56 protein-coding genes and 1 pseudogene (1 of these 57 cut by a window edge) are annotated in these 54,376 nt (G+C 70.2%); 30 read left to right on the forward strand and 27 right to left on the reverse strand.

All coding sequences use genetic code 11. The annotated features are described in order from the left end of the window. Positions 1–3,147: BTAD domain-containing putative transcriptional regulator (locus ACYVD1_RS01815; RefSeq protein WP_460766786.1), on the reverse strand; the 3,147-nt coding region annotated here is incomplete at its 3' end. A gap of 148 nt (positions 3,148–3,295) precedes the next feature. On the opposite strand from ACYVD1_RS01815, the gene ACYVD1_RS01820 reads away from it, so the two are divergent. The 3 genes from ACYVD1_RS01820 (at position 3,296) to ACYVD1_RS01830 (ending at position 8,328) form a co-directional block, all read left to right on the forward strand. Beyond that, entirely contained in the window at positions 3,296–3,904 is a 609-nt protein-coding gene (locus ACYVD1_RS01820) for an NADPH-dependent FMN reductase (protein ID WP_460766789.1), read from the forward strand. A gap of 93 nt (positions 3,905–3,997) precedes the next feature. Beyond that, positions 3,998–5,578, forward strand: coding sequence for an MFS transporter (locus tag ACYVD1_RS01825; RefSeq protein ID WP_460766792.1), 1,581 nt, complete (start codon positions 3,998–4,000; stop codon positions 5,576–5,578). A 251-nt stretch (positions 5,579–5,829) separates the two neighbouring features. Further along, positions 5,830–8,328: an ATP-dependent Clp protease ATP-binding subunit gene (locus ACYVD1_RS01830; RefSeq protein WP_460766795.1), complete on the forward strand. Its 2,499-nt coding sequence runs from the start codon at positions 5,830–5,832 to the stop codon at positions 8,326–8,328. Between the two features lie 87 nt (positions 8,329–8,415). On the opposite strand, the gene ACYVD1_RS01835 is transcribed toward ACYVD1_RS01830, so the two are convergent. The 6 genes from ACYVD1_RS01835 to ACYVD1_RS01860 all read right to left on the reverse strand — a co-directional run bounded on the left by ACYVD1_RS01835 (position 8,416) and on the right by ACYVD1_RS01860 (position 14,759). Beyond that, the gene (locus tag ACYVD1_RS01835) at positions 8,416–8,661 is read right to left on the reverse strand and encodes a hypothetical protein (RefSeq protein WP_460766802.1); all 246 of its coding nucleotides are present in this window, start codon (positions 8,659–8,661) and stop codon (positions 8,416–8,418) included. A 209-nt stretch (positions 8,662–8,870) separates the two neighbouring features. Then, the gene (locus ACYVD1_RS01840; RefSeq protein ID WP_460766807.1) at positions 8,871–9,152 is read right to left on the reverse strand and encodes a hypothetical protein; all 282 of its coding nucleotides are present in this window, start codon (positions 9,150–9,152) and stop codon (positions 8,871–8,873) included. A 106-nt stretch (positions 9,153–9,258) separates the two neighbouring features. Further along, positions 9,259–10,365 (reverse strand): glycoside hydrolase family 5 protein, encoded by a 1,107-nt coding sequence (locus tag ACYVD1_RS01845; RefSeq protein WP_460766811.1) that lies wholly within the window; start codon positions 10,363–10,365, stop codon positions 9,259–9,261. A 513-nt stretch (positions 10,366–10,878) separates the two neighbouring features. Continuing rightward, on the reverse strand, positions 10,879–11,844 hold the full coding sequence (locus ACYVD1_RS01850) for a TIGR03557 family F420-dependent LLM class oxidoreductase (RefSeq protein WP_460766814.1): 966 nt from the start codon (positions 11,842–11,844) through the stop codon (positions 10,879–10,881). Positions 11,845–11,883: 39 nt separating this feature from the next. Next, a complete protein-coding gene (locus ACYVD1_RS01855) occupies positions 11,884–13,047 on the reverse strand; it encodes an SDR family NAD(P)-dependent oxidoreductase (protein WP_460766818.1) in 1,164 nt (387 codons plus the stop codon). Positions 13,048–13,439: 392 nt separating this feature from the next. Continuing rightward, positions 13,440–14,759, reverse strand: coding sequence for a hypothetical protein (locus ACYVD1_RS01860; protein ID WP_460766821.1), 1,320 nt, complete (start codon positions 14,757–14,759; stop codon positions 13,440–13,442). A gap of 371 nt (positions 14,760–15,130) precedes the next feature. Between ACYVD1_RS01860 and ACYVD1_RS01865 the strand changes: the two are divergent. The 3 genes and pseudogenes from ACYVD1_RS01865 to ACYVD1_RS01875 all read left to right on the forward strand — a co-directional run. After that, a pseudogene (locus tag ACYVD1_RS01865) lies at positions 15,131–16,525 on the forward strand (MFS transporter); the annotation flags it as partial. Continuing rightward, on the forward strand, positions 16,515–18,038 hold the full coding sequence (locus ACYVD1_RS01870; protein ID WP_460766824.1) for a pyridoxal phosphate-dependent decarboxylase family protein: 1,524 nt from the start codon (positions 16,515–16,517) through the stop codon (positions 18,036–18,038). The pseudogene ACYVD1_RS01865 and the gene ACYVD1_RS01870, both read left to right, overlap by 11 nt. A gap of 75 nt (positions 18,039–18,113) precedes the next feature. Further along, complete coding sequence (locus ACYVD1_RS01875; RefSeq protein ID WP_460766827.1) at positions 18,114–18,422, forward strand: DUF6506 family protein; 309 nt, start codon at positions 18,114–18,116, stop codon at positions 18,420–18,422. Here ACYVD1_RS01875 and ACYVD1_RS01880 read toward each other — a convergent pair whose 3' ends face one another. Further along, positions 18,423–18,884, reverse strand: a complete 462-nt coding sequence (locus tag ACYVD1_RS01880; protein WP_460766831.1) for a PPOX class F420-dependent oxidoreductase — start codon at positions 18,882–18,884, stop codon at positions 18,423–18,425. Positions 18,885–19,070: 186 nt separating this feature from the next. Between ACYVD1_RS01880 and ACYVD1_RS01885 the strand changes: the two genes are divergently transcribed. From ACYVD1_RS01885 to ACYVD1_RS01910, 6 genes are all read left to right on the forward strand, one after another. Beyond that, entirely contained in the window at positions 19,071–19,622 is a 552-nt protein-coding gene (locus tag ACYVD1_RS01885; protein ID WP_460766834.1) for a TIGR03086 family metal-binding protein, read from the forward strand. 198 nt (positions 19,623–19,820) lie between these two features. Continuing rightward, positions 19,821–21,239, forward strand: coding sequence for a cytochrome P450 (locus tag ACYVD1_RS01890; protein ID WP_460766838.1), 1,419 nt, complete (start codon positions 19,821–19,823; stop codon positions 21,237–21,239). Positions 21,240–21,245: 6 nt separating this feature from the next. Continuing rightward, the gene (locus tag ACYVD1_RS01895) at positions 21,246–21,644 is read left to right on the forward strand and encodes a four-helix bundle copper-binding protein (RefSeq protein ID WP_460766841.1); all 399 of its coding nucleotides are present in this window, start codon (positions 21,246–21,248) and stop codon (positions 21,642–21,644) included. 96 nt (positions 21,645–21,740) lie between these two features. Continuing rightward, complete coding sequence (locus tag ACYVD1_RS01900) at positions 21,741–22,064, forward strand: hypothetical protein (protein ID WP_460766845.1); 324 nt, start codon at positions 21,741–21,743, stop codon at positions 22,062–22,064. Positions 22,065–22,170: 106 nt separating this feature from the next. After that, positions 22,171–22,548, forward strand: a complete 378-nt coding sequence (locus ACYVD1_RS01905; RefSeq protein ID WP_460766847.1) for an ATP-dependent DNA ligase — start codon at positions 22,171–22,173, stop codon at positions 22,546–22,548. A gap of 256 nt (positions 22,549–22,804) precedes the next feature. Continuing rightward, on the forward strand, positions 22,805–23,083 hold the full coding sequence (locus ACYVD1_RS01910) for a hypothetical protein (RefSeq protein WP_460766849.1): 279 nt from the start codon (positions 22,805–22,807) through the stop codon (positions 23,081–23,083). 4 nt (positions 23,084–23,087) lie between these two features. Here ACYVD1_RS01910 and ACYVD1_RS01915 read toward each other — a convergent pair whose 3' ends face one another. The 3 genes from ACYVD1_RS01915 to ACYVD1_RS01925 form a co-directional block, all read right to left on the reverse strand. Beyond that, complete coding sequence (locus ACYVD1_RS01915) at positions 23,088–23,582, reverse strand: hypothetical protein (RefSeq protein ID WP_460766852.1); 495 nt, start codon at positions 23,580–23,582, stop codon at positions 23,088–23,090. Positions 23,583–23,588: 6 nt separating this feature from the next. Next, positions 23,589–24,059: a non-homologous end joining protein Ku gene (ku, locus tag ACYVD1_RS01920; protein ID WP_460766856.1), complete on the reverse strand. Its 471-nt coding sequence runs from the start codon at positions 24,057–24,059 to the stop codon at positions 23,589–23,591. Between the two features lie 208 nt (positions 24,060–24,267). Then, complete coding sequence (locus tag ACYVD1_RS01925) at positions 24,268–25,191, reverse strand: LysR family transcriptional regulator (RefSeq protein ID WP_460766858.1); 924 nt, start codon at positions 25,189–25,191, stop codon at positions 24,268–24,270. 387 nt (positions 25,192–25,578) lie between these two features. On the opposite strand from ACYVD1_RS01925, the gene ACYVD1_RS01930 reads away from it, so the two are divergent. The 3 genes from ACYVD1_RS01930 to ACYVD1_RS01940 all read left to right on the forward strand — a co-directional run bounded on the left by ACYVD1_RS01930 (position 25,579) and on the right by ACYVD1_RS01940 (position 29,624). Then, positions 25,579–26,553, forward strand: a complete 975-nt coding sequence (locus ACYVD1_RS01930) for a type 2 periplasmic-binding domain-containing protein (protein ID WP_460766860.1) — start codon at positions 25,579–25,581, stop codon at positions 26,551–26,553. A gap of 16 nt (positions 26,554–26,569) precedes the next feature. After that, on the forward strand, positions 26,570–28,546 hold the full coding sequence (locus tag ACYVD1_RS01935; RefSeq protein ID WP_460766862.1) for a tripartite tricarboxylate transporter permease: 1,977 nt from the start codon (positions 26,570–26,572) through the stop codon (positions 28,544–28,546). A gap of 61 nt (positions 28,547–28,607) precedes the next feature. Continuing rightward, positions 28,608–29,624: an Ldh family oxidoreductase gene (locus ACYVD1_RS01940; protein ID WP_460766868.1), complete on the forward strand. Its 1,017-nt coding sequence runs from the start codon at positions 28,608–28,610 to the stop codon at positions 29,622–29,624. A gap of 682 nt (positions 29,625–30,306) precedes the next feature. On the opposite strand, the gene ACYVD1_RS01945 is transcribed toward ACYVD1_RS01940, so the two are convergent. Beyond that, positions 30,307–30,489, reverse strand: a complete 183-nt coding sequence (locus ACYVD1_RS01945; protein ID WP_460766873.1) for a DUF397 domain-containing protein — start codon at positions 30,487–30,489, stop codon at positions 30,307–30,309. A 259-nt stretch (positions 30,490–30,748) separates the two neighbouring features. Between ACYVD1_RS01945 and ACYVD1_RS01950 the strand changes: the two genes are divergently transcribed. Further along, complete coding sequence (locus ACYVD1_RS01950; protein WP_460766880.1) at positions 30,749–30,967, forward strand: toxin HicA; 219 nt, start codon at positions 30,749–30,751, stop codon at positions 30,965–30,967. Beyond that, entirely contained in the window at positions 30,964–31,323 is a 360-nt protein-coding gene (locus tag ACYVD1_RS01955; RefSeq protein ID WP_460766886.1) for a type II toxin-antitoxin system HicB family antitoxin, read from the forward strand. The genes ACYVD1_RS01950 and ACYVD1_RS01955 overlap by 4 nt, the downstream gene beginning before the upstream one ends. Positions 31,324–31,670: 347 nt before the next feature. Here the strand turns inward: ACYVD1_RS01955 and ACYVD1_RS01960 are convergent, their stop codons facing one another. Beyond that, complete coding sequence (locus ACYVD1_RS01960; RefSeq protein WP_460766891.1) at positions 31,671–32,849, reverse strand: UDP-N-acetylglucosamine--N-acetylmuramyl-(pentapeptide) pyrophosphoryl-undecaprenol N-acetylglucosamine transferase; 1,179 nt, start codon at positions 32,847–32,849, stop codon at positions 31,671–31,673. A gap of 171 nt (positions 32,850–33,020) precedes the next feature. Further along, the gene (locus ACYVD1_RS01965) at positions 33,021–33,653 is read right to left on the reverse strand and encodes a TetR/AcrR family transcriptional regulator (RefSeq protein ID WP_460766898.1); all 633 of its coding nucleotides are present in this window, start codon (positions 33,651–33,653) and stop codon (positions 33,021–33,023) included. A 99-nt stretch (positions 33,654–33,752) separates the two neighbouring features. Between ACYVD1_RS01965 and ACYVD1_RS01970 the strand changes: the two genes are divergently transcribed. Continuing rightward, positions 33,753–34,187, forward strand: a complete 435-nt coding sequence (locus ACYVD1_RS01970; protein WP_460766906.1) for a nuclear transport factor 2 family protein — start codon at positions 33,753–33,755, stop codon at positions 34,185–34,187. Beyond that, complete coding sequence (locus ACYVD1_RS01975) at positions 34,184–34,399, forward strand: heavy-metal-associated domain-containing protein (protein WP_460766911.1); 216 nt, start codon at positions 34,184–34,186, stop codon at positions 34,397–34,399. Before ACYVD1_RS01970 ends, ACYVD1_RS01975 begins: the two co-directional genes overlap by 4 nt. 43 nt (positions 34,400–34,442) lie before the next feature. Here ACYVD1_RS01975 and ACYVD1_RS01980 read toward each other — a convergent pair whose 3' ends face one another. Further along, a complete protein-coding gene (locus ACYVD1_RS01980; RefSeq protein ID WP_460766917.1) occupies positions 34,443–35,078 on the reverse strand; it encodes a TetR/AcrR family transcriptional regulator in 636 nt (211 codons plus the stop codon). Positions 35,079–35,183: 105 nt separating this feature from the next. On the opposite strand from ACYVD1_RS01980, the gene ACYVD1_RS01985 reads away from it, so the two are divergent. The 3 genes from ACYVD1_RS01985 to ACYVD1_RS01995 are packed head-to-tail and all read left to right on the forward strand — an operon-like array spanning position 35,184 to position 36,501. After that, complete coding sequence (locus tag ACYVD1_RS01985; protein WP_460767379.1) at positions 35,184–35,555, forward strand: VOC family protein; 372 nt, start codon at positions 35,184–35,186, stop codon at positions 35,553–35,555. A gap of 5 nt (positions 35,556–35,560) precedes the next feature. After that, a complete protein-coding gene (locus ACYVD1_RS01990; protein WP_460766923.1) occupies positions 35,561–36,202 on the forward strand; it encodes an alpha/beta fold hydrolase in 642 nt (213 codons plus the stop codon). Next, the gene (locus ACYVD1_RS01995; protein WP_460766927.1) at positions 36,199–36,501 is read left to right on the forward strand and encodes a hypothetical protein; all 303 of its coding nucleotides are present in this window, start codon (positions 36,199–36,201) and stop codon (positions 36,499–36,501) included. The genes ACYVD1_RS01990 and ACYVD1_RS01995 overlap by 4 nt, the downstream gene beginning before the upstream one ends. Positions 36,502–36,520: 19 nt before the next feature. Here the strand turns inward: ACYVD1_RS01995 and ACYVD1_RS02000 are convergent, their stop codons facing one another. Continuing rightward, positions 36,521–37,783 (reverse strand): FAD-dependent oxidoreductase, encoded by a 1,263-nt coding sequence (locus ACYVD1_RS02000; RefSeq protein ID WP_460766932.1) that lies wholly within the window; start codon positions 37,781–37,783, stop codon positions 36,521–36,523. 79 nt (positions 37,784–37,862) lie between these two features. Between ACYVD1_RS02000 and ACYVD1_RS02005 the strand changes: the two genes are divergently transcribed. Further along, positions 37,863–38,534 (forward strand): helix-turn-helix transcriptional regulator, encoded by a 672-nt coding sequence (locus ACYVD1_RS02005; RefSeq protein WP_460766935.1) that lies wholly within the window; start codon positions 37,863–37,865, stop codon positions 38,532–38,534. Positions 38,535–38,566: 32 nt separating this feature from the next. Here the strand turns inward: ACYVD1_RS02005 and ACYVD1_RS02010 are convergent, their stop codons facing one another. From ACYVD1_RS02010 to ACYVD1_RS02030, 5 genes are all read right to left on the reverse strand, one after another. After that, positions 38,567–40,156, reverse strand: coding sequence for an FAD-binding oxidoreductase (locus tag ACYVD1_RS02010; RefSeq protein ID WP_460766938.1), 1,590 nt, complete (start codon positions 40,154–40,156; stop codon positions 38,567–38,569). Between the two features lie 184 nt (positions 40,157–40,340). Continuing rightward, positions 40,341–41,354, reverse strand: a complete 1,014-nt coding sequence (locus ACYVD1_RS02015) for a sigma-70 family RNA polymerase sigma factor (protein ID WP_460766941.1) — start codon at positions 41,352–41,354, stop codon at positions 40,341–40,343. 117 nt (positions 41,355–41,471) lie between these two features. Beyond that, positions 41,472–41,873, reverse strand: a complete 402-nt coding sequence (locus tag ACYVD1_RS02020) for a VOC family protein (protein WP_460766944.1) — start codon at positions 41,871–41,873, stop codon at positions 41,472–41,474. Beyond that, positions 41,870–43,558 (reverse strand): MFS transporter, encoded by a 1,689-nt coding sequence (locus ACYVD1_RS02025; RefSeq protein WP_460766947.1) that lies wholly within the window; start codon positions 43,556–43,558, stop codon positions 41,870–41,872. The genes ACYVD1_RS02020 and ACYVD1_RS02025 overlap by 4 nt, the downstream gene beginning before the upstream one ends. 163 nt (positions 43,559–43,721) lie before the next feature. Then, complete coding sequence (locus ACYVD1_RS02030; protein WP_460766951.1) at positions 43,722–44,330, reverse strand: cysteine hydrolase family protein; 609 nt, start codon at positions 44,328–44,330, stop codon at positions 43,722–43,724. A gap of 211 nt (positions 44,331–44,541) precedes the next feature. Between ACYVD1_RS02030 and mgrA the strand changes: the two genes are divergently transcribed. Beyond that, entirely contained in the window at positions 44,542–45,537 is a 996-nt protein-coding gene (mgrA, locus tag ACYVD1_RS02035; protein ID WP_460766955.1) for an L-glyceraldehyde 3-phosphate reductase, read from the forward strand. A gap of 95 nt (positions 45,538–45,632) precedes the next feature. On the opposite strand, the gene ACYVD1_RS02040 is transcribed toward mgrA, so the two are convergent. Beyond that, positions 45,633–46,016 (reverse strand): VOC family protein, encoded by a 384-nt coding sequence (locus tag ACYVD1_RS02040; RefSeq protein ID WP_460766958.1) that lies wholly within the window; start codon positions 46,014–46,016, stop codon positions 45,633–45,635. A gap of 247 nt (positions 46,017–46,263) precedes the next feature. Here ACYVD1_RS02040 and ACYVD1_RS02045 point away from each other — a divergent pair, with 247 nt between their 5' ends. Further along, positions 46,264–47,313: an NAD(P)-dependent alcohol dehydrogenase gene (locus ACYVD1_RS02045; RefSeq protein WP_460766961.1), complete on the forward strand. Its 1,050-nt coding sequence runs from the start codon at positions 46,264–46,266 to the stop codon at positions 47,311–47,313. 38 nt (positions 47,314–47,351) lie between these two features. On the opposite strand, the gene ACYVD1_RS02050 is transcribed toward ACYVD1_RS02045, so the two are convergent. After that, on the reverse strand, positions 47,352–47,906 hold the full coding sequence (locus ACYVD1_RS02050; RefSeq protein ID WP_460766964.1) for a CGNR zinc finger domain-containing protein: 555 nt from the start codon (positions 47,904–47,906) through the stop codon (positions 47,352–47,354). A gap of 181 nt (positions 47,907–48,087) precedes the next feature. Here ACYVD1_RS02050 and ACYVD1_RS02055 point away from each other — a divergent pair, with 181 nt between their 5' ends. From ACYVD1_RS02055 to ACYVD1_RS02065, 3 genes are all read left to right on the forward strand, one after another. After that, positions 48,088–48,540, forward strand: coding sequence for a VOC family protein (locus tag ACYVD1_RS02055; protein ID WP_460766968.1), 453 nt, complete (start codon positions 48,088–48,090; stop codon positions 48,538–48,540). A gap of 74 nt (positions 48,541–48,614) precedes the next feature. Continuing rightward, positions 48,615–49,535: a pyridoxamine 5'-phosphate oxidase family protein gene (locus ACYVD1_RS02060; RefSeq protein WP_460766972.1), complete on the forward strand. Its 921-nt coding sequence runs from the start codon at positions 48,615–48,617 to the stop codon at positions 49,533–49,535. Beyond that, positions 49,532–49,762 carry a ferredoxin gene (locus ACYVD1_RS02065; protein WP_460766975.1) on the forward strand — a complete coding sequence of 77 codons (231 nt, stop codon included), beginning with the start codon at positions 49,532–49,534 and terminating at the stop codon, positions 49,760–49,762. Before ACYVD1_RS02060 ends, ACYVD1_RS02065 begins: the two co-directional genes overlap by 4 nt. A 15-nt stretch (positions 49,763–49,777) precedes the next feature. Here the strand turns inward: ACYVD1_RS02065 and ACYVD1_RS02070 are convergent, their stop codons facing one another. Then, a complete protein-coding gene (locus ACYVD1_RS02070) occupies positions 49,778–50,314 on the reverse strand; it encodes an HPP family protein (RefSeq protein WP_460766979.1) in 537 nt (178 codons plus the stop codon). Positions 50,315–50,443: 129 nt separating this feature from the next. Between ACYVD1_RS02070 and ACYVD1_RS02075 the strand changes: the two genes are divergently transcribed. After that, a complete protein-coding gene (locus tag ACYVD1_RS02075) occupies positions 50,444–51,052 on the forward strand; it encodes a CGNR zinc finger domain-containing protein (protein ID WP_460766982.1) in 609 nt (202 codons plus the stop codon). 124 nt (positions 51,053–51,176) lie between these two features. Then, on the forward strand, positions 51,177–51,962 hold the full coding sequence (locus ACYVD1_RS02080) for an SDR family oxidoreductase (protein ID WP_460766987.1): 786 nt from the start codon (positions 51,177–51,179) through the stop codon (positions 51,960–51,962). Positions 51,963–52,049: 87 nt separating this feature from the next. Here the strand turns inward: ACYVD1_RS02080 and ACYVD1_RS02085 are convergent, their stop codons facing one another. The 3 genes in view from ACYVD1_RS02085 to ACYVD1_RS02095 are tightly spaced (at most 17 nt apart) and all read right to left on the reverse strand, a layout consistent with a single transcriptional unit that may run on beyond the window. Further along, complete coding sequence (locus tag ACYVD1_RS02085; protein WP_460766992.1) at positions 52,050–52,538, reverse strand: GNAT family N-acetyltransferase; 489 nt, start codon at positions 52,536–52,538, stop codon at positions 52,050–52,052. Positions 52,539–52,555: 17 nt separating this feature from the next. Then, positions 52,556–53,368 (reverse strand): DUF1295 domain-containing protein, encoded by an 813-nt coding sequence (locus ACYVD1_RS02090; RefSeq protein ID WP_460766995.1) that lies wholly within the window; start codon positions 53,366–53,368, stop codon positions 52,556–52,558. Next, on the reverse strand, positions 53,365–54,376 hold the 3' portion of the coding sequence (locus ACYVD1_RS02095; RefSeq protein ID WP_460766998.1) for a class I SAM-dependent methyltransferase. 317 nt of this gene lie beyond the right edge of the window; 1,012 of the gene's 1,329 nt are visible here — the last part of the coding sequence; the start codon falls outside the window, past its right edge; its stop codon occupies positions 53,365–53,367. Before ACYVD1_RS02095 ends, ACYVD1_RS02090 begins: the two co-directional genes overlap by 4 nt.

The raw sequence follows: 54,376 nt of genomic DNA on the forward strand, positions 1-54,376 counted from the left end.
GAGCCCCTCCAGCCCGAGGGCGACCGCGCGGGCGTCCCCGGTCCTCCGGGCCGCGGCGAGCCCCTCCGTGTGCATCCGCAGCGCCTCCTCGGCGTCACCCCGCAGCTCGGCGACGAAGCCGAGCTCGGCCAGGGCCAGGGCGGCCCCGGGCAGCCAGTCGACCCGCAGCGACCACTCGGCCATCTCCCGGACGAGCTCCTCTGCCTCGTCGAGGCGCCCCCTGCGCCGGGCGGCGAGCGCGAGCCCCATCTGGGCGTACTGCAGGTTGGCGATGTCGCCGTGTCCCCGGAGCAGGTCCAGTGCACGGCCGTGCAGCTCGTCCGCGCGGTCGAAGTCGCACTCCAACAGGGCGATCCGGCCGAGCCCGGCCAGTGCGCCGGAGACCTCCACCCAGAGTTCCAGCTTCTCGGCGGCGGCCAGGGCGGACTCGCGCAAGCGCGTGGCGTCGGCGTAGTCGCCCCGTGCCTCGGAGAGCACGGCCAGAGTGATCTGGGCGCTCATCCTGCCCCAGGCGTCGCCCGACTCCTCGAACAGGTCGAGCGCCTCCTGCGCCTGCCGTTCGGAGAGGTCCAGCTCGCCGCGGCCCAGTGCGTGCGAGGACTGGGCGACCAGGGCCGCGGCCAGCCCCCAGGTGTCGTCGCGCGCGCGAAAGGTCTCCAGGGCCTCTTGCACCAGGTCCTCGCTGACGCACTGGTCACCCCGGCTCTGGAGCACGAACCCGAGCATCCACGCCGATCGCGCGCGTTCGAGGGGGATGTCCGCCGCCGCGGTGTCCTCCTTCCTGCCGGATGCCTCCGGCCCGTCGGAATCCGCTAGCCCGTCAAAGGCCCTGAGGGCGGCGCGCGCCCTCCCGACGTGGTCGTCCCGGGTACCGGTGAGGATCGTGAACACCACGACCATCACCCCGGTCGTCACCGAAAGTACGGGCAGGTCGGCGGCGCCGGTGACACCCTGGGCGCGGACGAGGGCCCGGTAACCCTCCCAGTACCTGCCGCGCAGGTACCAGTACCAGGACAGCGCTCCGGCCAGGCGCAGCGCTGGTTCGGCCGCACCACGGCGGACGGCGTCGTCGAGGGCGGCGTGCAGGTTGGCCCATTCGGCGTCCTGGCGCCACAGGCCCTCCCCTTGGTCGTCGCCGAAGAGGGTGGCCTGTGAGCGTTCGGCCAGGTCGGTGTAGTGGAGGGTGTGCCGGTACTGGAGGTCGTCGGCCTCACCGGCCTCGTGCAGGCGCTGGCAGGCGTACTCGGCGATGGATTCCAGCAGGTGGAAGCGGCGGCCGGTACGCGGGTCGTCGGCGGCGACCACGAGCGAGCGGTCGACGAGCCGGGCGAGCAGGTCGAGGATCTCCTCCGCGGCCAGCTGCTCCCCGGCGAAGCCTCCCCCGCTCAGGTTCCCCGTCCCCTCCGTGTCGGTTTCGGCTCCGTCGGAGCACACCGCCTCGGCGGTCTCGGCGGTCCAGCCCCCGGTGAACACGGACAGGCGCCGCAGTAGGACCCGCTCGTCCTTCTCCAGCAGGTCCCAGCTCCAGTCGATCATCGCGCGCAGGGTGCGCTGGCGCAGCGGCAGGTGGCGCTGGGCGGTGGCCAGGAGTCGGAAGCGGTCGTCCAGCCGCCTCAGGACACCGGTGACACCGAGCGTGCGCACGCGGGTAGCGGCGAGTTCGAGGGCGAGCGGGATGCCGTCCAGGCGCTGGGTGAGCAGGGCGACGTCGGCGGCGTTGTCGTCGGTGAGCTCGAAGCCGGGAGCGGAGGCGGCGGCGCGGGTGACGAAGAGTCGGACCGCGCTCGAGCGGCGGACGTGTGCGGGGTCGGCGTCAGCGGGCGGTACCGGGAGCGGGTGGACGGCGTGGAGGACTTCCCCCGGCACGCCGAGGGGTTCGCGGCTGGTGGCGAGGATCCGAAGCCGGGGCAGGCGGGAGAGGAGGGCCGTGACCAGGTCCGCCACCGGGGCGGTGACCTGCTCGCAGTTGTCGAGGACCAAGAGGGTCTCCTGGTCGGCCAGGACGTGCACGAGGATCTCGAGGGTCTCGCATGCGCCGTCGTCGCGGACGCCGAGAACGCGGGCGAGTGCCTCGGTGGGGTCGGGGGTTCCCGAGGCCGGTGCCGCTGCGGGATCGCTTCCGGGCTGGTGGCGCTGGGTGGCGTACTCGACCATGTGGACGCCGTCGGCGAGGACCTCGTCGAGTTCGTGGGCCAGGGCGGTGGCCAGGCGCGTCTTGCCGACCCCGCCGAAACCGGTGAGGGTGACCAGGCGTTCGGTGTCCAGGAGGGAGCGGACCCCGCGCACCTCGTCCTCGCGGCCGAGCAAGCCGGTGAGGGGAAGGGGCAGGCGCGGCCGCGGCGGCCGTTCCGCCTCGCGAGCAGGGGCGGCGCCGACCGAGGGCCCGGGGGCGGGTTCCCTGAGGGGTTCCTGGCGCAGGATCCGGCCGTGCAGCTCCGCCACCTCGGCCCCGGGGTCGACGCCCAGCTCCTCCCGCAGGCGTTCGGCGAGCGCGGTGTGCGCGGCCAGGGCATCGGCCTGGCGGCCGTCCTCGTACAGGGCGCGCATGTGGGCGGCGACCAGGCGTTCTCGCAGGGGGTGAGCGGTGACGAGTTCGCGCAGCACGTCGGCGACCTGCCGGTGCTCGCCGAGTTCCAGGCGTGCGAAGGCGTGTTCCTCCACCGCAGCCAGCCGTTCCTCCTCCAGGCGGGTGCGGGCGGGTCGGACGAACTCCTCGTCGGCGAGGTCGGCCAGGGCGGGGCCTCGCCACAGGTCGAGGGCTTCGGCGAGCAGTTCGGCCCGGGTGCGCGGATCGTCGGCGTCGCGGGCGGACCCCACCAGGGCGTGGAAGCGTCCGGCGTCCACGGCCTCGGCCGGGACGTCGAGCAGGTAGCCGGGTGAGCGGAACCGGATGAGGGCCTTGGCGCCGGGTTCGGCCTCCTCCAGCGCCCGGCGCAGCGCCCACACCTTGCGATGCAGGGCGCGTTCGGGGCTGCGCGGGTGTGCCTCGGCGGCCCACACGTCCTCGACCAGGCGGTCCACGGAGACGGGGCGTCCCCGGCTCAGGACGAGGCCGGCGAGCAGAGCGCGGACCTTGTGTTCGGGGACCGCGACGGAGGTGCCGCCGGGGGTCCAGGCGGCGACCGGGCCGAGCACACCGAAGCGCATGCCCACACCGTACCGAGTGCGGGCACTCGGTGGGCCGAGTAAGAGGGCGGGCGGGGTGAGTGCGCACCGAGTGCGACACGAGTGTGTACCGAGTGCGGGTGATCCGAGTCTGGGACCAGCACCGCAGAAGCACACAGCACGAAGAGGAGTGATCCCCGTGAGCCGCAGCGCGAGCGACAGCAGCGCACCCGTCCGACTGGCCCTGATCGTCGGCAGCACCCGCGAGGGCAGGTTCGGTCCGACCGTCGCACGCTGGTTCCTCCGGACGGCCCGCGAGTACCCGGGCGTCGAGGTGGAGGTGGTCGACCTCGCCGAGACGGACCTGCCCGACCGCATAGTGGAGGACTCTCCGCTGCCAGAGGAGGTCGGGGAGCTCTCGCCCCGGCTGGCCGCGGCCGACGGCTTCGTCGTGGTCACACCCGAGTACAACCGCAGTTTCCCGGCCCCGCTCAAGACCGCGATCGACTGGTTCCACGACGAGTGGGCCGGCAAGCCGGTCGGTTTCGTTTCCTACGGCGGGGTCTCCGGCGGCATGCACGCCGTCCAGCAGCTGCGGACGGTCTTCGCCGAGCTCCGGGCCACGTCGGTCCGCGACAACGTCTGCTTCCCCAACTTCTGGGACGGGTTCGACGCGGAAGGCGGCTGGCCCAAGGACGCCAAGGCCAGCGCCGAGGCGGCCAACGACATGCTCGACCAGCTCACCTGGTGGGCGCGCGCCCTGCGCAACCACCGCGCGGCCGAGTCCGCCCCCGCCTGACCCCGGCGCCCCCAATCGCCCGTGCCCGCGGGTGCGGCGCACCGGCCGTGCCCGCCCCGGACCCGAGGGTCCACCGACCCGAGCGAGGCAACCATGTCCACCACACAGACACCGAACCCACCGCGCGCGGGACGCGCCGCCTGGTTCGGCCTGGCCATCCTGACGCTGCCCATCTTCATGATGGCCAACGACGTCTCCGTCCTCTTCCTGGCGCTGCCCGCGATCGGCGCGGACCTGCAACCGCAGGCCACCCAGTCCCTCTGGATCCTGCACGTGGGCGAGTTGCTCGGCGCGGGCCTGGTGCTCACGATGGGGCGGCTCGGTGACCGGGTCGGGCGGCGGCGCCTGCTGCTGATCGGGCTGACCGCCTACGCGGCGGCCTCCACAATGGCCGCGTTCTCGCCCAACCCCGAGACCCTCATCGTGGCGCGGGCACTGATCGGCGTGTCCGTGGCGGCCATCTCCCCGTCCACGCTGTCGCTGTTGCGGCAGATGTTCCCCGACCCCAAGCAGTTCTCCACGGCAGTGGCGCTCAACCTGAGCGCGTTCTCGGTCGGCATGGCGCTGGGTCCGCCGATCGGCGGGCTGCTGCTGGAGTTCTTCTGGTGGGGTTCGCTGTTCCTCATCAACGTCCCGGTGGCCCTGCTGGCCCTGGTCACCCTGCCGTTCCTGCTGCCGGAGTTCCGTGACCCGGACGCGGGCCGCTTGGACGTGCGCAGTGTGCTGCTGTCCACGGTGGCACTGGTCGCGCTGGTCTACGGGCTGCAGGAGCTGGCCGCCCAGGGCGCGCGCCCCCTGCTGCTGGCCGCGGTGGTACTCGGTTCGGTACTGCTGTGGCTGTTCGTGCGACGGCAGCGGCGGCTGGACGACCCCCTGATGGACCTGGGCATGTTCACCCGGCGGGTGTTCGCGCTGGCGGTGTCCATGGGCATGCTGTTGCTGCTGTTCAGCGCCGGCACCGACCTGTTCCTGGTGCAGTACCTGCAGTCGGTCCTGGGGATCTCCCCGGGTCTGGTGGGGCTGTTGCTGACCATTCCCGCGGCGGCGTCGTTCCCGGCCACGATGGTCACCCCGGTGCTCATCCGGTTCCTGCCCACAGGCGCGGTGGTCGGCGGCGGGATGCTGTTGGGGGCGGTCGGACTGGTGACCATCGCGGTCGCGGTCGGAGGTGGCTCGGTGTGGGCGTTGGTGCTGGGAACCACGGTGATCTCGATCGGCGGCGGCCCGGTGATGACGCTCGGCAGCCAGCTGGCCATCTCCAGCGTGCCGATGGAGCGTGCCGGGTCGGCCTCGGCCGTCAACGACGTGAGCACGGGTATGGGCCAGACGCTGGCCCTGGCACTGATGGGCAGCGTGGGTCTGGCGGTGTACCGGATCGGTCTGGGCGGTTCACTGCCTGACGAGGTGTCCGAGCAGACCGGCGAGGCCGCCGGAAACAGTATCGGCGCGGCGATGGCGATCTCCGACGACCTGGGCGGTTCCACCGGGGCCGCGCTGCGCGAGGCTGCCGGGACGGCCTTCGGGCAGGGGCTCCAGGTCACCGCCGGGGTCGGAGCGGCGCTGCTGTTCGCGGCCGCGGTCACCATGATGGTCCTGTTCCGGGGGCACCGGGCCGACCAGCCCCAGGACACGGGCGAGGCACCGCCGGAGCGCACCAAGGGACCGATGAACTGAGCAACCCGGGCCCTCGGGCACGACTCGGGGCCGACGCCGAAAACTGGCACGGGTGTGACTGGTCCTTCCGTGCCGCCCTCGCGTACGGGAAGGTTCTTGAGTGCGGTGAGGTTGGGGAGGAAGGTGTAGGGAATGGGGCCCGAACCCCCACACCCGCGGTCACGACCGACCGGCACACCGACATCCGCATACCGTCACCACTCAGAACCGTCACCAAAAGAGACCTGTCATCACACGGGGGACGACACCTGATGAGCACCGACTTTCCCGACGGCCCGGGCGGGGAGCCCGGCTCCTTCGACGAGTTCCTGGCGCGTTTCCTCAGCGGATCCCGCGGACCCGTCCGACGCGTCGACCTCTCCAAGCTGATGAGCCCCGAGGCCCGGCAGGTCGCCGACGCCGCCGTCCGGCGCACCCTGGAGAGCGGCGGCAGCGACGTCGACGCGGTCCACCTGCTCTGGGCGCTGCTGCGCTACCCGGCCATCCGCGAACTCCTCGGACGCACCGACGGCGACCTCAAGCCGCTGGAGGACGTCGTCGACCAGGCGGTCGCCCAGGCTCCCCGCGCGGTGCGCGGCGGTTCGGCCCGGCTTACGCCCTCCGCCAAGCGCGCCTTCCTCGACGCCCTCCAGATCGCCCGCGCCACCGGCAGTTCCAGCATCACGCCCGAGCACCTGCTGTTCGCGCTGGCCGTCAACCCCGACGCGCCGGTGGGCCAGCTCCTGCGCGACTCCGGCATCACGCCGCAGGCCCTGCAGAAAGCGACCGGTCCGGCGCCCGCCGGGGAGCAGAGCGATCCGGAGCCGTCGAACACCCCGCAGCTGGACGAGTTCGGCACCGACATGACCGCGCTCGCCCGGGAGGGGCGCCTGGACCCGGTGGTCGGCCGTGAGGCGGAGGTGGAGCAGTGCATCGAGGTGCTGGCCCGGCGCCGCAAGAACAACCCCGTGCTCATCGGCGACCCCGGTGTGGGCAAGACCGCGATCGTGGAGGGTATCGCCCAGCGCATCTTCGACGACGACGTGCCCGAGACCCTGCGCGGCCGCCGGCTGGTCCAGCTGGACCTGTCCGGGGTCGTGGCGGGCACCCGTTACCGGGGTGACTTCGAGGAGCGGCTCAACGCGATCGTCGACGAGATCCGCGCGCACTCGGACCACCTGCTCATCTTCATCGACGAGATCCACACCTTGGTCGGGGCGGGCGCCTCCGAGGGGTCGACCAGCGCGGGCAACATGCTCAAGCCCGCGCTGGCCCGCGGGGAGCTGCACATCATCGGCGCGACCACCGTCGACGAGTACCGCAAGAATGTCGAGAAGGACGCCGCCCTCGAACGGCGGTTCCAGCCGATCCAGGTACCCGAGCCCTCCGTTGAGGACACCGTGGACATCCTGCGGGGGCTCCAGGACCGCTACGAGGCCCACCACCAGGTGCGCTTCAGCGACGAGAGCCTGGTCGCCGCAGCCGAGCTGTCCGACCGCTACGTCACCGACCGGTTCCTGCCGGACAAGGCGATCGACCTCGTCGACCAGGCCGGGGCGAGGGTCCGGCTGCGCCTGCGCTCGTCCAGCTCCGGGTTGCGCGAGCTGGAGACGAAGCTCAAGGGCCTGGAGGAGGAGAAGGAGAAGGCGGTCCAGGAGGAGGAGTACGAGAAGGCCTCCCGACTGCGCGACGAGATCAACTCCGCCAAGAGCAGCGTGCACCAGGCGCGCGGTACCGGCTCGGCCGTTCCCGAGGTCGGCGCGGCCGACATCGCCGAAGTGGTCTCCCGCAGCACCGGGATCCCGGTCAAGCAGCTGACCCAGGAGGAGCGGGAGCGGCTGGTCAACCTGGAGGAGGTGCTGCACGACCGGGTGATCGGCCAGGACGAGGCGGTCACCGCCGTCTCCGAGGCCATCCGCCGCAACCGCGCCGGTCTCGGCGACCCCGACCGCCCGGTGGGCAGCTTCCTCTTCCTCGGGCCGACCGGTGTCGGCAAGACCGAGCTCGCGCGGGCGCTCGCGGAGTCGCTGTTCGGCTCCGAGGAGGCCATGGTCCGGATCGACATGAGCGAGTTCCAGGAGCGGCACACGGCGAGCCGCCTCACCGGTGCGCCTCCCGGCTTCGTGGGCTACGAGGAGGCCGGTCAGCTCACCGAGGCGGTCCGTCGGCACCCCTACTCCGTCATGCTGCTCGACGAGGTCGAGAAGGCCCACCCGGACGTGTTCAACCTGCTGCTCCAGCTCCTGGACGACGGCAGGCTCACCGACGGCCAGGGCCGCACCGTGGACTTCCGGAACACGGTGATCATCATGACGAGCAACCTGGGTTCGGAGGCCCTCACCGGCGGCGGCCCCATGGGGTTCAGCGCCGACGGCGGCATGGACCCCGACACCGAACGCCGCGTGATGCGCAGGCTGCGGGAGGAGTTCCGCCCGGAGTTCCTCAACCGCATCGACGAGGTCATCGTCTTCCACCAGCTGGGTGAGGAGGAGATCGGCCAGATCACCCGCCTGATGCTGGAGCAGACCGAACAGCGACTGAAGGCCCAGAACATCCAGGTGCGGTTCACCGACGAGGCCGTGAGGTGGCTGTCCCGGCGCGGCTACCAGCCGGAGTTCGGCGCGCGGCCACTGGCCAGGACCATCCAGCGCAACGTGGGCAACCGGCTGTCGAGGATGGTGCTCGACAACCAGGTGGTCTCCGGGGACCACCTGGTGGTGGACGTGGACGGTGACGAGCAGCTGACCATCTCGACCGTGCCGTCGTACTGACCTGGAGGAACGTACCGGCCCGCGGGAAGGGTGACGGGCCCGGAGGGTGTGCCCCTCCGGGCCCGTCCCGTTGCGGCCGTTCGCGGCTCAGGCGTCCCGGGGATGGTCGCGGTCCTCGGAAGAGACGTAGTCACCGCGGACGAGGCCGATGGCGGGCGGGATCAGTGTCAGGGAGCCCAGCACCACGACCGCCACCCCCAGGATCGGGAAGACCTCCCCCCGGACATGGTTGTAGAAAGCAACTCCCAGCAGGATCAGGACCCCGGTGGAGCGCACGGCTAGCGTGGTGGCCAGGCGTTTCCTGGTGGGTTTCGCGGGTTCGGAGGAAACCACTGTGCACGACCTCACTCCTGGACGGCCAGGGGACGCGCGTTTCGAGAACGGGTAGCCCACTCTGACCCGGGCTTGCGGGACGGGTGCCCGGCAGCCGAAGGGCTACCCCTGCGGCCCGGGAACGAAACGCGCGCGGTTGACCGGACCGAACACGGTTAGGACCGGTTGACCGTCGCCACGGTACCGCCGCCCTGCCCGCCACAGCGGCACTAGCGCACGAAACGGTTCCTGAGGTAGACCACCGTGTGGGGAAGTGCCATCACGAGAAAGAGGAACACGGCGAGGACGTAGGCGTAGCCGTTCCTGTCCTGGCCCGCGTACCCGAGCCCGATTGCGATCCCGGACACGAATACCGGCGGAACATAGCTCATGAGCACCAAGCCGAGATTGACCATTTCCTCGGGGTTGTCCGGAGGCTCTTCGAAGTAGTGCATGTAGGAGAACGGGCTACTGGCCACCAGCCACACGAACACGGCGTACACCCTTGCCACAGCCTGCCCTCCTCAGCTTCCGGCGTTGCCGGCCACTGCCGCACTTACCCCCTCAGAACACGACAACCCCGTCTCCTCGCGCGTGTGAGGAGACGGGGCGGGGTCGTCAGGCGCCGACGCCGCTGGTCCGGATGCGTTCGCGGATCCACTCGCCCGCGGGTTTGAGGGAGTCCGTTCCGGCGAAGGGCCCGCCCGCGTCGCAGGTACCGGGCTCGAAGACCGCGCCGGAGCGGAAGTCGTCCGAGTAGTTCCAGTTGACCCAGCTGATCTGCTCCTCGGCCATGAGGTCGAGGTAGCGCTGGCCGGACTCGAAGTCGTCCGGGCCGTCGCCGGTGTACTCCTGGGTGCCGAACTCGCTCACGAACAGCGGTAGTTCCTGCGCGGCCTGCTCGAAGACGTCGTAGTGCTCGCCGTCGTGGGAGGCGGCGTAGAAGTGGAACGTGTACATGATGTTGTCGGCGTCGACCGGGTCGTCGACGATCTCGGTGTGGTCCGAGCCTTCGGACACCCCGAGCGAGGAGTAGGCGCGGGTACCGACCAGGACCGGGGTGTCCGCGTCGTGCTCCCGGATGACCGGGATCATCTCTTCGGCGTAGCCCTTGATGGTGTCCCAGGACACCCCGTGCGGCTCGTTGGCGATCTCGTAGAGCAGGTTGTCCTTGTCGGCGTGGACCGAGGCGATCTCGGTGAAGAAGTCGATCGCCATGTCGGTGTTCTCGTTGGGGTCGCCGGGGTCGAGCGTGTGCCAGTCGACGATGACGTACATGCCGCGCGCGGTGCCCTCCTCGATGAGCTCGTGCACGCGGTCGGTGAAGCCGCGGGGGTCGGTCTCGTAACCGCCCTCCTGGACGTACATGGCCACGCGCATGACGTCGGAGTTCCAGTCGTCGGCGAGCGCGTCCAGCGAATCGTCGGTGAGGCAGTCGTCGAACCACTGGAGTCCGTGGCTGCTCATCCCGGTCAGCTGCACCGGCTCTCCGTTCTCGTCGCAGAGCCGGGTACCGCACACTTCCAGCTGGCCGTGCGCGTCGACGGCGCTGACGCCCGGGTCCTGTTGCTCTGTCGCCGAAGCCGTGCTCGCGGTGTCGCTGCCGGCTCCGCCTGAGGCATGCGTGACCAGTGATAACGCGAGTAGGAGCGCTCCCACAAGAGCGAGGCCCGCAGCCGCGGTGGATGCGGGGCGGGGATGGGGGCGGGGTCGGGGGTGGGACAAGGGGTTCCTCCAGCGGGGTGGCGGGGCCGCGAACCCGGCGTACCGGGTACACCGGCCCCGGAGGGATCTGACCGAAAGTTAGGCCCCCGGCACGGAGGCGTCAATCCCCCTAACGCCGATGAGTCACACCGTTCCGGGCAGCCCTGCGGGGCACACCAGTGTCGGTGTGCCCCACGCACCGCGACCCTCGCGGCGCGTTCATCAGGGGTTGATCAGGCGGGCTCCGGCTCGGGTTCGGGCCCCGGTTCCGGCGGTGGCGGCTCCGGAACCGGCGTGGGGTCCGGTGGGACCGGCTCTGGCGGCATCGGCGTGGGCGGGAACGGGTCCGGCGGCATCGGATCAGGTCGGCGCACGGTCGCGTCACGGCTGCGAGCACTCATGCGGATTCCTCCTCTCCTGGAGATCCTTCTGTCCGTTTGGCCTGCTCTGTCCTTCTCCCTTCTCCCCCTGTCCTTCCCCTGCCCATTCCGGCGCTTGCCTCCCCCCAGCCGCGTGGTCGGTACCCCGCCGGAGCTACGACAGCTTGTGGAGCCTGGGCAGGACCTCGGTGGCGTAGAACTCGAAGAACCCGTCCTGGTCGTCACCGACCTGGCAGACGTACACCTCGTCCGCCCCCGCCTCCAGGTAGGGGGCGACGGCGGCGACGTGCGCCTCCGGGTCGGGTCCGCAGGTGACCTGCTCCGCCACCATCTCCGGGGTGACCAGCGCGTCGGTGAGCTGCTCGAAATGGCGCGGCAGCGGCAGCAGCTGCACGGACTCGCCCGGCAGCGCCTCGGTGGGCCAGCGCTCGTACACGGTCCGCACCGCCTCGTCCTCGGACGACGCCCAGCACACCTTCAGGCCGCCCTGGACCGTCTTGCCCGCACCGCCCCCGGCACGGAAGTCCGCGACGGTCCCGGCGCTGGGCGCCACCTGGATGAGGCCGTCGGTCGCACGGGCCGCCAACGCGGTGGCCTTGGGGCCGAAGGCCGACATGTACACCTGCGGCGGCTCCTCGGGGAGCGTGTACAGGCGCGCGGTGTCGACGGTGTAGAACTCGCCCCGGTGGCTGACCAGCTTGCCGCCCCAGAGCTTGCGCATGACTTCCAGGGCCTCCTCCAGCATCGCGATACGCCGTGCGGCGGGTGGCCAGGCATCGCCGAGGATGTGCTCGTTGAGCGCCTCGCCCGTGCCCACCCCGAGCCGGAAACCCCCGTTGGTCAGCAGCGCGGCGGTGGCCGCGGCCTGAGCGGTGATCGCCGGGTGGAGGCGCGTGGTCGGGCAGGTCACGGCGGTGGTGACGGGCAGGGAGGTGGTCTGGCCGATCGCCCCGATCACCGACCACACGAACGAGGACTCGCCCTGGGCGCCCAGCCACGGGTGGTAGTGGTCGGAGATCCACAGGGCGTCGAAACCGGCCGCCTCCGCCGCCTTGGCCTGGCGCACGAGTTCCCGAGGGCCGTGTTCCTCGCTGGCGAGGAAGTATCCGAAGCGCGTCATTCTCCCGATTCCTCTCTGCCGCCGCGCGGTGCGCGCGGTTCAGACCCGACCGGTTTCGGGCCCTTCGGTTCCCGGCGACGGCGCTCCCTGGTTCAGGCGGCGGCCCGCGCGTTCGTTGAGCACGGTGACCGCGTTGACCAGGCGCCCCGCCCTGCTGTCGCCCGCTTCCGAGCCGGGGCGTTCCTCCACGTGCTGGGGCGCGTCGGGCAGCAGCCAGCCGACCAGCCGCATGGCCTCCTGGGTGAGGCCCGGCGCGAGCCCGTGCGCGGCCATCCCGATGCGGGTCACCGGCGAGATGATCAGGAAACCGCGCCGCCTGGCGGTGGCGCGCACGATGCTCCGGGCCGCGTGTTCGGCGCTCACGGTCAGCAGCGGAAGCCCCGCGAGCAGCGCGAACCAGGCGTACTCGCGTTCGGGGTCGCCGGTGAAGTCCGCGCCGCGGTGCGACCCGGTGCGCATCAGGCCCGGCACGACGGTGGTGACCCGTACCCCGGTGCCCGCGGTCTCGGCGGCCATGCCCTCGGACAGGGCGGCCCAGGCGTGTTTGGCGGCGGAGTAGGGCAGCAGGTGCGGCACCGTGAGGTAGGCGCCGACGGAGGTGATGTTGACGATGGTCCCCCGGTGCTCGCGCAGCCGGTCCACGGCGGCTCGGGAGAGGTGGTAGGGGCCCCAGAACATGATGTCCATGGCCTGTTCGAAGTGCGCGTCGGTGAGGGCCTCCTGCGGTCCGACCCGCATGATCCCGGCGCTGTTGACCACGGCGTCCAGGCGCCCGAAGCGCTTCACGGCCTCGTCGAGCAGGGACTCGATCTGTTCGGGGTCGGTGACGTCGCAGACCACGCCGTGCGCCTCCACGCCCCTGCCGTTGAGCTCGGCGACCGCCCGGTCGAGGTTCTGCCTCCCCCGGGCGCAGACGACCACGGAGGCGCCGGAGGCCCCGAACTCGCGGGCCAGTTGGAGGCCGAGCCCGCGGGAGCTCCCGGTGATGAGGACGACCTTGCCGGACATGCGGCTGGCGCGGCGGCGTTCCGACAGCGCCGAGGCGCCGACGCCGAGTGCGGCTCCGGCCGCGCCCCAGGCGAGGAGTTCGAGGTTGCGCTTGTACGCGGGTACGGGTTCGGGCGCGGGCGCGTACCGGCGGCGGACCCGGGACCAGGCCCAGCGCGCCCCGACCAGTGCGAGGGGTGCCTTCCAGCCGGTCACCGGACGCCCCGTTCCGAAGTCGTGTGGGCGGCGGGCGCGTGTTTGGCCTGCGGCATGTGTTCCCCTGTTCGTCTCTTCGCCGGATACGGCTTCGTCTGGTGAGGCATGTCGGATGTGGGTGCTCCGGTACCCGAGGTGGGTCAACGGAAAACGGCGCCTGGGAACTCGTGGGAAAACCCGGCACCCGTGTTGGGGTGGGGGCGGTCGTCCGGGTGTTCGCCGCGGGCGGCGGCGCCCCGGTTCGGTCGGGGCGGGACCGGTCAGACTAAGGAACCAGTCCGTAGACGGTGGACAGGCCCCGGCTGTCCCGGCCGTCGCCCGGGGCCGTGTGGACAGCCACAGCCCTCCGGCACCGGAACAGTCCGTTGCTCATTCACTCTAGGGACGGGCTCTCAGGGAACCAGGCCGTGGAGTGGGGCAAGCGGGTCGATGTCTTCGATGTGGGACACCACGGCACCGGGTACCGCTAAGAGGTGGTGCTTGGCGCCCTCCTCGTCGGCGTCCCTCCCCCGCGTCCCTGAGCTCTCTTCGACACCGAAGTCGATCCCCCGTAGTTCCTCTTCGGTCACTTCACCTCCCGCGGAGGCCACCGTAACCGTTCGGGACCACTCATCCTCCGCGCCGGGAATCAGATCCGGAGCGATCAGCGCCTCCTCCAGACCGAAACGGAACCGTGCCCCGCCGGAGGGCGCATCTCCGGCCTCCGTGCGATGGACTTCGCCGTCGCCGTCATAGCCGACCCACTGGCGAGGGTCATCCTCGCTGCGGACGTCGAGAAACCCGGTCTCAGAGAAGACGCCAGCCTGGCGTTCGGCCGCCTCGTACAGATAGTCCATCGGGAGGGTCATCTCATCCACGATGTCACCGGTTTCGGTGTCAAGGGTGATCACCTCCTTGTCACCGCCGGGCCGGGGTGTGTGGAGGAGGTGTACGTGCTCCCCGTGGCCCTCGATCACACTCGTCGCGACGCCCCGGGCGTACGGGAGCCGATAGGTCCAGAGCTCCTCCCCCGTGGCCCCGTCCAGGGCGACGAACCCGTCCGCATGCAGCACGACCGGGCCCCAAGGCCCCAGGAGCACGTCCTCCACCGGGTACTCGGGCGCCCAGGTCCAGCCCACCCGGGCCACGTCCCGGGGTACCGGCGCGGGCTCGCTCGGCATGTCGGCGACCGTGTGCTCCACCGTCAGCACGCGGGCCAGAACGGGGGTCAGTGCCGCGACCAGCACCACGGCCAGCACACCCGCACCAGCCCCGGCCAGTGCCCCTCGCCACCGGCGCACCGAAAGCCCTCGAGCTCCCCCGGTCAGCAGGATAAGTCCGACCGCGATGGTGGTGACCCCGCCCCACACGTCCGTGGTCAGAATCGGTAGCGCGCCGTAAAAGTCGACGGGGTCGCCGACCTTCAGGTGCCGGAGCGGAAAGGCCTCCCAGACCATCCACAGACCCCAGAGCGCCAGCGCCACCCGAAACATGCTCCGCCTGAAGCTGGGCCGGTCCTCGGGGCTGGCCTCAGAGCGAGCCCAGGAACCGGAGACCACGTCGACGACGGCCAGGACAGCGAGGAACGGCGACGTCAGCGCCGCCCGGGAGAGTGCTTCCCTAGTTGCGTCGTCCTCGCCGAGCCCGCCCAGATTGGCACAGACCAGGTACACACCACCGAGCAGTAACACCGTCCCGGCCCCACCGAGTTCCGCCCTGAACCGTCCGCCCACGGACGCGCCGCCTTCCCCTGGAACTTCCCGGCCCACTGAGACGTGCCCGGAGGCGCGGCGGTTTCGTCGGTGATCCGTTGGGGCGGCGGGAAGCTCGAGGGGCAGCCGTGACCCTCTTCAGCACACTCCGGGCGCCCAGCGTTCTGCACGATGTGTGCCTGAAACCTGACAAACCGTGACGCGTATGCGGCGGTTCGTCCACAGGGGCAAACAGACCGTTGATATGACCGCCCGCACCGGAGTAGCGTGCTCAGCGTGACGGCCCCCCAGTCCACTGCCAGCACCCCTGTGCTCAGCCACGGCCCCAACCCCTACGGACCCGACCGCCCCGGCCACCACCGCGGAGCACACCCCGCCAGCCCCGGGCACCCGACCCGCCTGCCCGAACCCGCCCCACCCCCCACCGGGAACCCCCGGTGACCCCGCCGCTCAGCCGCCCCCGCCTCCTCGGCTTCGGCGTGGGCTCGGTCGGCACGGGTGTCTTCTCCGCCCTGCCCGGCCTACTGCTCCTCTACTACCTCACCGACATCCTCGGCGTCGCCGCCGGCCTCGCCGGGCTCGTCATCGTCCTGCCCAAGGTGTGGGACGTGATCGTCAGCCCCGTCATCGGCACGGCCAGTGACCGCGAGGCGGTCATCACCGGCAGACGCGCCCGGCTGATGCTCACCGGCGCGCTCCTGCTGCCGCTGCTGTTCGCCGCGATGTTCGCCGCCCCCACCACCTCCCCTGCCCTGTCGGCGCTGTGGGTGACCCTCGCGTTCGTCCTCGCCACCACCGCCTTCTCGCTGTTCCAGGTCCCCTACGTGGCCCTGCCAGCCGAGATCTCACCCCGCCGCGACCAGCGCGCCCGCGCCATGGCCTGGCGGGTCGTCTGCCTGACCCTGGGCATCCTGGCCGCGGGCGGGCTCGCCCCCGCCGTGGTCGGGGCGGCCGGCGGCGGCCGGACCGGACACGTGGTGATGGGCGCGGTCATGGGTGCGGTGCTGCTCCTGGCCATGGCCACGGCCACGGCCAGCACCCGGTGGATCGCCAGCCGCCCCGGTCCCAACCCCCTCGGACCCGTCGCCGCGTTCCGGGCCGCACGCGGGAACAAGGCGTTCTTCGCCCTCGCCGCCACCTTCTCCGTCCAGTCACTGGCCGTGGCCGTGATGCTCGCGGGCGCCCCCTACATCGCCACCTACCGGCTGGGCGACTACGCACTGACCTCCGCCATGTTCGCCTGCGTGGTCGGCCCCAGCATGGTGGCCGTCCCCGCCTGGGCCGCGGCGGCGAGGAGGTTCGGAACGGTGCGGTGCTTCCTCGTCGCGCTGGCCGCCATGGTGGCCACCGCCGCCGCGCTCTTCCCGGTGGTCAACACCGAGTACGTCCCGGCCGTGCTCGCCCTGACCGGCATGGTGGGCATCTGCTACACCGCGTTCCAACTCCTGCCGCTGACCCTGCTGCCCGAGACCGTGCGCGACGACGCCGACCGCAGCGGCCAGGCCCAGTCCGGCACCTTCACCGGGGTGTGGACCGCCGCCGAGACCGGCGCCATGGCCCTCGGCCCCGGGCTGTTCGCCCTGGTCCTGAGCCTGGCGTCGTTCCGCTCTTCGGACCCGGAGACCGTGGTGACCCAGCCGGCGAGCGCGCTCACCGGCCTGACCGCCGGGTTCACCCTCGTGCCCGCCGTCCTGTTCCTGGTGAGCCTGCCGTTCCTGCTCACCTTCCAGCACCTGGTCGGGCTGCCACGGACCGCCGCTGAGGAGGAGAACCGCGATGCCGTATGAACCGTCGCCGCCGTACCCCGGAACACGGGGACAAGGTCTCCCAGAAAGAGGCCGCTCCACCGAGGACCTGCTCGCCGAACTCTCCCGCCTCCGGGAGGGCGACCTCCCCGTGCGCGACGGCCGGGTAGCCGCCTACGTGTACGACCCCGGGCGGCCAGAGGTCCGCGAGGCCGGTCACCGCGCCTACCTGGAGATGCTGGAGGTCAACGGGCTGGATCCGACCGCGTTCCCGAGCTCCGTCGCCCTGGAGCGGCAGGTCGTCGGGGCCGTGGCCCACGCCCTGGGCGGGGACGCCTCGACCCCCGGGATCTTCACCAGCGGCGGGACCGAGTCGATCATGCTCGCGGTCAAGGCGGCGCGCGACACCCGAGGGACCAGGGACAACGCTTCCGGACCCGACGGCTTCGGTACCCGGGGTGGCGGTGCCGACCGTGGTCAGATCGTCCTGCCGGTGACCGCGCACCCCGCCTTCCACAAGGCAGCGCACTACCTCGGCCTGGACACGGTGAGCATGCCGGTCGATCCGCACACGCTGCGCGCCGAGCCCTCCTCCTACGCGGCGGCGATCGGGCCGCACACCCTCATGGTGGTGGCGTCGGCGCCCTCGTACCCGCACGGGGTGCTGGACCCGGTCGGGGAGATCGCCGCCCTGGCGGCCGAAAGCGGCGTGCTCTGCCACGTGGACGCGTGCGTGGGCGGGTGGGTCCTTCCCTGGCTGGACGGGGTGGCGCCCTTCGACCTGTCCGTCCCCGGGGTCACATCCCTCTCCTGTGACCTGCACAAGTACGGGTACGCGCCCAAGGGGGCCTCGGTCGTGCTGTTCGCCGACCAGGCGCTGCGCCGTGGCGCCTACTACGCGAGCGCGGACTGGCCCGGGTACACGGTGATCAACTCGACCGTGCAGAGCAGCAAGGGCGCGGGCCCCCTCGCCGGGGCCTGGGCGACCCTCATGGCGCTCGGCGCCTCCGGCTACCGCGAGTTGGCGGCCGAGGCGATGACCGCGGCCCGCCGCCTGCGCGAGGGGGTCGAAGACATCCCGCAGCTGCGCGTCCTCGGCGCGCCGGACGCGCCCTTGGTGGCGCTCGCTTCCGCCTCCGCGGACCTGGACGTGTTCGTTCTCGCCGACCGTGTGGCCGCTCGGGGGTGGTTCCTGCAGCCGCAGCTGTCGTATGCCGGGATCCCGCCCAACCTGCACCTGACCTTGACCGGGGTCTCGCTGGCCGGAGTGGACACACTGCTCGGCGTGCTGGCGCAGGGCGCCAAGGACGCGGAAGGGGTCCGCCCGGAGGTTCCCGAAGGGCTCGCGGAGGTCATCGAGGGCCTGGACCTGGCTGCCCTCGACGACCGGGGCTTCGTCGAACTCCTGGGCTCCGTGGGAGTGGAACTCGGCGGCCCCGGCGGCTCGGGGATGTCCGTGGTCAACAGCGTTCTCGACAGCCTGTCCCCAGCTACCCGCGAGGCGCTCCTGGTGCGCTTCCTGTCCGCCTTGAACTCCCCGCACGCCGACCGTTGACCTCAGCCAATATTGAGGTCCTAGGTTGAGGCTCCGGACGGACGAGAGTCCGAAGCAACCACGGGAGGAGTTCTCATGATCGTCAGCTGGGCCTACCTGTACCTGCACCCCGGCACCGATCCGGTCACCGACCGCACCGTGATCGACCGCGCAGGCCATCGGACCACCCTGGTTCCGGTCCCCGACACCGCTGTCGCACCGAAGACCGCCGCCTTCCTGGCCGAGGAAGGCGCCCAACTCATCGAACTCTGCGGCGGCTTCGGCCTGGAAGCGGCCGCCCAGGTGCGGGCGGCCGTCCCCGACGGCGTACCGGTCGGCCAGATGGTCTTCGCCTCCGACTCGGTCCCATCGGCTGCGGCCTTCAGCCAGGCCGCGTCTTCCTGACTAGACCCGGTCCGCGGGAAACCCGCCGGTCGCCACGGGACCCCACCGCTCGGGGGTGACACGCACCAGTGCCTTGCCCTGGCGGCGCATCGCCTCCCGGTACTCGTCCCAGTCGGGGTGCTCGCCCGAGATCACCCGGAAGTACTCGACGAGGTGCTCGACGGCCTCCTCGCCGTCGAGCACCTCGGCCGTTCCGTCCACCTGCACCCAGGGCCCGTCGAAGTCGTCCGAGAGAACGACGACGCTCACCCGCGGATCCTTGCGGGCGTTACGGGCCTTCGCCCGCTCGGGGTACGTGGAGACCACGATGCGGCCCTCGACGTCGACCCCGCACACCACCGGCGACGTCTGCGGGCCGCCGTCCGCCCGCCTGGTGGTCAGAAGTGCTTTGTTCCGGGGCCGGAGGAACTCCAGGAGCCCCTCCAGGTCGACCTTGGTGTTGGTAGCGATGTTGGGTGCCATGCGTCCGCTTCCTCAGGAGGTGGTGCAGAAGGGCCGCCAGGCTATCGGCGCCCCGGCCCGGGAAGGAAGCGAAACCACCGCCCGTGCCGGCATCGGCATGCTGGCGGACGGGTGGTTCCTTCCGTGGTCGAACGGGGGTGACTAGGCTTACGGGAGACCGCGAACGCAGCGAGCAGGGGAGCGAGCATGCCCGAGATCGCCGACCGCTACGCGCGCCTGGCCGATGAGTTCACCAGAACCGTTGCCGCCGTTCCCCCGGACCGCTGGCAGAGCCCGTCCCCGTGTGCGGGCTGGACCGCACTCGACGTGGTACGGCACGTCGTCGACTCCCACGTCATGCAGCTGGGACTGGCCGACCGGGGACCGGGCGCGGGGCCCTCGGTCGACGAGGACCCGCTCGGAGCCGTACAGGCCGTGAAAGCGTCGGTGCACGCCGACCTGGAGGATCCCGAGCGGGCCGCCGCAACCGTCCAGGGTCCGGCCGGCCAGACCGTGTTCGAGCAGTCGATCGACACCTTCCTGAACTTCGACCTCGTCATCCACCGGTGGGACCTGGCCCGGGCCGCCGGACTCGACGAGCGGATCGCCAAGAGCGATGTGCACTGGGCGGCCGGTGTGGCGGAGTCGTTCGGCGGTTTCATCCGCGCCGACGGGGTCTGCGGCCCGGAGCAGACTCCCCCGCCCGGATCCGACGAGCAGACCAGGATGCTCGCCTACGTGGGGCGCCAAGCCTGGTAACGACTCCCACGCCGCGTGGACGCCGGGCGCTGATTCGAATGTCCGCCTTCGGGTAGCCGGACCGGTAACAGTAGTCACTTCCTGGTGCCGCGTACCCGCAAACGCGGAAGGCGCTTCGATCACAGAAGTGGACCGAGATCCGCCGCGGGCCACTGAGACGCCACGCGGTACAGGTGTTCCACGGGAGGGCCCCGCCCCATGCCGCACCAGCACGAACGAAGGATCCGAGGTCCCGGCACCGCTGAGACGGCGCGCCTGGTTTCCTCCGTCCTGTTACCGACCCTGGCGCGCGGCGCGGTCGTCCGCCGTCCACTGTGGGAAGGCCTGGCCGACCGCGCCGGGGTCGACCGCAGCATCGTCTCGACTCTGCGGGAGTTCCGGGAGTGCCACGGGGACGATCCGCTCCCCCTGCGGTTCGCAGGTCGTGACTGGGCCCTGGTCCTCGACCCCGGGGACGCCCGGCAGCTGCTCCGGCAGACCCCGGACCCGTTCTCGCCCGGCGGAAGGGAGAAGGGCGGCGCACTCTGTCACTTCCAACCCCACGGCGCTCTGATCTCGGACCACGACCGGCGGCCCGGACGCCGGGAGGCCAGTACGGACGCTCTGGCGTTCGGCCGCGTCGTCCACCCCAACGGAGACGTGATCGCCCAGCAGGCCGACGCCGAGGCGCGGGCCCTCGTGACCGCACTGCGCAACGCCGGCCCCCAGGGCCCGGTACTGACCTGGACGCGCTTCGCGGAGACGTTCGACGCCTTGGCGCGCAGAGTGGTCTTCGGTCCATTCGCGGCCCGTGACCGCCGGACGACCGAGCTGCTGTACAAGCTGCGCCAACGGGCCAACTGGTCCTACCTGGCTCCGGTCGACCGCACTTCGCGGGAGAGGTTTCTCGACCGCTTGCACGAGAACATCCTGCGAGCCGAACCCGGGAGTCTGGCAGCCGGCCTCCCCGCAGGCCCGGCCGCACAGGGACCGACCACACAGCGCCGAGCCGTGGGCCGGGTCGCGGACGTGGCCGCACAGGAACCCGGACTCCACCCGGAAAGCCAGGCCGCCCACTGGCTGTTCGCCTTCGACGCGGCCGCCATCGCCACATACCGGGCGCTGGCGCTGTTGACCGCACGGGGGCCGGAGACCGAGGAGGCGCGCGAGGAAGCACGGACACGCGAAGGGCTGGATCTGCCGCTGCTCCGGGCCACTCTGCGCGAGTCGGTACGCCTGTGGCCGACCACACTGGTGGTGATCCGGGAGGGCACCCGGAAGACCTTCTGGCGCCAGGGAGTGATCGAGGAGGGCACGACCTTCATGGTCATGAGCTCCTACTTCCACCGGGACACCGCACGGCTGCCGTACGCCGACGCGTTCGCACCGCGGATCTGGATCGACGGCCGGGCCGAGCGCGAACCCGGGATCCTTCCGTTCAGCTACGGCCCCGCCGGATGCCCCGCCACGGATCTCGTGCCCTTCACCGCCTCGCTGTTCCTGCGGTCCCTACTGCGTGCGGGGCGGCCGCACCGGGCCGACCGCGGCGATCCCCTGCGGGCTTACGACCTGCCCGCCTCACTGAACCACTTCGCCTTGCGCTTCTCGTTCTCCCAGGGGTTCCAAGACGAAAGATGAGGACCCATGAGTGTCGTCGGTCAGATGCTGTACACCCACCCCAACGACCCGCAGGGGGTGGGCCGGAAGCTCCGCGCCTGCGTCGAGGCGTGCGAGCAGTGCACCCAGGTCTGCGCCGTGTGCGCGGACGCATGCCTGGCGGAGGACTCGGTGGCCGGGCTCGTCTCCTGCATCCGCACTGAACTGGACTGTGCCGAACTCTGCCGTACGACGCAGCGGATCCTCCTCCGGCAGACCGCCCAGAAGGACCAGTTCGTCGCGGCCACCGTCGAAGCGTGCGCCCAGGCATGTGAGAGGTGCGCTGAGGAGTGCGAGAAGCACCCCGGCCACGAGCACTGCCGCGTGTGCGCGGAGGTGTGCCGACGGTGCGCACAGGCGTGCCGCGAGCTCCTCGCGTCCCTGTGAACAGGCCGGCCCCGGCCGCACAGGTGCATGGGGACCGTCGAGCAGTGCGTTCCAGGAGCCGAAGACAACAGGCCCGACTCGTGAAGGGAGCGAACCATGGAGTGGCCGACACTCGGCTGGTTGATCGGGTCGCTGGGGGCCATCGCCGTCCCGGTCGTCGTGATCTTCATCGTGCTGTGGATCATCCGCCGGGAGACGATCAGGAAACAGGACGCCGTCCGCTCACCGGAGTACTGGGAAGAAGAGCCGGACGGCCGCAAGTATCCGACCGGATGGCATCCGACTCCGGGGCCGATCAGCCCCGGGCAGGGCGCTCAGAGTGACGGTCCACCCGGGGAGGGGCAGCCGGAGCCGGAACGTGAGGACCCGTCCTCCGAGGGAGGCGGCACGGACGACCCCCGGCAGGGCCCTCCGCCATGACCTGAACCCGGGCTCTTGATAGCCGGGGTACGGGTAGCCCACGTGGTGTGGACCCGGTCGTACCCATGCTGGCCAGCGCCGTTGAGCACCTGCCCACCGGCGGGGCATGGTGTACGAACCCAAGTGGGACGGGTTCCGGTGCACCGCGCGGGACGGTCCGGTACTGATGCACTCCAAGGCCCGGAGGCCGCTGCACAAGCGCTGGCCGGCGATCGCTTCGGGTCTCGGGGAGCAGCTCCCCGACGGCGTGCCGGTTGACGGAGGGATCATCCGCTGGTCGGAAGAGGGCCGTCTCGGCTTCGGCGCTCTTCTGCGCCGCAACTCAGCCGCCCCTTCCCGCGTTCGAGCACTCGCTCGGTCCGAGCCCTGCCACTACGTGGTCTTCGACCTGCTCAGGGTCGGTGACCGGGATATAGCGCACCGGGCCCTGTCCCACCGCCGCCGGGAGCTGGAGCACCTCATGGCCCGGGTGGTCCAGCCGTAGCCGCTCACCCTGGGATGGCAGACCGGCAACCCCGAAGTCGCCCTGCAGTGGTGGACGGAGATGCCCGTGGTCGGTGTCGAGGGCGTCATGGTCAAGGACACCCGCCGCTCCTACCGGCCCGGGCGCCGGGACTTGCGCAAGTTCAAGCACCGCGTCACGGCCGAGGCTGGTCGCGGGCGGTTGTGTCGGTCAGGCACGCAGCCCACAGGCCCTGATCCCGGGCCGGTTCGGCCCCGACACGGGAGACCTGCGGGTGGTGGGGCGCACCAAGGACCTGTCCCCTGGGCAGTCCGAGAAGCTCGGTGCGCTACTGCGCGAAGCAGGCGGCGACCACCCGTGGCCCAGCACCCTCGCCCCCGGTTGGGGGCAGGACCGCCAGGCCTACACGCGGGTGGAGCCCACTGTCGTGGTGGAGTTGGCCCCGGACACCGCCCAGGCGTCGGGCCGGTGGCGGCACCTGGTCCCCTATGTCCGCGCCCGCCCCGACCCGACACCGGAGAAGGTGCCGACAGGCCTGGACACGGAGGCGGGTTGACCACCTACCCCGCGCGGGAGACGGCGTCGGCCAACTGGCCCCTGGTCATCTTCGACCGGCCGGGCACTCCCAGCTCCTTGGCCTGCCGCATCAGCTCCGTCTTCGTGGGCGGATCGTCGGACTGGCGCGGTTTCGGCGCCTGTCCGCCCTTCCTGCCGCCACCCTCCTGGCTCCGGCGCTTCCTGCCCGCACGTCCCTGGCGGCGTTCCTGGAGGGACTTGCGCAGCGCGTCGTCCAGGGCGACGACCTTGTCCTTCTCTGCGGGTTCCTCTTCTTCGTAGCTGAACTTTCGCCCCTCGGCCTTGGCCTCGATGAGCTCCTCCAACCGCTCCTCGCAGGTATCCGTGCAGGCCTCGGGCTCCCACTCCGCGGCCATCGCCTCGATCAGCTGGGTGGCGAGTTTCAGCTCTCCATCGTCCACGCCGCCTGTCGGAGGACGGAGCACGTGCTCGGTTTCACGGACCTCGTCCGACCAGTACAGGGTGGAAGCGGTCAGCACACCGCGCTACGGAGTGACGAGGACGAGGTGTTCCCGGGCGCGCAAGACCATGCGGCCCAGGCCCGCCCGACCCGAGTCCCGCAAGGCCGTGAGCAGGAGCCGGTACGGCTTCGCCGAGGACTTGTCCGGGCCGGGGTAGTAGGTGGCCGCAAACCACAGCGGGTCGACTTCCGAGCCGTCGACGAACCCGCTGACCTCCATGGTCTTGGACCGGCTGGGCTGGATGCTCTCGAGCTCATCCGGTTCCAGGACCACGTACTCGTCCCGGTCGGGGCCGTACTTGGCGCCCCGGACGACGTCGGACTGGTCGACGGGTTCCTCGGTGTCTTCGTTCACCCGCCGGTATCGGACACGGGCATTGGTGTCACGGACGAACTGCTGCATGCGCGGGCCGTGCCTCTCACGGGCGGAGAACATGCGCACGCCCACGCTGACCAGTCCGAAGCTGAGTGTTCCGGTCCACACGGGATCGGCCACAGCCTCACCCCCACTCCAGTCTGGGGGCCGTCCGCACAACGGGGGCGCAAAGGCCGACAAAGCAAGACACCCCGGTCTCGGCGGGACCACCCCCGCGGGCGCGGGGGTCAGGTACCTGACCTGGAAACCTACCAGCGCCCACCGCGGGACCCGCGTCCACCCGGAGACACCACCATCCTGGCGGAGGACCACCCTTACTGAGCAGACTTCAACCGGGTGATCCGGCGTCTGTCCCCTCCGTGACGATCAGTTCCTTGAGCACCGAGATGAAGGTTCGTTCGGCAGGAGAGCACTCGTGCTCCTCGCGGCGTGCGAGCAGTACTCGCCTGATCGGAGCGTCCGCACCGAGCGAGATGACGCGGACGTCCGGATGTTTGAGCGCCAACGCACTACGCGGCACCATCAGCACACCCATGCCCACGCTGACCATCGCCTGCGCCTCTTGGTAGTCGTTGACATACATCGCGACGGACGGGCGGAACCGTGCACTCGTCGCGGCCCTCTCCAGGACGCCCATGGCGGGGTGGTTTCCGGCACGCACTATCCACGGCTCGTCCCGGAACTCCTCGAGCGGAACTTCGCCCCGGCCGGCGAAGGGATGGTCCTTGGCAACGATGACCACCGACTCCTCCTCGTAGAGTTCCTCGGTCTGCACTACGTCGGCGCTGACCGGCTCCCACGGGTAGTCCCAGATGAGGGCCATGTGGGTCTTTCCCCGTTGGAGGTCCTCGATCAGCCCTTCGAAGCGTGCGCTTCTGACTTTCAGGTGCACTTCCGGGCGCTCGTGCGTGAATGTCTCTATGACTCTGGGCAGGAACGAAGCAGCGAGGGTGGGAAACGATCCGATCACGAGCGTCCCGTTGCGCCCTTCGGCGACTTCCGTCAGGTCCACCTGAGCGGCGTCCAACTGCGTGAACACTTTGCGCGCATGCGTTGCCAGAACGCGGCCAGCATCGGTGGGAACCACTCCGCGACTGTGCCTGCGCAGAAGTGGTTGACCAATTTCTTTTTCAAGCTTCTTCAATTGCTGCGAAACTGCCGATGGCGTGTATTGAAGCTCTTCGGCGGCCTGGGTCACGGACTCCAGATCTATTACGCGCAAAAGAATGGAAAGCCTGTGCAGGTTGACCATGATCAGCCAGTATATCATCCGAGCCACTGACCAGCGAGAACCGACTTAAGAACCTCTACAGACCAGTGAAGAAACTGTACATTGTCGGACCCCTCACTACTGGGCTAGACTGCGCCCACTTGTAAACAATACAAGAACATGACGTAAACGCATGACCCTCGATGCTGTGCGGGTCGGCTCGCCCTTCGCGTGTTGATCGTCGTTCGATCGTCAGTCCTCGGAAAGCCTTCCATCGCCATCAGATGAGCGGAACAAGGTGCAATAGTGAGAGATATTTCCAGAAGAAGTCTTTTAATGGGCGGCGCTATGGGGGGAGCTGTTCTGGCTCTACCGGCCTGCGCGCCCCCACAGGCTCACTTCGCCCCGACCGGCAGGGGGATTGTCGATGTGATCGTCCCCTACGCGAGCGGTGGAGGAGCCGACAACTGGGCACGCTTCATATCCCCTCACATCGCAGGTGCACTCGACGGAGTGGACCGCTTCCAGATCGAGAATGTCCCGGGCGGTGAATCGGTGACAGGAACCAACGCGTACGTCGACAACGGCGTGAATGACGGCAATCAGATCCTCGTCTCCTCCGGTACCACATATTTCAATGGCATCCTGGAACGCGAGAACGTCCGTTACGACTTCTCTCAGCTGGTACCACTCGCGCTCAACGGCATGGGTTCGGCCCTGTGCTCGAACAGGGCCAGCGGGATCCGCACCGTGGAGGATCTCCTCGAGCGGGGCCGTGACGCCACTTTCGGGGGGATCTCAGCCTCCGGTCTCGACCTGGTTCCGATCCTCGCCCTCGAGGTGCTCGGTGGCACAGTCACCAGCGTCTTCGGGTTCGAAGGCAGCGGTGAGGTGCGCCTGGCGAGGGAACGCGGGGAGATCGACGTGGACTTCCAGTCAGCGTCGACGTACCTGGGACAGATCGTTCCGCTCGTGGAAGAGGAGGAGGCGTTCCCCCTCTTCACAGTGGGCATGCTCCAGGACGGCGAGATCGGCCGTGATCCCGCCGTCCCGGACGTTCCGACCCTCGAAGAGGTCTACCGGGACATCCACGGCGATGACCCCGGCGGACCCGCCTACGACGCCTACCACTCGTTCGTGAGCGCAGGCTTCTTCTACCAGCGCGGGTTCTGGTCGAACCCTGGCACGAGTGAACAGGTGATCGACGCCTACGCGACGGCCGTCGACTCCCTCAATGCCGACGAGGAGTTCCTCGAACAATCTAGAAGCGCCCTCGGCGGCTATCAGCTTGTCGCAGGCAAGGAGAACCAGGAGAGAATCCGGGATTCGCTCTCCGTCGACAGGAAAAGTCTCGAATTCGCCCGGACCTTCCTCATCGAAGAGCACGGCGCAGTGCTCGACTGAACGGAGATACCCCCTCATGCTCGACTCAGCCCTGACTGCGCTGTCAAGCTTCGCCGATCCCACCATGCTCCTTTACCTGGCAGCAGGCACCATAGTGGGCCTGATCGTCGGTGTCATTCCAGGCCTTGGCGGGACTGGCGCGGTCGCAGTTCTCATTCCGTTCGTTTTCGTCCTCGAACCGAACCAGGCCATCGCGATGATCATCGGAGCGGTGGCGGTCGTGCACACCTCCGACGTCATCACTTCCGTGGTCCTGGGCATCCCCGGCTCGGCGGCCGCGTCCGTGTTCCTCCTCGACGGACACAAAATGGCGCAGAGGGGTCAGGCGAGCCGCGCTCTCTCGATAAGCTTCATCGCCTCGACGATCGGTGGCCTCATCGGAATCGTCGCACTCACCCTCGTCATTCCCGTGGCACGTCCGCTTGTGAGCGCGTTCGGCTCCCCGGAGATCTTCGTGCTAATCGTCCTCGGCATCTATCTCACCGCCGTGCTGTCGCAGGGAAACCTGGTCAAAGGCCTGATGCTCGCAGTATTCGGCCTGGTACTCGGCCTCGTCGGGCCCTCTCCGGTCTCGGCTGAGTACCGCTACGCGTTCGGGTCGGAGTACCTGATGGACGGGGTCGGCTTGGTCGCTGCCGCCCTGGGCATCTTTGGCGTCGCCGAGATCATCCACCTGGTCGCGAAGCGCTCCGCGATCGCCGACAAATCCATGTCGCTCGGATCGGGCTGGGCCAGGGGAGCACGCGACGTGGTCACGCACAGGGGCGAGGTACTGCGCGGGTCACTGGTGGGTGTAGGAGCCGGAATCATTCCCGGGCTGGGCGGCACAGCCGGAGCCTGGCTGGCGTACGGGCAGGCCAAGGCAATGGCTGCCAGAAAGAAGAACACTCAGTTCGGCAACGGCGACCCGCGCGGGGTTATCGCCCCTTCGGCCGCGAGCAATGGCATCGAGTCCGGCTCCCTGATTCCGACCCTGTTGTTCGGAGTCCCTGGTGCGGCTCCGTTCGCGCTGTTGCTTGGTGTCCTGCTCATCTTCGGCATCCAGCCGGGGCCGGATCTCATCACCCAGCAACTCGACGTCGTCTACTTCATCGTCTGGTCGTTCGCCATCGCCAGTGTCCTGGGGGCGGTCCTGGCGTTCTTCATGTCCCGTCCGCTGGCCAAACTGAGCTTCGTGCGCTTCCCCGTGCTCGCCGCCGCCCTCATTCCGGTGCTCTTCATGAGCGGCTTCCAGGAGCCCATCAACCTCAACGTCTTCTACACGATGCTCCTGCTAGGACTGATCGGTTGGCTGTGCAAGATCACTGACGTCCCCCGCGCCCCGTTCCTGATCTCGTACGTACTGGCGATCCCACTCGAACGCTATTACTTCATCACGGTCTCCATCTTCGAACCGTCGGAGTGGCTTTCCCGGCCCTTCGTCGTTACCGTCGTGCTACTTCTAGTTGGCACCACGGCTTATTCGATTATCAAACACGTTCGCCGGAGCAAAGTCTTGGCCGCTGACGGCGGGGACCAAACCGAGACGCCGGAGACCACGGTCATGAAGGTGCCCCCTTTCGTCCACCTGATCGTCAGCGTCACGGCGTTGCTCTTCTTTATCGCGGCGGTCGCTTTCTCCCTTGGCTTCTCCGATGTCGGCCGCCTGTTCCCCCTCGTGGTGGGAAGCATCGGCATTCTAATCTGTGCCGTTGCCATTTACAAGGACATGGGACTTGTGCGATCCGCAGGCGGAATGGGAAGGATTGAAGGCGTGTTTCGCGAGGAACTGCGCACCGTGGCCGTGTCATTTCTATGGATGCTGGGCTACGTGTGGCTCGTCTTCCTCTTCGGGATGTACGTGGGCACCGGCATCTTCGCACTCGCTTTCCTACTGGCGGTTGCGAGGACGAGGATTCTTTCTACCCTCCTGTACATGACTGGAATCGTGGCGGCGCTCTGGGCACTGGTCGAATACGGGCAGCTCATGCTCCCGCGAGGGTGGTTCCTCTAACGCCACGACAAAATCTTCCGAACCCTCCGTTTCTGCACTCCCGAACCAAAAAGGAACCAAGTTGTCGTACACATTCAGCGAACTGGTAGAGACAATCTCGATCTATTTCCAGAGGAACGGGGTTCCGTCGCCGGCCGCTGACGACACCGCATGGGTTCTCACCACCGCCGAGGCGCTCGGCCTCAAGACCCACGGCGCTGTCAGAGCCCTCGAATATGTCAGAAGGATCGAGTTGGGCGGGATGGACCCGGTGAACCCGGAGGTCGTCGGCTCCACCGGTTCCGTCTCGCTCGTCGATGCCCGCAACGGCCTCGGGCCAGCGGCGACAATGGTGGCCACCCGCCACGTGCGGGACGCGGCCGCGGAGTCGGGGATCGCGATGGCGTTCGTACGCCACTCCAACCACTTCGGTCCGGCGATGCCGTACTCCATCCTTCTCGCGGAGGCGGGCATCGCGAGCTATGTCGCTTCGAATGCCAGTTCCACGATGGCAGCTTGGGGTGGCACCACTCCGGTCATCGGCAACTCACCGTTCGGTTGGGGGCTACCCGCAGGGAGCGGTGGCCGACCGATCTTCGTCGATATGGCGTTGAGCCAGGTGGCCCGGGCGAAGATCAGGCAGGCGCAACTGGAGAACCGCCCTCTCCCGGAGAGCTGGGCGACAGACGTGAAGGGCCAGCCGACCTCCGACCCGGCCGAGGCGCTCAAGGGCCTGTTGCAGCCGATGGGCGGACACAAGGGTTTCGGTCTCTCTGTCGCCGTCGACTTCTTCGCAGGTGTGCTGAGCGGATCGGCGTATTCGGACACGGTGCGCAGCTGGAGTGCGGACCCGGGTGCCGAGTCCGACCTCGGGCACTTCGTCATCGGCGTGAACCTGGATGCGGTCCGACGGTTCACACCGGACCTCGATGAGAGGATCAGCGATTTCCAGCGGCGGTTGCTCGCGGATGGCGACACCGCTGATGTGCGGCTACCGGGACAGCGTGAATACGACTCCTACGCTCGCTCGCGCGAATCCCACTCCATCAAGGTAGACGAGGAAGTGGTATCGGAGCTGACCTCCGTGGCCACTGCCTGACACACCAACCGTGGATCCCGCCCGTCCCAGGACCTGTACGAGCCCCTCGGATGACCGCGCGAACCCGGTAGCCACGGATGGCATGCCGTGAGTGGGGCATAACCCGGGCCCTGTTCTGTGCTGGCTGTGGTGGAGGCTCTGGCTTCGTGTCGAGATCGCTTGCGTTGACCGAAGCGAATGGGCTCTCCCACGACGGGCGAGAACGCGGCCAAAGCCTCACCCTCCTTGCCCGAGCGGTGGGAGGGCCGGGCGACGCCAGACTGCATGGTGGATCAGTCGTCGGCGCCACGAGTAACGGACGGAGCCAGGTCACGCGGAGCCCTCTTCACCCCCATGCGCTTCGGGAAGTGCGTACGAGAGGACTCATCGGGACCGGGCGCGGGCCGCAGCCGCGGGGATCTACCAGTCCAGCCCGGGAGCAGGAAAGGCATCAGTCCCACAGCAGGCGGCCATTGAAACGGTCACCTCAGGCGGTCGGGCGCCCGTACCGTGGTTCAGGAAGCAGCAGCCCAGGAACGCGAGCAGCACGAGGGGACCATCCCCGCGTGCGCAGGGAGCAGGCTCCTTGAGCTGGAAGCTCACCAGCGACAAGCGCTCGTTTCTCCAACTCCTTGAACTCCAGACATAAACACCATTTCCCCAAAAAACACTGAAAAAGAACAACTAGGCAAAAGACGCTATATTAACCCCATAGGAAGACTTGCCACTCGGCATTCGGGTAGGTTAACGTGCTCAACTCGCGGTGCCTGGTGCCCCGCATCGCAGCTCCGGCAGCTCCGTCTGCCACTTCGACACAGTCGTCCGCTGCGGTGGAGGACGAGGAGGAACGGAAGGCACTGCAGTAGCGCTCGATCGACGGGTGCATCGGTGGATTCCTGCAATTCTCAGCTGGGCTGTCGGAGGAAATCCTTCAGCAACGCGGAAGAACTCACTGGGGAGAGGGCATCTCCGCATGCGTGCGTGAAGATTGTGCGGTGTAGCGCGACCTACGGCTTCCCCTCAAGTTTGCCGCTGCGGGTAGCTATCTCGGTGTGGACCATCGAGAGATCGTCATCGCCAGAGAAGGCGCCCCGGGCGGCCACCGCGATCCCCGCCGCAGGGCCGACTGGCACTGAACCGCAAGGATGCGGCGCCAACCGATCTCCGTCAGGTTCGCGGACCTGGTGAAGGTGTGTGATGACTACTTCGGGGAGCCGCGCAGACGGGGAACCTCTCATCGGGTCTACCGGATTCCTTGGCCGGGAGACCCGCGGGTCAACATTCAGAATGACCACGGGCAGGCCAAGGCCTACCAGGTGCGACAGGTGCTCGCCGCGATCGCGCAGCTGAAGGAGGAGCGGTGAACCGATCGGAACACTACGCCTACCGGGTCCGGTGGTCAGCCGAGGACGAGGCCTATGTGGGGACGGTCGCGGAGTTCCCTCCCCTCTCCTGGGTTGCCCCGGTGAGCACCGATGCGTTCACCGGAATCAGGGAGCTCGCCGCGGACACCGTCGACGACATGCTGGCATCGGACGAGCAGCCACCCGCGCCTATCGCGGAGCGGGACTACTCGGGCAAGTTTCAGGTCCGGGTCCCACCGGAGCTGCACAGACAACTGGCGATCGAGGCGGCGGAACAGAATGTGTCATTGAACCGGCTCGCCACCCTTCGCCTGGCCTTGTGCGCGGGCCCGACCCATTTCTCCAGCCAGGGTTGACAGCTCACCCGAGACGGAGGCGGTGCCAGGGGTCCTGAGATACGTCGAGCGGCACAACAGGGATGGCACCCCATCATCCCACCGGAATAAGGCCCGCGGACTCGGGGCATCTGGACCGCACCGCGCAGGGGCAGGGCGCCGGGGTCGGGGCAGTCCCCGCGGGCGCGGGGAGCAACTTCTCTACCTGGGTAATTACCGGTGGCAAGGGATGGATTTTTCCGACTTCTCAGAAGTCGGACACCGGCAACCCCCTATGCGGGCGATTCCTTATGCCCTTCACCGGCCTACCCTATTGGCTGACCTGCGGAAAAGGCCACCCCCGGGTGGATCGGGAATGGCCTTTCCGGTTAATTCCCGGCCGCGTCCAGCAGGACATCGACCAGGCGCTCGGCCGCGTCCGGCCTGCCGTGGGAGCGGGCCTGGTCGGCGATGGACTCGCGCTTGGCGGGGTCGTCCAGCAGGGGCTCGACCGCCGCTTGCAGGTTCTGCGGGGTGACCTCGTCCAGGAGTGCGACGGCCGCACCGGATTCCTGCAGGTGGCGGGCGTTGTGTGCCTGCTCGTTGCCCGCGGAGGACGCCAGGGGGATGAACACCGCGGCCTTGCCGAGGGCGGTGAGTTCGGCGATGGTTCCGGCGCCGCTGCGGGAGATCACGACGTCGGCGAGGGCCAGCACGTCGGGGAGCTCGGGGCCGACGAAGGCGGTGAGGTGGTAGCGCTCGGCCAACCCCGGCGGCAGGTTCCGGGCACTCTCCCGCAGCCCTTCGAGGTTGGCCGAACCGCACTGGTGGACGACGTTGGCCCTGGCGAGGAGCCAGGGCAGAATCCCCGCGACGTTGTCGTTGATCTGCGCCGAACCCTGGGCGCCGCCTGTGATGTAGACGGTGGGCAGCTTCGGGTCGTGCCCGTCGAAGCCCAGGCCCTTGGCGGCCAGGTGGGGCTGTCCGGTGAGGACCTCCGGGCGGACCGGGTTTCCGGTCACCACGGCGTCGTCCTGGGCGGACTCCGGCAGCAGTTCCACGGAGGACTCCGCGGACACGGCGATCTGGGCACCGGCGCGGGCGAGGACCTTGTTGGCCAGGCCGAGGCGGACCGTCTGCTCGTGGACCACGAGCGGGCGTCGGCACATCCGGGCGGCGAGGCCGACGGGCACGGCGACGTAGCCGCCGGTGGCCAGGACCACGTCCGGAGTGAAGTCGGAGACGAGCCTGCGGGCCTGCATGACGCCGCGGGGGACGTTGGCCATGTCCTTGACGTTGGCCGGGGATACGAGCTTGATCGGGTTCTTGGACCGGCGGATCTTTCCGGTTGCCACGTCGGCGAAGTCGATGTCGTTGGCGGTGGCGACCCGCTCTTCAAGGCTGCTCTCCGCACCCACCCACAGCACCTCCAAGGTGTTGCCGGTCGACTCCAACCGGGCTCGCAGTGCGTTGACTGCGGTCAGCGCGGGGTAGGTGTGGCCGCCCGTTCCCCCTCCGGTCACGATCAGGCGCAGGTCCCGGGGCGAGCGGTCGTCGGTGCTGTTCACGCGTGTCCCATCTGGCAGCCCGCGGATGGTCCGCGGACGGGAGAAATGGTCAGGATGAGGGCCAGCGACTGGCGGGGGGAATCATGGCCCAAGAGCACGGTAGCCGCGTTCGGGAGCCCTTGGCACCAGTGCTCGGGGCGAACCGGGGCAATTCCCCGATCGATCCCCTGGTCACACGGCTCCGTTGTGGCCCAGAGCCCGAAGGAGTGTGGTGCGCCGCGCCCGGTGGACCTCTTCCTCGGACAGCGCTCCTTCCCCGCTCTCGACCACCGTGGCGTGACCGATCGCGATGACGGCCGCGACCAGCCAGTCGACCGGCATCCCGTCATCGAACTCCCCGCTGCGCTGACCGCGCCCGATCACCCGCCTGAGCCGGTCGGCGGTCGGCCCGTGCCGAACGGTGTCGGCCCGCGCCCCCTCGGCCGATGACTCCCCTCCCCCCGGCCCCGCGGCCCCGTCGGCCTTCGTTCCGGCCCAGTGCATCAGGTTCGGGTACCGTCCGGCGGTCCTCGCGGCAGCGTCGACCAGCCGCAGCAGCGCGTCGGCGGCGGGCCCGGAGTCGAGGTCGGCGGCGTCCATCGCGGCCACGGCCTCCTCGGTGACGCGGTCGAGGGCCGCCGACAGGAGCTTGGCCCGGGAGGGGAAGTGGGCGTAGACGGTCTGCCTGGTCACCCCGGCCTCGGCCGCGACGGCGTCCATCTTGGCGTCGGGCCGGTCGTTGAGCAGGCGGATCGCGGCGTCGAGGATCGCGGACCGGCTTCGCCGTGCGTCGGCTCGGCGGTTCGGGGTCGAGATTGGCGACATCTCTTACACCTTGTCAAAGTTGAGCGGAGCACATATCTTACAGCTTGTCAGAGTTAAGCGTTCGCATGCGCCTTGAGGGGCCAGGAGGTAGGAGGCACTATGAGCCCGTACAACGGGACCGATCCCGGGCAGTTCATCGTCGACTTCTTCGGCGGGTTCGAGCGCGCGGTCACCGACACCGAGGAGGAGCTCGGCACGATCGTCGACCGGTTCCACACATCGGACATGGTGCAGTACGCCGACGGGCACCGGATGGACCGGGCCAAGCTCATCGCGCACCTGCGCCCCGTACGAAAGAAGAAGCCCAGGTCCCGGCTGGAGGTGCACGAGGCCACCGCCGACGGCGACCTGCTCGCCGCCCGCTACACCATGCACGTGGTGCGAAGCGGGCGCTCGTTCTCGATCGACGTGCACTACTTCGGGAGGTTCGCCCCCGACGGCCGTCTGCGCGAGGCCCACCAGCTCACCCGCATGGAGAAGAACCCCGCGGGGGCAAGGGACAACGGCAAAGAGAGCGCGGAGGTGCCGGCGTGACTGAGCAGACCTACACCGTGGCCGGCATGGCCTGCGAGCACTGCGAGAGCTTCGTGACCGAGGAACTGGAGGGCGTCACCGGTGTCACCGCGGTCGCCGTGGACGTGGAACGGGGTCTGGTGACCGTGACCAGCGAGCGGGCGTTGGAGGTCGCCGAGGTCCGCGCCGCGGTCGAGGAGGCCGGTGTGGAGCTCGCCGCCCAGGACCACTGAGCGCCACCGCCGAACCGGCCGCCCCGCAGCCTTGCCTACCCGCCTACTCCCGGCGGTCTCCATAGGCGGACAGGAAGATCCGGACGCTCTCCGCGGCGTTGGCGCGGAGCTCCTCGGGAGCGGGGATGGCCTGGTCTCCGAGGAGCATGGCCCGGTTGACGGGTTCGGACATCACCAGCCAGTTGAATCGGGAGGCCGCGTGGCGGGGGTCGGACACCGCGAGGCGCCCTGAGGAGGAGAGCTCTTCGAAGATCCGGGTGAGGTTGTCGATGGCCCGCCCGGGGCCGTGGTGGTAGAGGGCCTGGGCGAGTTCGGGGAAGCGGGGCACCTCGCCGATAACCAGGCGCCGCACCCGCATCAGACGCGAGGTGAGCACCACGGTGAGCTGGCGGTGGGCGTAGTCGGTGAGGTAGGCGGCGATGTCCTCGCCGGCGGCGGGCGCGGGGTGTACGTGGACGAGGTCGCCGGCCCCGGTCGTCATGTGCGTGACGATCTCGACGAACAGGTTCTCCTTGCTGCCGAAGTGCTTGTACACGGTCTGTTTGGACACCCCGGAGCGCGCGGCGATCTCGTCCATGCTGGTGCCCAGGTAGCTGTCCCGGAGGAAGACGTCCTCAGCAGCCTCCAGGATCGCCCGCCTCTTGCGTTCGGACCGGCTCTCCACCGGTTGGTTCACCATGTGCTCCTCGTTCTTGGTTGACTCTTGGGTACTGTACCGTCTAGTTTTTTAGCCTGGGAGTACTGGACGGTCCAGTTTGATTCCATGAGGTTTCCGGAGGCGGTCATGCACCTTCAGTTCGCCGAACTCCCCGTGTCCGACCAGGACCGGGCGAAGACCTTCTACACCGAGAAGCTCGGCTGCCGCGTGGTCGCCGACGCACCCATGGGCGACGACGGATGGCGGTGGATCGAGCTCGGGTTCGAGGGCGCCGACACCGCGCTGCACTTCGTTCCCCGAGCGGACGAGAAGCCCTCCCCCGGCCCCGTGCTGGTGCTGGTCGAGGACGACGTCCGGGGCACCGTCGAGTCCCTGCGCGCCAAGGGCGTGGAGATCGTCACCGAACCCGAGGAGGCCTCCTACATGCCGGGGGTCACCGTGGCTGAGTTCCGTGACAGCGAGGGCAACCGCATGGTCCTCAGCGAGAGGTTGGGGTAACCGCCATGGCAGCACGCACAGCCGACGAACGCTCCCTGCGAGTGCCCGGCGCCCGCATCCACCACGAGGTCCGGGGTTCGGGCCCGCTCCTGCTCCTGGTCCCCGGCGGGCCGCAGGACGCCGGGGTGCTGGCCGACCTGGGCCGACGCCTGGCCGACCGGTACACCACCGTGGCCTACGACCCCCGGGGCAACTCGCGCAGCGTCCTGGACACCGCCCCCGAGAACCCGGCCCACGAGAATCCGGCCGCCGAGGACCAGGCCCCTGAGAACCAAGGGGACCAGCGGCTCGACGTGCACGCCGACGACGCCGCACGCTTCATCCGCGCTCTCGGCGGCGGCCCCGCGCACGTCTTCGGCACCAGCGGCGGCGCCCAGATCGCGCTCGCGCTGGCCGCCCGGAGCCCCGAACTGGTGCGCACCGTCGTGGCCCACGAGCCCTCGTGCGTGATGCTCCTCGACGACCCGTCCGAGGCCCTCGCCCGCGACCGGGGGGTCCACGAGACCTGCCTGCGGGAGGGCGTGGAGGCGGAATGGCCCTCTTCTTCGGTGTCGCCGGCATGGACGGCCCCGACGAGGGCTCCCCGAGCTCCGACGGGCCCGGGCGCGGGTCCGACCCGGCTGAGGACGACGCTCCCCCGGAGATGAGCGAGGAGGACGCCGCGACGTTCGAGCGGGTCGGCGGGAACTTCGCGTACTTCCTCGCCCACGGCCTGCTGCCGCTCTCGCTGTACCGCCCGGACACGGCCGCCCTGCGGCGGAACGGGACCCGGGTGGCCGTTGCCCTGGGTGAAGGGTCAGCCGGCCAGGACATCCACGCCATGGGTTCGGCCCTGGCCCGGGACCTGGGGATCGATCCGGTCGCCTTCCCCGGGGACCACCTGGGATACGAGGCCGCACCCGAGGCCTTCACCGCAGCCCTGCGCCGCGTGCTCGCCGAAGGCTGAGCCTCCCGGCCACAACACCTCACCTCGAAGCCGTCGCGGCGGACGGGGCCGTGACGCGCCGGTCGAAGTCGACGCGGTAGTCGTTCATCCACGCTTGGCTGCCGAATCGGGCGATCATCGCGAACACCGCCCGCAACACGAGGTCGCGCAGGAACAGTGCCGCCGGGTGCGCCGACCCCGCCTTCTGGTTGCCGCGCCTGCGGCCCTCGGCGGCCACGCGCTCCACCCGGTCGCGGCGCCCCTGTTCGTAGGCGGCGAAGGCCTCCTCGACCGTGGGCAGGTCCCGCAGAGAAGCGGCCAGAACCAGGGCGTCCTCCGCTGCCAGGGAGGCGCCCTGCCCGCTGGAGTTGGACACGGCGTGCGCGGCGTCGCCCAGCAGTGCCACCCGGCCCCGGCTCCAGCGGGGCAGGGACGCCAGGTCGTAGGTGCCCATGGGCCGGAAGCGTTCGGGTCCGGCGGCCTTCAGGACGGTGGTGACGTCCGGGAGGTCGTCCGCGAACAGCGCCAAAGCGTGTTCCTTCCATGCCTCGTCGCCTCGGGCGGCGATCTCTTCACGGGTCAGTTCGGTGTGCCCGAGGTTGGCGAACCAGAACACCTCTCCCGACGGCGCGGTCTGGTACCCGAAGAACGCCCGCTTGCCGAAGACCATCCGCGTGGTCGCCTCCGGGGTGGGCGCGATCCCTTCGGCCCGGACGTACCCGCCGATCCCCAGGAGCCCCGTGTAGGAAGGCCCCGGGGCGTCGGGGTCCATGGTGCGCCGCACGAGCGAATGGATGCCGTCCGCGCCGAGGAGCACGTCGCCCTCGGCCGTGGTGCCGTCGGCGAACTCGGCGACCACGCCGGTGGCGGTCTCGGTATAGCCGGTGAAGCGCTTGCCGTACTCGATCCGGATGCCCTGGTCCTGGGCGGTTTCGGCCAAGGCCCGTTGCAGGGCGCCGCGGTTGACGGTGACGGTGCGCAGTTCGGCGGGCCCCTCGTCGGAGCCGTCGGGCAGGGCGCCGAGGCGCCGTCCGGTCCCGTTGACGAACTCGATGCGGGTGGTGGGGAAGGCCGCCGCGTCCCGTGCCGCTCCGAGCATCCCGACGGTGCGCAGGGCGGCCAGGCCGTTGGGGGCCAGGGTCAGGAACGCGCCGATGTCGTCCCCGGGGCCGGCGTGGGCCTCGTAGACGACCGCCTCGATCCCGGCCCGGCGCAGCGCCGCCGCGGTGACCGGTCCGCCGATACCGCCCCCGATGATGAGTGCCTTCATCGCTGGCCCCTCTCCGTTCTCGCCTATAGTCATATTATGACTATACATAGAATGGCTATCCTGACAACCCCCGGGGAACGGCCCTAGGCAAGGAACGAGTGGAGGCGAACGGGTGGCACATCGGACGCAGCGGCGCTCCCCCCTGGCGGTGCAACTCCTCCTGCTACTGGCGGAGGAACCGATGCACGCCTACCGGATGCAGCAACTGATCAAGGCCCGGCACAAGGACCGGATCGTCAACATCGCGCAGCGCAACAGCGTCTACCAGACCCTGGAGCGGCTGCTCCGCACCGAACTCATCGAGGTCGCCGACCGGGTGCGCGCACCGGGGCGACCCGAGCGGACCGTCTACCGGATCACCGAGGACGGGCACGGCACCCTGGACGGATGGCTCCGGGACATGTTCACCACACCCGCCCGCGAGTTCCCCGAATTCCCCGTGGCGCTGGGCGCGCTACCGCACCTCACCCCGGAACGGGCGGCCGAGTACCTGGAAGCCCGGGCACAGGAGTTGCGGGACCGGCTGCGGCAGGCCGAAACCGACGCCGAACGGGCCGCGGAGATGGGGCTGCCCCGGCTGTTCACGGTGGAGGAGGACTACCAGCGCGCGGTCACCGAAACCGAGCTGCGCTGGGTGGACGGCCTCGTGGACGACCTGCGCTCGGGCCGCCTGTCCTGGGACCGGGAGTGGCTGGACGCGGTGTCCGCGCGCTTGGGCCCTGCCGACCCCGATCAACCCGCCGCCCCCGACCGGGAGGTCACCAGCGATCAGGGTGACCGGTAGACACGGCCACACCAGGCTTCTACGCCGGCTTTCTACGTCGGAGTTCCGGTGTCGGCGGGCTCGATCGACAGGGCGTGTCGGAACACGTTCCGGGGGTCCCAGCGGGCCTTGACCCGTCGCAGCGCCGGGTAGTTGTCCTTGTAGTACAGGTCGTGCCACGGCACCCCGGAGGTGTTCCAGCGGGGGTCGGCGTAGTCGGTGTCGGGGTGGTTGACGAACGTCCCGTCCGCGCCGGTACCGGGTGCGGGCACACCGCCGGTCCCGGCGAACACCTCCTGGAACAGCGACCTCGCCCAGTTCAGGTGCCGTTGGTCGTCCTCGGGCTCTCCCCAGGCGACGATGGTCCACACCCGCAGTGGCGAGTCCCGCTGGGCGGAGGCCGTCGCGTCCTCCGCCACCGTGTTGACCCGACCGCCGTAGGTGTCCAGGGCGACCGTGCTGAAGTACGCGTCGGGCGCGTCGTCGGTGAGGTGGCGGTACACCGCGGCGGTCTGACGGTCGTCGAACCCGCGGCGGAGGAAGGCGTCCTTGATCTTGAGGCGCCCGATCCCGCCGTCCTGGCTCCTGAGCGCGAACCCCAGCCAGGTCAGCCGCTCCGTCTCGACCGCGGGCGCGGCGGCGACACCGGCGCCGATGTCGTCGATGAACCTGCGCACCAGGTGTTCGTCGCCGGCCTCCGGGGACAGGTACTGGCCGTCGATCTGGACCGACCCGAACGAGCGCGCGTGCAGGTAGAGCGTGGCGAAGAGCGCGGCATAGGGGGAGTCGGCGCCACTGTGGCGCTCGCACCAGTCCCCGAAGTTGCGCACGAGCCGCGCGAACGACGGCTGGTCGAGCTCGGACCAGTCCCAGGTCACGGTGAAGGAGTCCACCGCCTGGGGTGCTGCCGGGAGCAGCCGGGCCGGGTCCGCGCCGGTGGCCTCGGGTGAGCGCAACCAGTAGCGGGTGACGATGCCGAAGTTGCCGCCGCCACCGCCGGTGTGCGCCCACCACAGGTCGCGGTTCGGGTCGTCGGCCGCCCGCGTCGCGATGACGGGACGTGCGCGGCCGGAGGCGTCCACCACGACGACCTCGACCGCGTGCAGGTGGTCGGAGGCCAGCCCGTGCAGGCGGCACAGGAACCCGTAGCCCCCGCCCAGGATGTGGCCGCCCGCGCCGACCTCGGGGCTCTCTCCTGCCGGGACGACCACACCCCAGCCGATGTACAGGGCCCGGTACACGTCGCCGAGCCTGGCGCCGGCCTCCACCGAGAAGGCCCCCATCGCCGGATCGAAGGAGACGTCGTTCATCAGGGCCGTGTCGATGACGACCCGGACGTCCGGGTCGTCGACGAACCCTTCGAAGCAGTGGCCGCCGCTGCGGACCACCAGCCGCGCGTCCTCGTCCACGGCCCGCTGCACCGCCGCGACCACGTCGTCGGTGGAACGCACCGGGTGGATCCGGTCCGGCCTGCCCGTAAAGCGCCGGTTGCCGCCGGCGCGGGTGGTCAGGTACCGGTAGCGCGGATCCGAGGGGCCGACCGGCTCCGGCCCGAGGGCCGACCCGGTTTCGGCCGTGCCGCTGCCGCCACCGGACCCGCTGCCTTCGGCCCCGCCTCGCCCTCCGATGAGCTGGTTCCCCATCTGCCGGTCCCCCCGCTTCCCCGTCCCCGTTCGCACCGTCCGGGCCCGCCGGGGTCCGGCGGCAGCCGGTCCACCCCTGATACGGGCACGTGGGCATCAACGTACGGCCGGGGATCCCGGAGGTGTCAAGGACGGCCGTTCTCTTGCGCCGAGGCGGAATAAGTCCGGGACGCGGAGCGCTGAATTACCGCTTCGGTGTGCGGTTCAGGGCGTCGGGGAGGCCGAACAGCGGGAACAGGGTGGTGTCGAAGAAGACCGTGCAGTGGCTGACACCCTCGGGGGACATCTCCAGCACGTGGATACCGAAGGCCCGGTGCATACCGTCCTCCGCGCGCAGGTACATGCCGAAGGCGGGCTGGCCGTTGGCGGAGGCCGGCTCCATGGCCAGGTCGCCCGGGCCCTCGGCCGGGCAGTGCGAGGCGATGAGCCGGGCGATGTGCCCGGCGCCGCGCACCCAGGTGGCGAACGGCGGCATCTCGAAGGACGCCTCGGCGGTGAAGAGCTCGGTGAGCGCGGAGATGTCGTAGTTCTCGAAGGCGGAGACGTAGCGGGTGAGGGTCTCGCGCTGGTCGGAGCGCGGTTCGGGGACGGTCTCCTCGTCCGGGGTGACCCGGTCGATCTGGGCGCGGGCGCGTTGCAACAGGCTGTTCACGGCCGGGACCGAGGTGCCCAGGGTCTGGGCGACCTCGGCGGCGCTGAAGCGGAGCACGTCGCGCAGGATCAGCACGGCGCGCTGGCGCGGCTGGAGGTACTGGAGGGAGGCGACCAGCGCGAGCCGCACGCTCTCGCGGGTGGTCACCACCGTCCCGGGGTCGTTGGCGCTCTCCCCCACACCCCCGAGGGCGTCCGGCATCGGTTCGAGCCAGGGCAGTTCGGGACGGTCGGCGAGTGCGCCTTCGGGCGCGTCGGTGGGGCCGCCCAGCCCGGTGGGCAGGGGGCGGCGGCCGCGCTTCTCCAGGGCGGTGAGGCAGGCTGTGGTGGCGATCCGGTGGAGCCAGGTGCGCAGGCTGGAGCGGCCCTCGAAGCGGTCGTAGCCCTTCCAGGCGCGCAGGTAGGTCTCCTGGACCAGGTCCTCGGCGTCGTGCGCCGAACCGAGCATGCGGTAGCAGTGCGCGTACAGCTCCCTGCGGTAGGGGGCCACGAGCCGTTCGAAGTCCTGGTCGGTCGTCTCCGCCACGTGTTCCGTCACGAGCGTCACGGTACGCCTCCCCTACGACAGAACCCACTGATCGGGCTGAACCTTTGCCAACACTTCGCCCGGGCGGGCCGCAACGGTCCCTGGAATTCGGTGTCCGGCGACCCGCCCAAGCACTTGTCAGGAGGCGGCGGTCCCGCCGCTCTCCATGGCGGCGAGGTGCTCCTCGCTCAACTGGATGATCTGGACGTAGTTGCCGTCGGGGTCCTGGGCCGTGGCGAAGAAGCTTCCGTCGCGGTCCTCCAGCGGTGCCACCCACGCGGTGCCGGCCTCGTCCATGCGGGCGGCCACGGCGCGGGCGTCGCCCACGTCGAAGTTGAGGATGTAGCGGGTGGGGTCAGCGGCCTTGGGACCGACGTCGTCGCGCCGGTCGATCATCAGGTAGAAGGTGCCGAACCGGAGGACGCGGTAGTTGTCCATGGTGTCGTTCCCGGCGGGGTCGAGTACGGCGGCGTACCAGTCGCGCAGGCGGTCGGGGTCGGTGCTGGCGAGCAGCATGCTGTCGAGTACGGGGCGCTTCATCGTGTCCTCCCGGTGGGGTCGGTGCCGTGGTCCTTCGCCCGTACTGACCCGGCCGGACCGGGGAACTCATCGCGCTCCGGCCGCTCGTCCAAGGGGGCCCCGCCCGCGGCCTCCTCCGGGGTCCCGCCCGGGGCATCCCCTGGGGCCTCCAACCCGGCCTCCCGCGCGCCGCGCAGCAGGACCAGCGCGAGCCCGCCGAAGACCACCATCCCGGCGGTGCCGAACCCGGCGGTGACGTTGAGCCCGACGGTGAAGGCCTCGCGGGCCGACTCCAGCAGCCCCGCGGCCTGGGCCGGTGGCAGCTCCTCCGCGGCGGTGACCGCCCCGGCCAGGGTCTGGCCAGCGGCGCCGTCCGCGGCCCCCTCGGGCACGTCGACCAGGTTCCGGTAGACGGCGGCGGCGAGGCTGCCGAGCAGGGCCACCCCGATCGCGATGCCGAACTCACCGCTGGTCTCGGACATGGACGCGGCCGAACCGGCCTTCTCCTTGGGGGCGGAACCGACGACGATGTCGGCGATCAGGGCCGCGCCCGGGCCCAGCCCCACGGAGGTGAGGAGCAGGCCCAGCACCACCGGCACCGTTCCACCGTCGGCGGGCACGAACACCAGGAGCGCGAATCCGGCGGCGCTCACGAACATCCCGCCGCCGATCACGTTGGCCCGGCCGATCCGCTGGGCCAGGGGCGCCCCGCACATGGTGCTGACGATCATCGCCAGCGCCGGGGGCACCAGCCACAGACCGGCGACCAGCGGGGAGTTGCCCGCGACCAGCTGCAGGTACTGGCTGAGCAGGAGGAACATGCCGCCCATGGCGACCGCCCCGGCCATCATGGTCGCCAGGGCCGCGCCGAAGGAGCGTTCGCGGAACAGGCGCAGGTCCAAGAGGGGATCGGGCAGGCTCAACTGCCTGCGTACGAACCACGCGCCCATGGCCGCACCGAACAGCACCGTACCGAGCGCCGCCGCACCCGACCCGCCTTCGGCTGCGGTCTTGAGCCCGTAGACCACGGGCAGGATCGCGGCCAGCGACAGCGCGACGCTGAACAGGTCCAGGCGGCCCGCGTCCGGGTCGCGGTACTCCGGCAGGAGCAGGGGCGCGCACACCAGGAGCAGCAGCATCACCGGGACGCCGAGGAGGAACACCGAACCCCACCAGAACCACTGGAGGAGTACGCCGCCCACCACGGGGCCGATGGCGGTACCGCCCATGAAGCAGCTGGTCCACACGGAGATCGCGACTGCGCGCTGGGCGGGCTGGCGGAACATGTTGCTGATCAGCGCCAGGGTGGAGGGCATGAGGGTGGCCCCGGCGACGCCCATGAGGGTCCGGGTGGCGATGAGCATCTCGGCGCTGGTGGAGAAGGCCGCGGCCACGGACGCCAGCCCGAACGCGGTGGCGCCGACCATCAGGAGCCTGCGGCGGCCGATCCGGTCTCCGAGGGTGCCCATGGTGATGAGGAACCCGGCGATCATGAAGCCGTACACGTCCATGATCCAGAGGGTCTGGGCGCCGGTGGGCTGGAGGTCGGCGGCCAGGTGCGGCAGCGCCAGGTAGAGCACGCTCATGTCCAAGGACAGCAGCAGCGTGGGCAGGGCGAGCACGCCGAGCCCGAGCCATTCCCGCCCGGTCGCTCGTGCGGGGGCGCCGGGGGTGGGCCGCGCGGGGTCCGGTTTCGTGGTGTCCATGCGGGTCGTTCCTTCTCTCCCGGTCCGTTTCGGTCACGTGTACGGACCATCGGGGAGAGCAGAACTCATCGGGCGGGCACCGGTTTCCTCCGGGGTGCGAACGGGCGGAGGGCGCATGCACACTTCGCCACCGCGGGCGTGGGAGACGCCGCTGGCCGACCGGTCAGGCGCGGAGGGCCTCCAGTGCCTGGTCAGCGGTGAGTGTGCCCATGGTGCCGATTTCCAGGTTCGCCAGCGACGCCTGGTGTGCCGCCTCGTCGGCCGCGGTCACGCAGTCCTTGACCGCGTAAACGAAGTAGCCGAGGTCGGTGGCTTGGCGTGCGGTCTGTTCGACGGTCAGGTTGGTGGCCACCCCGGTCAGCAGGAGGGTGTCGATGCCGTTCCGGTCCAACCACTGCGCCAGGTCGTTTCCGGCGATTCCGGAGACCTTCTGGTTGTCCACCACCCGGTCGGCGCCTGTGCGGGCAGGCATCTCCGGAATGATCTCCGTTCCCGGAGCGTCGGGGCGGAACGCGTCCTGGGCCTCGGCCACAGCCGCGATGAGCCCGGTGTTGCGGACCAGGGCGCCTTCGTCCTCGGGGACGGTGAAGCGGGTGTAGACGATCGGCACCCCCGCCTCCTGTGCGGCCCGGTGGAACCGCGCGGCCCGGCCCACCACGCCGCTGGCGGCCACGGGACCGCTGAGCATGTCGCCGAAGAAGCCTTCGGGTTTGATGACGTTGACGACCCAGTGCAGCCCCAGGACCGCCGTACGCGAGGGCTCGATGCTCATACCCCGAGCCTCGCACACGCGGCCTTCGGGTGTCAGTCCCCCGTCGGGTAGCTCCCTTCTGGTCAGGTGGTGGGCTCCGGTGGCCGCCTGCCTGTGGGCGTACTTTCGAACGGCCGAAGCGACGGCGGGGGAACACGGGTCACACGTGTCAGAATGTCGCCGAGTGACCGTTTCCTGCCCGCCGCTTCCCACCAGCCACGAGGGACCAGCCATGACCTACGTCGCCGCACCGACGCGCTACGACACCATGCCCTACCGCCGTTGCGGCCGCAGCGGTCTGCGCCTGCCCGCTCTGTCCTTGGGGCTGTGGCACAACTTCGGCGGAGACCGAGGGCTGGACGTGCAGCGCGACATCCTGCTGCGCGCCTTCGACCTGGGTGTGGTCCACTTCGACCTGGCCAACAACTACGGCCCCCCGCCTGGGGCAGCGGAGGAGAACTTCGGCCGGGTGGTCGCCTCCGACCTGCGGCGGTACCGGGACGAGTTCGTCGTCTCCACCAAGGCGGGGCACCTGATGTGGCCGGGGCCGTACGGCGAGTGGGGCTCACGCAAGGGCCTGCTGGGCAGTCTGGACCAGAGCCTGGGCCGCATGGGCCTGGACTACGTGGACATCTTCTACTCGCACCGGCCCGACCCGGACACGCCCTTGGAGGAGACCATGGGCGCTCTGGACACGGCGGTGCGGCAGGGCAAGGCGCTGTACGCGGGTGTGTCCAACTACGCGCCGGAGCAGACCCTGGAGGCGGCCCGGATCCTGCGTGAGCTCGGCACGCCGATGCTCATCCACCAGCCCTCGTACTCGATGTTCAACCGGTGGGTGGAGGAGGGGCTGCTGGACGTCCTCGACGAGGTGGGTGCGGGTTCGATCGCCTACTCGCCGCTGGCGCAGGGGCTGCTGACCGACCGGTACCTGCACGGTGTCCCCGAGGGCTCCCGCGCGGCCGGTGCGAGCCCGTTCCTGAGCGCGGAGGGGATCACCGGCACCGTGCTGGAGCGGGTGCGCGAACTGAACGCGATCGCCGGGAAGCGCGGCCAGACCCTGGCGCAGATGGCCCTGGCCTGGGTGCTGCGCGGCGGCCGGGTGACCTCCGCCGTGGTGGGGGCGAGCAGCGTGGCCCAGCTGGAGAACAGTGTGGCGGCCGTCGGGAACCTGGACTTCTCCGAGGAGGAGCTCGCCGGGATCGACCGGTACGCACCCGCGGACTGATCTCTGGGTCCCCGCCCGGTCCCGGCGGGCGCCCCGGCCCGGTTTCGCCGATGCCCCCGCGGCCCCACTCCGGCAGCTTTCCCCGTGGCTCGGGCTCACTCCTGAATGAGGGCGATGCCGTTGCCAGCGGGGTCGGTGAACCAGGCGACGTGGGGCTTCCCGTCGCGCACGACCCCCTTCTCGTCGTGGGTGAAGCCCTCGTAGCGGAGCATGGTGACCCCTCGGGCGACGAGCCCGTCCACCGCGGCGTCGATGTCGTCGACGGTGATGTTGAGGACGGTGAACACGGCGGGCTCGTGGTCGGGCTTGGGGTAGACGAGGATGCCCCGGTCGTTGCCGAGGTCGATCTCCAGCAGACCGTGCTCCTCCATGCCCGGCACGTCCTTGACGTCCAGGCCGACGGTTTCTGTGTAGAAGGCCCGGGCGGCCTCGGTGTCGGGGACCGCGAAGGATCCGAAGGCCCTGGTGGTGTCGAACATGGCGTCCTCCGTCGTCGGTTGGCGCGGCGGGTGTGCCGCGCTCACCCCGTACCGACCTCGGCCGGGCCGGGAAATCATCGCGCGGACGAGGGAAAACGGGTCAACCGGTCCGGACGGATCCCTGCACACCTCTTGGGCGACAGGCGCGACCGGCGGGTGTTAACTTCGCGTGTTCAGCGGGACACGGTTCGTGTCCCACCCTCGGCGCCTCGACCGGGCGCCGTGCCGCACGCGAGGGAGACCGCACATGCGCGCAGTCGTGTTCGAGAACTACGGGGAGTTCCCTTCACTCACCGACGTCGCCAAGCCCGAGCCGGGCCCCGGGGAGGTCCTGCTCCGGGTCGCGGGGGCGGGCGCCTGCCACTCCGACATCAGCGTCTACCGGGTGTTCGAGGAGGGGCAGCCGGGGGCGCAGAAACCGCCGTTCGTCCTGGGGCACGAGAACGCCGGCTGGGTCGAGGCGCTCGGCCCCGGGGTGAGCGACCGCGTCCGGATCGGCGCCGCCTACATGGTGTACGGGCCGATCGGCTGCCAGCACTGCCGCGAGTGCGCCGAAGGACTCGAGACCTACTGCGAGAACGCCGCGACCATGCCCTACCTGGCGGTGGGACTGGGCCGCGACGGGGGCATGGCCGAGTACATGACCGTGCCCGCGCGCCACCTCATCCCGTTGGACGACGCCGACCCGGTGGCCGCCGCGCCCTTGGCAGATGCCGGGCTGACCCCCTACCACGCGGTCAAGCAGGCGCTGCCCCACCTGAACAGCGGCGGCCGGTACGCGCTGGTGATCGGCCTGGGCGGGCTCGGGCAGATCGGGGTGCAGATCCTGCGGGCACTGAGCGGGGCGACGGTGATCGCCACCGACGTCAAGGAGGAGGCCCGCGCCCGCGCGGAGGCCAACGGCGCCGTCACGGTGGATGCCGGGGAGCAGCAGGCGGAGCGAATCCGGGAGCTCACCGGCGGCCGGGGCGTGGACGCGGCCTTCGACTTCGTGGGTGTGGGACCGACCGTGTCGACGGCGGCGTCCAGCGCGGCCCAGGGAGGTCGGGTGAGCATCGTCGGTATCGCGGGCGGCACCCACGAGTTCTCGTTCTTCACCAACCCGTACGAGTCGTACGTGACCAACACCTACTGGGGTTCGGTGCCGGAGCTGTGGGAGGTGGTGGACATGTACAAGGCGGGGCAGATCCGCCCGGAGATCGAGCGTTTCGCCATGGACGACGCCTTGGAGGCGTACCGGAAGCTGGAGGCGGGCGGGGTCAACGGCCGGGCGGTCGTGGTCCCCAACGAGCGCTGAGGACCCCGGACGCGGGGTGATCGCGTCAAGCTCTGCTCTCAGGCCGTCCGGCCAGCCCGTTCGCGGGCGTGGTGCCGGGCGGCCTTCGCGCGGTTGCCGCAGCCCGACATGGAGCACCAGCGCCGGGTGCCGTTCTTCGATGTGTCGAAGAAGTACAGGACGCAGGGGGGGTTGGCACAGCCGCGGATGCGGTCGGGGCGTTCGCGCAGGTCCAGGAAGTCTGCGGCGGCGGTCCAGGCGGGCCCCCAGGCCGGGGTGTCGAACTCGACGGTGCTGGCTGGATCGCCTTCGTCGAGGTGGCGGACGATCCTGCCGTGCACCAGGGCCGCGTTGAGGTCGGCGGTGGCCGCGCGCTCCCGGGGATCGTCCACCAAGCGTGCGAGGGCGTCCCTGACGCCCACGAGGTGGTCGAGGGCATCGGGCCCGGCTTGGAACCGGGAGGCGAGGCCGCTCTCGTCGAACCACTGGACCAAGCCGTCGAGGGAGTCGAGCAGATCGTAGTGGGCTTCGCCCTCGATCCACCGGGTGTTGACCAGGTCGACGGAGAGCGGCTCGTCCAGGAGCGGGCGCCGTCGAAGTGCCTCCTCCGGCATCGGTTCCCCTCTCGACGTCACTCTCCCCGGCCTGCGTGCAGGGGCTTGCGGGATCCTATCAAGACCGCAGGCTAACCTTTGAAACCAATTTCAGTGGTTGACCACCGTCACTATAACCCTTAAATTACTTTTTGAAGGTTACACACAGGGGCGATTCCCCCGACCCAGAGAGGTGCGCGCCATGGCGCCGACCAAGCTGCAGACCGGACATGTGGGCCTGAACGTCACCGACGTCCAGAGCTCACTCGACTTCTACGTGCGCGTCTTCGGATTCGACGTCCTGGGCAAGAGCGAGGAGGAAGGGCGCGAGTACGCCTTCCTCGGCCACGACGGACAGCTGATCCTGACCCTCTGGCGGCAGAGCAGCGAGGGCTTCCGCAAGGACACTGCCGGGCTCCACCACCTGTCCTTCCAGGTGGAGACGGTCGAGGAGGTCCGCCAGGCCGAGGCCGAACTGCTGGAGATCGCCGTGGACTTCGCCTACGACGGCGTGGTCCCACACGGCGAGGGCGCGGCCTCCGGCGGTGTCTTCTTCCACGACCCCGACGGCATCCGCTTGGAGATCTACGCGCCCCACGGGACCGAGGAAGCAAAGGCCCCGGTCGCCGCAGCCCCCACCTGCGGCTTCTTCTAGAGTCCGCTGCTTTCAGCCTGAGTCAGCGCGGTGCCCGCGCGGGTGCCGCGCCCGTTCCCGGAAGGGAGAACGGCATGGCCAACTACCACCCAGGAGAAATCGCCGTCCAGCACAGAGCCACCCTCACCGACCAGGCCGCAAAGGCCGAGAGGGCCATCCGTGAGGAGATCCCCGACATCGCGGCGGACTTCCTCGGCACCCAACGGTGGATCGTCATGGGGGCGGCCGACGCCCGAGGCGATGTATGGTGCTCCCTGCTCACAGGGCCGTCCGGTTTCCTGCGCGCCCGCGACGGACGCACGCTCGACATCGCCTCGCTACCGCGACCCGGCAACCCACTGGCCGACGTGCTCGGCCGGGGCCCCACACGGATCGGGGCGCTGGCGATCGAACCGGGGACCCGGCGGCGCATGCGGATCAACGGCACGACCAGACCGCACACTGAGGCGGGTGAGGGCGGCCTGCGCCTCAGAACCACGCAGGTCTTCGCCAACTGCCCCAAGTACATCCAGAAACGGACGCCGTCCCCGGCCCCGCCCGGGAACCAGCCCGCCATCGACGGCGACCGGCTCACCGACGCCCAAGCGGACCTGGTCAACCGCTCCGACACCTTCTTCGTCGCCACCACCGACGCCGCAGGTCACGCTGACGCCAATCACCGGGGCGGCAACCCGGGGTTCCTGCGAGCGCACTCCCCCACGCTGCTGAGCTGGCCCGACTATGTCGGCAACGCCATGTTCACCACCCTGGGCAATCTGTGGCTGAACCCGCGGGCCGGCCTCCTGGTGCCTGATTGGGAGAGCGGCGGCCTGCTCCAGCTCACCGGCACTGCCCGCGTGCTGTGGGGGAAGGAGCCCGGTGACCGGTCAGTCGAGTTCTCCGTCGACCGCGTGGTCTCGGTGCCCTCTGAGGGCCTGCTCTCCGAGGGCGAACCCCACTACTCGAAGTTCAACCCGCCGGTCACTCCGGCCGCACTGAGGGGAGTCCTCCCATGAAGGTCGCCGTCGACTTGGCGCTGTGTGAGAGCCACGGCCATTGCCTCTTCGCCGCACCCGCCGTCTTCGACTTCGACGAGGACGAGGAACTGGTGCACGACCCTTCCCCCGACCTCGGCCAGCGTACGGCGGTCGAGAGGGCCGCCCGCGGGTGCCCGGCCCGTGCCATCACCGTCGATGACGGCACGCTACAAGGCCCAGTCGACCCGGCCTTCGGGCGAGCCTGAGCTCCACTTGCCCGGTCACCACCAGTAGACGGGATAGCTGCGGCCGGAGGCGCGGTTGCCGACCAGGCCGACCAGCACCAGCACCACTGCCGCGACGGCGAGCAGCCCGAGGAAGGACCAGAACGGGGGTGCCTCCAGGGCGACGATGAGGGCGGTGGCCGCGGCCGGTGAGTGCGGCACCCGGGCCAGGGCCATCGCCCCCATGGCCAGCCCGCCGGCGACGGCGGCGGCCCAGGGGCCGGGCGCTGCGACGAGCAGCACGGCGAAGCCGGTGAGCGCGGACAGCAGCTGGCCGCCCACCACGCTGCGGGGTTGGGCCAGGGGCAGGTGCGGGGCGCCCGCGACCAGCGCCATGCTCGCGGCGAGCGGCGGGATGAGCAGCGGCACATCGAGCGCCACCATCCCGGCGGCCAGCACGAGCAGGGCGGCCACGCTGGTCGCCGTGGCGATACCGACCACGCGCGGGGCCGCGGGGGCCGGGGCGTGCCCGGCGAGGAGGGAGCGGATCCGGGACGTGGGGGTGGGCGGTGCGGCGGGGGTCTCCGTGCTCATATTCCTCATCAGGTCGGGAGGGGCGCTCCTGGCCAACTAACGCTTCAATAAAATCCCAAGCGTTATCTGGTGCTACAAGCGAGTGTCGCAGGCGACCTAACGAGTCACAAGCTTCGGTACCGTTAGGTGATGAGTGTCTCAGGGAACGTGCAGGACATGCCGGTCGTCGACGAGCACCCGGCGCTGGACCTGGTGAACACCGTGTTCATCCGGGGCGGGCTCCGCGGCCAGCTGGTCGACGCCCTCTCCACCCCCGCCGACCTGGCCGACTGGATCGCCGCGCACGCCAAGGCCCTGGGCCCTCTCGGCGCCGATACGGTTGCCGACGACGGTGCGGGCCGGGCCGCCCGCACCGCCTTCGTGGAGCTGCGCGAACCGCTGCGCCGCCTGGTCGCCGCCGGCGCCTCGGGGGTGCCCGCCGCACCCGGGGACGTGGCCGCGGTCAACGCCGCCGCCCGAGCCCACCGCGACACGGCCGAGCTCCCGCCGACCGGGTACGGCTCCGCCCGCCTGGGCACCGACGCCCCCGACACCCCGGCCGCGGTCCTGGCCAGGGTGGCTCGCGCAGCCGTGGACCTGCTCACCGGACCGGACCTGGAACTGTTGCGCGCCTGCCAGGCGCCCGGCTGCGTGCTCTTCTACCTGCGCACCCACCCCCGGCGGGAGTGGTGCTCGAAGGGCTGCGGGACCCGGGTGCGCGTGGCCCGGCACAGCCGACGGCACGGCGAACACGCCTGATACCCCGGGCGAGGGGCGCGGCATCCCCGTGCAGGGAACCCGAAACCGGGCCACCCCGGGTGGCCCAGGTCTCATCGGACCTGCCAGGATGCCGTGAACACTGGTAGGAAGCCTGAGGAGTGACATGGATCTGGGAATCGCTGGCAAGGTCGCGCTCGTGACCGCCGCCAGTTCCGGGCTGGGCCGGGCGATGGCCGTCGCCCTGGCCGCGGAGGGCGTTCGCGTGGCGGTGACCGGCCGCAACGAGGAACGCCTCGACGCGACCGTCGCGGCCTGCCGCGAGCACGGCGTGGACGCCACCGGCATCGCCTGGGACCTGGCCGACCACGGCCGCGCGGGCGAGGTCGTGGCGCGGGTCGCCGACGAGCTCGGCCCGGTGGACATCCTGGTCAACAACACCGGCGGCCCGCCGCCCACCCCGGCACTGGGTCAGGAGCCGGGGCTGTGGGAGGACATGTACGCGTCGATGGTGCTGCCGGTGATCCAGCTGACCGACGCGGTGGTCGGCGGGATGCGCGAGCGCGGCTGGGGACGGATCGTGACGAGCACCTCGGCGGGGCCGATCGCGCCCATCCCCAACCTGGGTGTGTCGAACACGCTGCGCGCGTCACTGCACTCCTGGTCCAAGACGATCGCATCCGAAATCGCGGCCGACGGCGTGACGTCCAACGTGATCGTGCCGGGCCGGATCGCGACCCCGCGGGTGGACTCGCTGGACCGGGCCCGCGCCGAGCGGGAGGGCCTGCCGTTGGAGGAGGTCCAGAGGCTGGGCCGCGGTTCCATCCCGGCCGGCCGCTACGGCGACCCGGACGAGTACGGTGCGGTGGCCGCGTTCCTGGCCAGCCAGCAGGCCGCCTACGTCACGGGGTCGACCGTCAGGGTCGACGGCGGCCAGATCCCGTCGGTCTGACTCCGGCGGTCTGCTCCCGTCCCCGGCAACTCTGATCCCGCCCCGGGCGGTACCGCTGCACAGTCGGTACCGCCCGGGGTGCGGGGCCTACCGGATCTCCCGCCCGGTGCCGTCCAGGCCCAGCACCATCCGGTAGTTGGTCATCTCCACGCCCCTGACGACCGGGTGCCGCTCCTCGACCACCGCGAAACCGTGCCGGGCGAAGAACGGCTTCGCGGTGATGCTGGCGTGTGTGCTGAGTTCGCTGTTGCCCCGGGACAGGGCCCTCTCGCGCACCTGGTCGAGCAGGGCCGTGGCCACGCCGCGCCGACCGGCCCGCGGACTCACGAACACCATGTCGACGTAACCGGTCTCGGACACGTCGGCGAAGCCGGCGACGGCGCCGTCGATCTCGGCCACGAACGTCTCCAGCTTCTGCCGGGCCGAGTTCCACCGGTCGAGGTCTGGCCTTTCCGTTCCGGCCCAGGCCGCGATCTGCTCCGGCGCGTAGTCCGCGCTGGCGGTCTCGGTGACGGCGCCGAGGAACACGTCGAGGGTGGCGGCCGCGTCCCGCGGCTCGTAACGGCGGATCAGCACTCAGGGCTCCTCGCTGGCTATGGGCTCGGGGCGTCCCGTTTCGGGGGCAGCGGGAAGAACCCGCTGGTCCTGGCCGCGTACTCCTGCCAGCCGGGGCGCTTCGACATGTGTTCGTCCAGCAGGCGCTGGCCGGACCCCTTGGTGAGCAGGTAGGTCATCACCAGGGGTGCGGGCAGGGTGAGCAGCACCCACCAGGAGCCTGCCGCCACCAGGAACAGGCCCCACCATACGCAGGCGTCGCCGAAGTAGTTCGGGTGCCGGGTCCAGGACCACAGGCCCCGGTCCATGATCCTGCCCTTGTTGGCGGGGTCGGCCTTGAACCGGGCGAGCTGGGCGTCGCCGACGGTCTCGAAGGCGAAGCCGACCAGCCACAGCAGGACGCCGAGGAACGCCACCCAACCGAGGGCTCCGCCGGTGTAGGCGGCGACCTGGACGGGCATCGAGATCAGCCAGACCAACGCCCCCTGGAGCAGGTAGACCATGCGCAGGGCGTGCAGGTGCGGGTTGCCGGGTGCGTCGGCGAGGAACTTCTCGTAGCGGGGGTCCTCGCCCTTGCCGCGGCTGCGCAGGCCGATGTGCCCGGCCAGACGCAGGCCCCACACGGCGATCAGGGCGCAGAGCAGCCAGTTCCGCCAGGGGTCGCCGTAGCCGGTGGCCGTGGCGGTGGCCGCGGTGGTCGCGGCGGCGACGACGAAGCCGAGGCCCCAGGCGACGTCCACGACGCTGTGGCGGCCCAGGCGCACCCCGAGGGCGAAGGTGACGAGCATGAGCGCCAGCACGGTGGCGGCGGTGAGTCCGAGGTTGAGCAGGAAGGCGGCGGTGACGGTCATCGGGCACCCCCAGAACTTCGGGCCGTGTCCGCGGCGGGCTCGACCGTGTCCCAAGGGCGCGGGTCCGCCTCCACGGGTCGCCGGGCGATGATCTGGTCCACGCCCATGCGGCCCTCTTCGAAGGCGAGCGCTCCCCCGGCCAGGTAGAGGCGCCACACCCGGGCCGCCTGTGGGCCCGCGATCCGCACCATCTCGTCGAAGCGGCGCTCCAGCACGTCCGACCACGACCGGGCGGTGCGCACGTAGTGCTCGCGCAGGGCCTGGACGCCGCGCACCTCCAGTCCGGCGTCCTCCAGCAGGCCGACGGTCTCGCCGAGCGGGCGCATGTGCATGTCCGGGGCGACGTAGCGCTCGATGAACGGGCCGCCGCCGGGGTGGGCGCCGCGGCGGGACATCTGCTGGACCAGCACGGACCCGCCGGGCCGCAGCAGGTCGTGGAGTTGGCGGGTGAAGGGGGCGTAGGCGTGCCGTCCCACGTGCTCGCCCATCTCGACGGTGGCCGCGGCGTCGAAGCCGCCCGGCCCGAAGGTGTCGGGTGCGATGTCGCGGTAGTGCAGCAGGCGCACGTCCACGAGGTGTTCGAGGCCCTCTTGTCCGGCGCGCTCGCGCACGTGGTCGCGTTGGCGCTCGGAGAGGGTGACGGCGGCGACCCGGGCGCCGTACCGTCCGGCGGCGTGCAGGGTGAGCGAGCCCCAACCGCAGCCGACGTCGAGCAGCCGGTCACCCTTGGTGAGCCGGAGCTTGTCGCAGATGAGGTCGAGTTTGGCGCGCTGGGCGTCGGCCAGGCTCTGCCCGGGGTCGTCGGCGTCCCAGTAGGCGCAGGAGTAGGCCATGGTCTCGTCGAGGAGGAGCTCGTAGAGGTCGTTGCCCGCGTCGTAGTGGTGGGAGATCGCGGCGGCGTCGCGTTCCTTGGAGTGGCGGCGTCCGCCCATGCGGGCCTCGGTCACGGGCGGGGGCGGCGGCGGTCCGGCCACGCCCAGGACCAGGGCGGCGTGGGCGATCCCGGCC

It is taken from the genome of Nocardiopsis nanhaiensis (assembly GCF_054778635.1).

What these genes read in the sequence shown, in the direction of transcription:
- ACYVD1_RS01825 (WP_460766792.1), top strand. Translation starts at nt 3,998, where the DNA reads ATGTCCACCACACAGACACCGAACCCACCGCGCGCGGGACGCGCCGCC.
- ACYVD1_RS01830 (WP_460766795.1), top strand. Translation starts at nt 5,830, where the DNA reads ATGAGCACCGACTTTCCCGACGGCCCGGGCGGGGAGCCCGGCTCCTTC.
- ACYVD1_RS01850 (WP_460766814.1), bottom strand. Translation starts at nt 11,844, where the DNA reads ATGACGCGCTTCGGATACTTCCTCGCCAGCGAGGAACACGGCCCTCGG.
- ACYVD1_RS01870 (WP_460766824.1), top strand. Translation starts at nt 16,515, where the DNA reads ATGCCGTATGAACCGTCGCCGCCGTACCCCGGAACACGGGGACAAGGT.
- ACYVD1_RS01875 (WP_460766827.1), top strand. Translation starts at nt 18,114, where the DNA reads ATGATCGTCAGCTGGGCCTACCTGTACCTGCACCCCGGCACCGATCCG.
- ACYVD1_RS01880 (WP_460766831.1), bottom strand. Translation starts at nt 18,884, where the DNA reads ATGGCACCCAACATCGCTACCAACACCAAGGTCGACCTGGAGGGGCTC.
- ACYVD1_RS01885 (WP_460766834.1), top strand. Translation starts at nt 19,071, where the DNA reads ATGCCCGAGATCGCCGACCGCTACGCGCGCCTGGCCGATGAGTTCACC.
- ACYVD1_RS01890 (WP_460766838.1), top strand. Translation starts at nt 19,821, where the DNA reads ATGCCGCACCAGCACGAACGAAGGATCCGAGGTCCCGGCACCGCTGAG.
- ACYVD1_RS01895 (WP_460766841.1), top strand. Translation starts at nt 21,246, where the DNA reads ATGAGTGTCGTCGGTCAGATGCTGTACACCCACCCCAACGACCCGCAG.
- ACYVD1_RS01900 (WP_460766845.1), top strand. Translation starts at nt 21,741, where the DNA reads ATGGAGTGGCCGACACTCGGCTGGTTGATCGGGTCGCTGGGGGCCATC.
- ACYVD1_RS01905 (WP_460766847.1), top strand. Translation starts at nt 22,171, where the DNA reads ATGGTGTACGAACCCAAGTGGGACGGGTTCCGGTGCACCGCGCGGGAC.
- ACYVD1_RS01925 (WP_460766858.1), bottom strand. Translation starts at nt 25,191, where the DNA reads ATGGTCAACCTGCACAGGCTTTCCATTCTTTTGCGCGTAATAGATCTG.
- ACYVD1_RS01935 (WP_460766862.1), top strand. Translation starts at nt 26,570, where the DNA reads ATGCTCGACTCAGCCCTGACTGCGCTGTCAAGCTTCGCCGATCCCACC.
- ACYVD1_RS01945 (WP_460766873.1), bottom strand. Translation starts at nt 30,489, where the DNA reads ATGCACCCGTCGATCGAGCGCTACTGCAGTGCCTTCCGTTCCTCCTCG.
- ACYVD1_RS01950 (WP_460766880.1), top strand. Translation starts at nt 30,749, where the DNA reads ATGCGGCGCCAACCGATCTCCGTCAGGTTCGCGGACCTGGTGAAGGTG.
- ACYVD1_RS01965 (WP_460766898.1), bottom strand. Translation starts at nt 33,653, where the DNA reads ATGTCGCCAATCTCGACCCCGAACCGCCGAGCCGACGCACGGCGAAGC.
- ACYVD1_RS01970 (WP_460766906.1), top strand. Translation starts at nt 33,753, where the DNA reads ATGAGCCCGTACAACGGGACCGATCCCGGGCAGTTCATCGTCGACTTC.
- ACYVD1_RS01980 (WP_460766917.1), bottom strand. Translation starts at nt 35,078, where the DNA reads ATGGTGAACCAACCGGTGGAGAGCCGGTCCGAACGCAAGAGGCGGGCG.
- ACYVD1_RS01985 (WP_460767379.1), top strand. Translation starts at nt 35,184, where the DNA reads ATGCACCTTCAGTTCGCCGAACTCCCCGTGTCCGACCAGGACCGGGCG.
- ACYVD1_RS01990 (WP_460766923.1), top strand. Translation starts at nt 35,561, where the DNA reads ATGGCAGCACGCACAGCCGACGAACGCTCCCTGCGAGTGCCCGGCGCC.
- ACYVD1_RS01995 (WP_460766927.1), top strand. Translation starts at nt 36,199, where the DNA reads ATGAGCGAGGAGGACGCCGCGACGTTCGAGCGGGTCGGCGGGAACTTC.
- ACYVD1_RS02000 (WP_460766932.1), bottom strand. Translation starts at nt 37,783, where the DNA reads ATGACTATAGGCGAGAACGGAGAGGGGCCAGCGATGAAGGCACTCATC.
- ACYVD1_RS02010 (WP_460766938.1), bottom strand. Translation starts at nt 40,156, where the DNA reads ATGGGGAACCAGCTCATCGGAGGGCGAGGCGGGGCCGAAGGCAGCGGG.
- ACYVD1_RS02020 (WP_460766944.1), bottom strand. Translation starts at nt 41,873, where the DNA reads ATGAAGCGCCCCGTACTCGACAGCATGCTGCTCGCCAGCACCGACCCC.
- ACYVD1_RS02025 (WP_460766947.1), bottom strand. Translation starts at nt 43,558, where the DNA reads ATGGACACCACGAAACCGGACCCCGCGCGGCCCACCCCCGGCGCCCCC.
- ACYVD1_RS02030 (WP_460766951.1), bottom strand. Translation starts at nt 44,330, where the DNA reads ATGAGCATCGAGCCCTCGCGTACGGCGGTCCTGGGGCTGCACTGGGTC.
- mgrA (WP_460766955.1), top strand. Translation starts at nt 44,542, where the DNA reads ATGACCTACGTCGCCGCACCGACGCGCTACGACACCATGCCCTACCGC.
- ACYVD1_RS02040 (WP_460766958.1), bottom strand. Translation starts at nt 46,016, where the DNA reads ATGTTCGACACCACCAGGGCCTTCGGATCCTTCGCGGTCCCCGACACC.
- ACYVD1_RS02045 (WP_460766961.1), top strand. Translation starts at nt 46,264, where the DNA reads ATGCGCGCAGTCGTGTTCGAGAACTACGGGGAGTTCCCTTCACTCACC.
- ACYVD1_RS02050 (WP_460766964.1), bottom strand. Translation starts at nt 47,906, where the DNA reads ATGCCGGAGGAGGCACTTCGACGGCGCCCGCTCCTGGACGAGCCGCTC.
- ACYVD1_RS02055 (WP_460766968.1), top strand. Translation starts at nt 48,088, where the DNA reads ATGGCGCCGACCAAGCTGCAGACCGGACATGTGGGCCTGAACGTCACC.
- ACYVD1_RS02060 (WP_460766972.1), top strand. Translation starts at nt 48,615, where the DNA reads ATGGCCAACTACCACCCAGGAGAAATCGCCGTCCAGCACAGAGCCACC.
- ACYVD1_RS02065 (WP_460766975.1), top strand. Translation starts at nt 49,532, where the DNA reads ATGAAGGTCGCCGTCGACTTGGCGCTGTGTGAGAGCCACGGCCATTGC.
- ACYVD1_RS02070 (WP_460766979.1), bottom strand. Translation starts at nt 50,314, where the DNA reads ATGAGCACGGAGACCCCCGCCGCACCGCCCACCCCCACGTCCCGGATC.
- ACYVD1_RS02075 (WP_460766982.1), top strand. Translation starts at nt 50,444, where the DNA reads ATGAGTGTCTCAGGGAACGTGCAGGACATGCCGGTCGTCGACGAGCAC.
- ACYVD1_RS02080 (WP_460766987.1), top strand. Translation starts at nt 51,177, where the DNA reads ATGGATCTGGGAATCGCTGGCAAGGTCGCGCTCGTGACCGCCGCCAGT.
- ACYVD1_RS02090 (WP_460766995.1), bottom strand. Translation starts at nt 53,368, where the DNA reads ATGACCGTCACCGCCGCCTTCCTGCTCAACCTCGGACTCACCGCCGCC.